This is a genomic window from Actinomadura vinacea, from assembly GCF_039532545.1.
Classification (GTDB): domain Bacteria; phylum Actinomycetota; class Actinomycetes; order Streptosporangiales; family Streptosporangiaceae; genus Spirillospora; species Spirillospora vinacea.
In genome coordinates this window covers 168,923-226,593 of the sequence record NZ_BAAARW010000020.1, presented here as the reverse complement: position 1 = coordinate 226,593, position 57,671 = coordinate 168,923, and the positions used below count along the sequence as shown (strand labels likewise).

48 protein-coding genes (2 of these 48 running past the window's edge) are annotated in these 57,671 nt (G+C 70.5%); 27 read left to right on the top strand and 21 right to left on the bottom strand.

The annotated features are described in order from the left end of the window. The 3 genes in view from ABD340_RS25455 to ABD340_RS25445 are tightly spaced (each overlapping or abutting the next) and all read left to right on the top strand, a layout consistent with a single transcriptional unit that may run on beyond the window. Positions 1-158 carry the 3' end of a lycopene cyclase family protein gene (locus tag ABD340_RS25455; protein ID WP_344592189.1) on the top strand. Its footprint begins 1,075 nt before the window's first position, so the window shows 158 of its 1,233 coding nt (coding positions 1,076-1,233); its start codon lies beyond the left edge, outside the window; its stop codon occupies positions 156-158. Then, a complete protein-coding gene (locus ABD340_RS25450) occupies positions 155-886 on the top strand; it encodes a methyltransferase domain-containing protein (RefSeq protein ID WP_344592187.1) in 732 nt (243 codons plus the stop codon). The genes ABD340_RS25455 and ABD340_RS25450 overlap by 4 nt, the downstream gene beginning before the upstream one ends. After that, positions 883-2,436 carry an FAD-dependent oxidoreductase gene (locus ABD340_RS25445; protein WP_425547437.1) on the top strand — a complete coding sequence of 518 codons (1,554 nt, stop codon included), beginning with the start codon at positions 883-885 and terminating at the stop codon, positions 2,434-2,436. Before ABD340_RS25450 ends, ABD340_RS25445 begins: the two co-directional genes overlap by 4 nt. 53 nt (positions 2,437-2,489) lie before the next feature. On the opposite strand, the gene ABD340_RS25440 is transcribed toward ABD340_RS25445, so the two are convergent. Genes ABD340_RS25440 through crtI form a run of 3 tightly spaced genes read right to left on the bottom strand, consistent with a single transcriptional unit; the run spans position 2,490 to position 6,012 of the window. Next, positions 2,490-3,512 carry a Rieske (2Fe-2S) protein gene (locus tag ABD340_RS25440; protein ID WP_344592185.1) on the bottom strand — a complete coding sequence of 341 codons (1,023 nt, stop codon included), beginning with the start codon at positions 3,510-3,512 and terminating at the stop codon, positions 2,490-2,492. After that, a complete protein-coding gene (locus ABD340_RS25435) occupies positions 3,509-4,498 on the bottom strand; it encodes a phytoene/squalene synthase family protein (protein ID WP_344592183.1) in 990 nt (329 codons plus the stop codon). Before ABD340_RS25435 ends, ABD340_RS25440 begins: the two co-directional genes overlap by 4 nt. After that, on the bottom strand, positions 4,495-6,012 hold the full coding sequence (gene crtI, locus ABD340_RS25430) for a phytoene desaturase family protein (RefSeq protein WP_344592182.1): 1,518 nt from the start codon (positions 6,010-6,012) through the stop codon (positions 4,495-4,497). Before crtI ends, ABD340_RS25435 begins: the two co-directional genes overlap by 4 nt. Before the next feature lie 243 nt (positions 6,013-6,255). Between crtI and ABD340_RS25425 the strand changes: the two genes are divergently transcribed. Beyond that, positions 6,256-7,233: a hypothetical protein gene (locus ABD340_RS25425; protein ID WP_344592181.1), complete on the top strand. Its 978-nt coding sequence runs from the start codon at positions 6,256-6,258 to the stop codon at positions 7,231-7,233. Positions 7,234-7,286: 53 nt separating this feature from the next. On the opposite strand, the gene ABD340_RS25420 is transcribed toward ABD340_RS25425, so the two are convergent. The 3 genes from ABD340_RS25420 to ABD340_RS25410 all read right to left on the bottom strand — a co-directional run bounded on the left by ABD340_RS25420 (position 7,287) and on the right by ABD340_RS25410 (position 9,428). Beyond that, a complete protein-coding gene (locus tag ABD340_RS25420) occupies positions 7,287-7,472 on the bottom strand; it encodes a hypothetical protein (protein WP_344592180.1) in 186 nt (61 codons plus the stop codon). An 82-nt stretch (positions 7,473-7,554) separates the two neighbouring features. Beyond that, positions 7,555-8,013 carry a PTS sugar transporter subunit IIA gene (locus tag ABD340_RS25415; RefSeq protein WP_344592179.1) on the bottom strand — a complete coding sequence of 153 codons (459 nt, stop codon included), beginning with the start codon at positions 8,011-8,013 and terminating at the stop codon, positions 7,555-7,557. Further along, the gene (locus tag ABD340_RS25410; protein WP_344592178.1) at positions 8,010-9,428 is read right to left on the bottom strand and encodes a PTS fructose transporter subunit IIC; all 1,419 of its coding nucleotides are present in this window, start codon (positions 9,426-9,428) and stop codon (positions 8,010-8,012) included. Before ABD340_RS25410 ends, ABD340_RS25415 begins: the two co-directional genes overlap by 4 nt. Positions 9,429-9,631: 203 nt before the next feature. Here ABD340_RS25410 and ABD340_RS25405 point away from each other — a divergent pair, with 203 nt between their 5' ends. The 3 genes from ABD340_RS25405 (at position 9,632) to ABD340_RS25395 (ending at position 14,735) form a co-directional block, all read left to right on the top strand. Further along, positions 9,632-10,603 carry a formylglycine-generating enzyme family protein gene (locus tag ABD340_RS25405; protein WP_344592176.1) on the top strand — a complete coding sequence of 324 codons (972 nt, stop codon included), beginning with the start codon at positions 9,632-9,634 and terminating at the stop codon, positions 10,601-10,603. 278 nt (positions 10,604-10,881) lie between these two features. Next, positions 10,882-13,149, top strand: a complete 2,268-nt coding sequence (locus ABD340_RS25400; protein WP_344592175.1) for an arylsulfatase — start codon at positions 10,882-10,884, stop codon at positions 13,147-13,149. A 47-nt stretch (positions 13,150-13,196) separates the two neighbouring features. Then, positions 13,197-14,735 carry an amidase gene (locus ABD340_RS25395; protein WP_344592174.1) on the top strand — a complete coding sequence of 513 codons (1,539 nt, stop codon included), beginning with the start codon at positions 13,197-13,199 and terminating at the stop codon, positions 14,733-14,735. Between the two features lie 81 nt (positions 14,736-14,816). On the opposite strand, the gene ABD340_RS25390 is transcribed toward ABD340_RS25395, so the two are convergent. From ABD340_RS25390 to ABD340_RS25355, 8 genes are read right to left on the bottom strand one after another with little or no spacing between them, the layout of a single operon-like run. After that, complete coding sequence (locus tag ABD340_RS25390; protein WP_344593248.1) at positions 14,817-15,614, bottom strand: SDR family NAD(P)-dependent oxidoreductase; 798 nt, start codon at positions 15,612-15,614, stop codon at positions 14,817-14,819. Positions 15,615-15,619: 5 nt separating this feature from the next. Beyond that, positions 15,620-17,095 carry an aldehyde dehydrogenase family protein gene (locus ABD340_RS25385; RefSeq protein WP_344592173.1) on the bottom strand — a complete coding sequence of 492 codons (1,476 nt, stop codon included), beginning with the start codon at positions 17,093-17,095 and terminating at the stop codon, positions 15,620-15,622. Beyond that, positions 17,092-17,970, bottom strand: coding sequence for an ATP-binding cassette domain-containing protein (locus ABD340_RS25380; protein ID WP_344592172.1), 879 nt, complete (start codon positions 17,968-17,970; stop codon positions 17,092-17,094). Before ABD340_RS25380 ends, ABD340_RS25385 begins: the two co-directional genes overlap by 4 nt. Beyond that, complete coding sequence (locus ABD340_RS25375; RefSeq protein WP_344592170.1) at positions 17,963-19,012, bottom strand: ABC transporter ATP-binding protein; 1,050 nt, start codon at positions 19,010-19,012, stop codon at positions 17,963-17,965. Before ABD340_RS25375 ends, ABD340_RS25380 begins: the two co-directional genes overlap by 8 nt. After that, the gene (locus ABD340_RS25370; RefSeq protein ID WP_344592168.1) at positions 19,009-19,896 is read right to left on the bottom strand and encodes an ABC transporter permease; all 888 of its coding nucleotides are present in this window, start codon (positions 19,894-19,896) and stop codon (positions 19,009-19,011) included. The genes ABD340_RS25375 and ABD340_RS25370 overlap by 4 nt, the downstream gene beginning before the upstream one ends. Beyond that, on the bottom strand, positions 19,893-20,843 hold the full coding sequence (locus ABD340_RS25365) for an ABC transporter permease (protein ID WP_344592167.1): 951 nt from the start codon (positions 20,841-20,843) through the stop codon (positions 19,893-19,895). The genes ABD340_RS25370 and ABD340_RS25365 overlap by 4 nt, the downstream gene beginning before the upstream one ends. A gap of 13 nt (positions 20,844-20,856) precedes the next feature. Then, positions 20,857-22,386 carry an ABC transporter substrate-binding protein gene (locus tag ABD340_RS25360; protein WP_344592166.1) on the bottom strand — a complete coding sequence of 510 codons (1,530 nt, stop codon included), beginning with the start codon at positions 22,384-22,386 and terminating at the stop codon, positions 20,857-20,859. 5 nt (positions 22,387-22,391) lie between these two features. Beyond that, positions 22,392-23,465, bottom strand: coding sequence for an isocitrate/isopropylmalate dehydrogenase family protein (locus tag ABD340_RS25355; RefSeq protein WP_344592165.1), 1,074 nt, complete (start codon positions 23,463-23,465; stop codon positions 22,392-22,394). A 123-nt stretch (positions 23,466-23,588) separates the two neighbouring features. Here ABD340_RS25355 and ABD340_RS25350 point away from each other — a divergent pair, with 123 nt between their 5' ends. Further along, positions 23,589-25,049, top strand: coding sequence for an amidase (locus ABD340_RS25350; protein WP_344592163.1), 1,461 nt, complete (start codon positions 23,589-23,591; stop codon positions 25,047-25,049). After that, entirely contained in the window at positions 25,046-25,813 is a 768-nt protein-coding gene (locus tag ABD340_RS25345) for a FadR/GntR family transcriptional regulator (RefSeq protein WP_344592162.1), read from the top strand. The genes ABD340_RS25350 and ABD340_RS25345 overlap by 4 nt, the downstream gene beginning before the upstream one ends. A gap of 22 nt (positions 25,814-25,835) precedes the next feature. Here the strand turns inward: ABD340_RS25345 and ABD340_RS25340 are convergent, their stop codons facing one another. Next, complete coding sequence (locus tag ABD340_RS25340; protein ID WP_344592161.1) at positions 25,836-26,297, bottom strand: Lrp/AsnC family transcriptional regulator; 462 nt, start codon at positions 26,295-26,297, stop codon at positions 25,836-25,838. 207 nt (positions 26,298-26,504) lie between these two features. On the opposite strand from ABD340_RS25340, the gene ilvN reads away from it, so the two are divergent. The 4 genes from ilvN to ABD340_RS25320 are packed head-to-tail and all read left to right on the top strand — an operon-like array spanning position 26,505 to position 30,379. Next, positions 26,505-27,020: an acetolactate synthase small subunit gene (ilvN, locus tag ABD340_RS25335; protein WP_344592160.1), complete on the top strand. Its 516-nt coding sequence runs from the start codon at positions 26,505-26,507 to the stop codon at positions 27,018-27,020. A gap of 11 nt (positions 27,021-27,031) precedes the next feature. Beyond that, entirely contained in the window at positions 27,032-28,093 is a 1,062-nt protein-coding gene (locus tag ABD340_RS25330) for a thiamine pyrophosphate-dependent enzyme (RefSeq protein WP_344592159.1), read from the top strand. Further along, a complete protein-coding gene (locus ABD340_RS25325; protein ID WP_344592158.1) occupies positions 28,090-29,106 on the top strand; it encodes an alpha-ketoacid dehydrogenase subunit beta in 1,017 nt (338 codons plus the stop codon). The genes ABD340_RS25330 and ABD340_RS25325 overlap by 4 nt, the downstream gene beginning before the upstream one ends. Before the next feature lie 16 nt (positions 29,107-29,122). Then, positions 29,123-30,379, top strand: a complete 1,257-nt coding sequence (locus ABD340_RS25320) for a dihydrolipoamide acetyltransferase family protein (RefSeq protein WP_344592157.1) — start codon at positions 29,123-29,125, stop codon at positions 30,377-30,379. 51 nt (positions 30,380-30,430) lie between these two features. Here ABD340_RS25320 and ABD340_RS25315 read toward each other — a convergent pair whose 3' ends face one another. Further along, positions 30,431-32,107, bottom strand: a complete 1,677-nt coding sequence (locus tag ABD340_RS25315) for an RNA polymerase sigma factor sigma-70 region 4 domain-containing protein (protein WP_344592156.1) — start codon at positions 32,105-32,107, stop codon at positions 30,431-30,433. A 128-nt stretch (positions 32,108-32,235) separates the two neighbouring features. Between ABD340_RS25315 and ABD340_RS25310 the strand changes: the two genes are divergently transcribed. Further along, positions 32,236-32,655, top strand: a complete 420-nt coding sequence (locus ABD340_RS25310; RefSeq protein WP_344592154.1) for an NUDIX hydrolase — start codon at positions 32,236-32,238, stop codon at positions 32,653-32,655. 172 nt (positions 32,656-32,827) lie between these two features. Next, positions 32,828-33,859 carry a hypothetical protein gene (locus ABD340_RS25305; protein WP_344592153.1) on the top strand — a complete coding sequence of 344 codons (1,032 nt, stop codon included), beginning with the start codon at positions 32,828-32,830 and terminating at the stop codon, positions 33,857-33,859. Positions 33,860-33,988: 129 nt separating this feature from the next. Here the strand turns inward: ABD340_RS25305 and ABD340_RS25300 are convergent, their stop codons facing one another. The 3 genes from ABD340_RS25300 to ABD340_RS25290 all read right to left on the bottom strand — a co-directional run bounded on the left by ABD340_RS25300 (position 33,989) and on the right by ABD340_RS25290 (position 38,178). After that, the gene (locus ABD340_RS25300; RefSeq protein ID WP_344592152.1) at positions 33,989-35,668 is read right to left on the bottom strand and encodes a glycosyl hydrolase family 28-related protein; all 1,680 of its coding nucleotides are present in this window, start codon (positions 35,666-35,668) and stop codon (positions 33,989-33,991) included. Positions 35,669-35,811: 143 nt separating this feature from the next. Continuing rightward, on the bottom strand, positions 35,812-36,882 hold the full coding sequence (locus tag ABD340_RS25295; protein WP_344592150.1) for a glycoside hydrolase family 5 protein: 1,071 nt from the start codon (positions 36,880-36,882) through the stop codon (positions 35,812-35,814). Between the two features lie 135 nt (positions 36,883-37,017). After that, the gene (locus tag ABD340_RS25290) at positions 37,018-38,178 is read right to left on the bottom strand and encodes a PQQ-dependent sugar dehydrogenase (protein WP_344592148.1); all 1,161 of its coding nucleotides are present in this window, start codon (positions 38,176-38,178) and stop codon (positions 37,018-37,020) included. A 425-nt stretch (positions 38,179-38,603) separates the two neighbouring features. On the opposite strand from ABD340_RS25290, the gene ABD340_RS25285 reads away from it, so the two are divergent. Next, positions 38,604-40,640 carry an NPCBM/NEW2 domain-containing protein gene (locus ABD340_RS25285; protein WP_344592147.1) on the top strand — a complete coding sequence of 679 codons (2,037 nt, stop codon included), beginning with the start codon at positions 38,604-38,606 and terminating at the stop codon, positions 40,638-40,640. Between the two features lie 90 nt (positions 40,641-40,730). Continuing rightward, on the top strand, positions 40,731-41,540 hold the full coding sequence (locus tag ABD340_RS25280) for a heparin lyase I family protein (RefSeq protein WP_344592145.1): 810 nt from the start codon (positions 40,731-40,733) through the stop codon (positions 41,538-41,540). A 54-nt stretch (positions 41,541-41,594) separates the two neighbouring features. On the opposite strand, the gene ABD340_RS25275 is transcribed toward ABD340_RS25280, so the two are convergent. Further along, positions 41,595-41,954 carry an ArsR/SmtB family transcription factor gene (locus tag ABD340_RS25275; protein ID WP_344592143.1) on the bottom strand — a complete coding sequence of 120 codons (360 nt, stop codon included), beginning with the start codon at positions 41,952-41,954 and terminating at the stop codon, positions 41,595-41,597. 47 nt (positions 41,955-42,001) lie between these two features. Here ABD340_RS25275 and ABD340_RS25270 point away from each other — a divergent pair, with 47 nt between their 5' ends. From ABD340_RS25270 to ABD340_RS25255, 4 genes are all read left to right on the top strand, one after another. Continuing rightward, entirely contained in the window at positions 42,002-43,081 is a 1,080-nt protein-coding gene (locus ABD340_RS25270) for a cation diffusion facilitator family transporter (RefSeq protein ID WP_344592142.1), read from the top strand. Between the two features lie 114 nt (positions 43,082-43,195). Then, entirely contained in the window at positions 43,196-43,495 is a 300-nt protein-coding gene (locus tag ABD340_RS25265; RefSeq protein WP_344592141.1) for a trypco2 family protein, read from the top strand. After that, on the top strand, positions 43,492-47,988 hold the full coding sequence (locus ABD340_RS25260) for an nSTAND1 domain-containing NTPase (RefSeq protein ID WP_344592139.1): 4,497 nt from the start codon (positions 43,492-43,494) through the stop codon (positions 47,986-47,988). The genes ABD340_RS25265 and ABD340_RS25260 overlap by 4 nt, the downstream gene beginning before the upstream one ends. 293 nt (positions 47,989-48,281) lie before the next feature. Next, complete coding sequence (locus ABD340_RS25255; protein ID WP_344592137.1) at positions 48,282-50,207, top strand: WD40 repeat domain-containing serine/threonine protein kinase; 1,926 nt, start codon at positions 48,282-48,284, stop codon at positions 50,205-50,207. Between the two features lie 551 nt (positions 50,208-50,758). On the opposite strand, the gene ABD340_RS25250 is transcribed toward ABD340_RS25255, so the two are convergent. Next, positions 50,759-51,712: a LysR family transcriptional regulator gene (locus tag ABD340_RS25250; RefSeq protein ID WP_344592136.1), complete on the bottom strand. Its 954-nt coding sequence runs from the start codon at positions 51,710-51,712 to the stop codon at positions 50,759-50,761. Positions 51,713-51,873: 161 nt separating this feature from the next. On the opposite strand from ABD340_RS25250, the gene ABD340_RS25245 reads away from it, so the two are divergent. From ABD340_RS25245 to cysN, 6 genes are all read left to right on the top strand, one after another. Then, positions 51,874-52,746, top strand: a complete 873-nt coding sequence (locus ABD340_RS25245; RefSeq protein WP_344592135.1) for an SDR family NAD(P)-dependent oxidoreductase — start codon at positions 51,874-51,876, stop codon at positions 52,744-52,746. Between the two features lie 42 nt (positions 52,747-52,788). Then, positions 52,789-53,934 (top strand): sulfotransferase family protein, encoded by a 1,146-nt coding sequence (locus tag ABD340_RS25240; protein WP_344592134.1) that lies wholly within the window; start codon positions 52,789-52,791, stop codon positions 53,932-53,934. 8 nt (positions 53,935-53,942) lie between these two features. Then, positions 53,943-55,010: a hypothetical protein gene (locus tag ABD340_RS25235; RefSeq protein ID WP_344592133.1), complete on the top strand. Its 1,068-nt coding sequence runs from the start codon at positions 53,943-53,945 to the stop codon at positions 55,008-55,010. 219 nt (positions 55,011-55,229) lie between these two features. Next, a complete protein-coding gene (locus ABD340_RS25230) occupies positions 55,230-56,000 on the top strand; it encodes an SDR family NAD(P)-dependent oxidoreductase (RefSeq protein ID WP_344592131.1) in 771 nt (256 codons plus the stop codon). Beyond that, positions 55,978-56,985 carry a sulfate adenylyltransferase subunit CysD gene (gene cysD / locus ABD340_RS25225; protein WP_425547436.1) on the top strand — a complete coding sequence of 336 codons (1,008 nt, stop codon included), beginning with the start codon at positions 55,978-55,980 and terminating at the stop codon, positions 56,983-56,985. Before ABD340_RS25230 ends, cysD begins: the two co-directional genes overlap by 23 nt. Further along, positions 56,985-57,671 carry the 5' portion of a sulfate adenylyltransferase subunit CysN gene (gene cysN / locus ABD340_RS25220; RefSeq protein ID WP_344592130.1) on the top strand. The gene runs 684 nt beyond the window's last position, so only the first 687 of its 1,371 coding nucleotides appear in the window; its start codon is at positions 56,985-56,987; its stop codon lies beyond the right edge, outside the window. Before cysD ends, cysN begins: the two co-directional genes overlap by 1 nt.

Sequence of the window (57,671 nt, the reverse complement as noted above, 5' to 3'; positions counted from 1 at the left end):
ACGGCGACACGGGGCTCCTGGACGACATCGCGATCGGCCTGCGCACCCCCGTCGGACCCATGCTGCGCACGGCCGCGGAGTTGCCGCTGGTGCCCCGCAGGCGTCGCCCGGCCCGGACCGTCCCGGCATCTCGTGCACCTCGTGAGGAGGTCACATGAACCTGCTGCGCGACGCCGAACTCGCCGCCGCCTTCGATCGCGCCGCGCGAAGCTATGACCGGCTCGTGGCGGCCGATCCCTGCTACCACGCCGGTCTGCGCCGTTCGGCCCGCCGCCTCGCCCTGCCGGACGGCGGTGCGGGGCGGCGAGTGCTGGACCTGGGCTGCGGCACCGGCGCGTCGACGGCGGCACTGCTGCGGGCCGCCCCGCACGCGGAGATCGTCGCGGTCGACGCCTCGGCCGGGATGCTCGAACGTGCCGCCGCCAAGCGCTGGCCACGCAACGTGCGGTTCGTGCACGCGCCCGTGGAGGAGTTGGCCGGAGCAGGTGTCGGAGGCGGCTTCGACGCGGCGTTCGCCGCCTACCTGTTGCGGAACGTCACCGACCCGGATCGGGTCCTCGCCGTGATCGGCGGCCTGCTGACGCCGCGGGGGCGGCTGGCCGTGCACGACTACGCGCTCAGCGGGAGGCTTTTGCACCGGACCGTGTGGACGGCGGTCTGCCGCGCGATCATCGTCCCGGCCGGGACCGTCACCGGTGACGCGAGGCTCTACCGCCATCTGCGCCACAGCGTCGCCGGCTTCGACACCGCCGCCGCACTCGGCGAGCGCGCCGCCCGGGCCGGATTCCAGGACGTCCGCGTCCTGCCCATGCCCGCCTGGCATGCCGGGATCGTGCACACCGTCGTCGGGCGCGCGGCGGCGGACCGGCCGGCGGCGGGAACGTGACGGGCCGGACCGGCCTCCCGCACCGCGGCAAGGACCGGCGCGCCGCCGTGATCACCGCGTCCGCCGGCCGTGACCGGTTCGCCGGCCACGCGCCCGCCGTCGCGGTCGTCGGCGGGGGCATCGCGGGCCTGGCCGCCGCGACCGTCCTCGCCGAGCGCGGGGCGCGGGTCACCCTGTACGAGCGCGAGGCGGTGCTCGGCGGACGGGTGGCCGGGTGGCCGGTGACGCTGGCCGACGGTCGCCACGCCACCATGACCCGCGGATTCCACGCCTTCTTCCGCCAGTACTACAACCTGCGCGGCCTGCTGCGCCGGGCGGACGGGGGTCTCGGCATGCTGACGGGCCTGCCGGACTATCCGCTCCTGCACGGCGACGGCAGGTTCGACGGCTTCGCCAGAGTGCCGAGGACGCCACCGTGGAACGCGCTGGGTTTCGCGGCGCTCAGCCCCAGCTTCCGCTGGCGGGACCTGGTCCGGATGAACGCGGCGGCGGCGCTGCCACTGCTGGACGTGCGCGTCCCGCAGATCTACGAAAGGCTCGACACCACCGGCGCCGCGGAGTTCCTGGCCCGGATCAGGTTCCCCGAGGCGGCCCGGCACCTGGCCTTCGAGGTCTTCTCGCGCAGCTTCTTCGCCGAACCGGAGCGGCTGTCGGCCGCCGAACTGGCCCTGATGTTCCACATCTACTTCCTCGGCTCGGCCGAGGGACTGCTGTTCGACGTGGTCCGCGAACCCTTCCCGCAGGCGCTCTGGGAGCCCCTGGGCACCCACCTCGCCGGACGCGGGGTGCGGCTGCGGCCCGGGACCGGGGTGGAGCTGATCCGGCCGCAGGCCGGCGGCGGTGTCGAAGTCCGGGCCGATGGGGCCGGCGGCCGCTATGCCGCGGTGGTCCTCGCGCTCGATGTCGAAGGGCTGCGCGGCCTCGTCGCGCGCTCGCCCGATCTGGGCGACCGGCCGTGGCGGGAGCGCGTCGAGCGGCTGCGCACCGCGCCGCCCTTCCTGGTGTCCCGCTTGTGGCTGGACCGCCCGCCGCACGCCCGCAGGCCCCCGTTCCTCGGTACCAGCGGTTTCGGGACGCTCGACAACGTGAGCGTGCTGGACCGGTGGGAGGGCGAGGCCGCGCGCTGGGCCGCGCGCACCGGCGGATCGGTCGTCGAACTGCACGCCTACGCGCTGCCGCCGGCCTGTGACCGCCAAGCCGAGGAGGACCGCCTGGTGGCCCAGATGCACCGCGTGTATCCCGAGACGCGCGCCGCGCGGATCATCGACACCCGGCATCTGTGGCGGGAGGACTGCCCGCTGTTCGCGGCGGGGAGCCACCGGGACAGGCCGACGGTGCGCACCCCGCATCCGGACGTGATGCTGGCGGGCGACCTGGTTCGGACGGACCTGCCGGTGGCGCTGATGGAGCGGGCCGCGACCAGCGGCTTCCTGGCGGGCAACGCGCTGCTGGCCCGATGGGGCGTACGGGGACAGACGCTCTGGACGGTTCCCCGCACGGGCCGCTCGCGGCTGCTGCGCAAGATGGTCACCCTGGCCGGCCGTTCCTGACGTGGCGCAAGCTGCCCGAACGCGCCGCCCGCCGTGGGCGCGGCCCGCGACGCTCAGCCCGGGAACCGCCCCGACGCGCGCAGCCGCCAGCGGCGTTCGGCGTAGGCGAGATCGTCTCGCCACAGCCGTCCGGCGGCCCGCCGCATCAGCGGACGCAGCAGGGGGGCCATGGTCCGGGCGGCCGCGAAGCCGGGGCGCTCGGAGGCGGCCAGCACCGCCTCCACGACGGCGGTCCGCGGGTCGCCGTTCATATCCCGGCCGAGCGGCGTGGCATGCGTCTCCACCACCGAGGTCCGGCCTTCGCCCTGGATGATCTCCATGACCACCGTCCGGGGGCCGGGAGCGGTGAACCGCGCCCGGACGGGGACGACGGCGCGGCCCGCCACCCTGAACGCCACGTTCACCACGAAACCGTCGTCCGCGGTGCCCGTCGTCCCCTCGGCCGGTGCCTCCCGTACCGACAGGTCGACGAACGAGTACGGATGCAGCCAGCCGCCGTGCCATGGATCGAGGCGATTGGCGATCACGTCCTCGGGTTCGCAGACGCCCTCCGCGTCGTACACCGCCTCGATGGAACGCGCGGGGTCCGGCCGGACCGGCAGCACCGGGCGTTCCAGCGGCGGTTCGCCGCCGAGCCTGTCGAGCCGCACCCAGGCCAGCACACCGTCGTCGTAGGCGGGATAGGGCTCCCAGCCGGCGCGCGGGGTGCCGTCGAGGGCGAGCCCGTGCCAATGGCAGACCACCCTGCCGTCCAGGACGCGGGCGTCTCGCAACGGGGCCCCCAGATGAGGACAGGCGCCCGGGCCGGCCCGTAACCGCCCGTCCCGGTCGCGCCAGGCGACGACCTCCAGACCGTCGACGGTGTGTCCGTTGGGGCGCCCCTCGCGGCCGATGTCCCCGCTGGCCCCCAGGACGTACCAGTTTCCCGACGGCCGGGCGGTGGCCCGTTCAAGGGCGCTTGCGATGATCGAGGGCCTGGCGTCCCGCCAGGTGGCCCGCTGGTCCTGCCAGCGGGTGGGACGCCGCAGCCGTACCGGCAGGCGCGGGCGGCGCGGCATGTCCCCGGAGGCGGTCATCGCAGTCCCTTCGACGCGGCCGCGGTGTGCCGGGGGAGGCCCGGCCGCAGGACGCGGCTCCGCAGCCGGACGGCCCCCACCCGAGCGGCCCCGCCGAGCGCCACCACCGCCCGCCGCCGGCGCGGCACCACGGCCCGGCGGTGGAGCACCGCATGACCGTCCGCCTCGATCATGCGCAGAATGTCGTGGTAGAGGATGTACGCCGTCCGTACACACGGGCGCGAGGCGGGCTGCAGCATCTCCAGGCCCGGCGCGGCCTTCCGGTAGACGCCTTCGGCGAGGTCGGCGGCGGCTCTCAGCGCGGACCGGATCCTTCGATCGGATCTCGCGGTGTCGCGGCTCCAGCGGAGCAGTTCCCGGTCCACCCCGTGAGCGCTCAGCAGATCCTCGGGCAGATAGACCCGGCCCCGGTCGAGGTCCTCGCCCACATCCCGCAGGAAGTTGGTCAGCTGGAAGGCGACGCCCAGGGCCGCCGCATGGGGGGCCGCCTCCGCCCGTGGCACCACCGTGCCGAGAACGGGCAGCAGTTGCAGCCCGATCACGGCGGCCGAGCCGTGCATGTAGACCTCCAGGTCGGCGTAGGTGCGGTAGCGGGTGACCACCAGATCGCTCCGCATGGACGCCATGAAGTCCGTGAAATGCCGAGGGTCGATGTCGTAGGCCGCCGCGGTGTGCGCGAGCGCCCGGACGACGGGTTCGGTGCCGGTGCCGCGGCGCAGCCCGGCGGCCAGCTGCTCCTCCAGCCTCCGCAGGGCCGCGGCGCGCTGCCGGGGCGTGGCGTCCCGCTCGACGTCGTCCACTATGTCGTCGGCCCAGCGGGCGAAACCGTACAGCGCGTGGACGGCGGGACGGCGCGCCGCCGTCAGCAGCCGGGTGGCGAGGAAGTAGGTTCGGCCGTGCCGGGCGTTGAGCCGCCGGCAGTGCGCGTAGGCGGCGCGCAGGACCGGGTCGGTGATGCCCGCCGCGTCCAGTTCCCGTCGTGTCATGGTGACCGGTTCTTCCGGTGCCCGGCCCGCCAGGTGAGGCGGGCGGCGGCCAGCTTCCCGGAGATGAGCACGGTGGGGACGCCGACTCCAGGTGTCGTACCGCAGCCGGCCAGGACCGCGTTGCCGACGCCCCGTACAAGGTTGCGCGGCCGGAACGGGCCGGTCTGCGCGAGGGTGTGGGCCACCGAGAAAGGCGTCCCTGCGGTATGCCCCAGCGCCGTCCAGTCGGCGGGGGTGATCAGGCGTTCGCTTTCGATGGCGGCATCGAGGCCGTGGAGACCGCGGCGTTCGAGTTCCGCCACCAGCCGATCGCGGTAGCGCGGCGCCAGCGGGCCCCAGTCGCGGGCGCTCGGGCCGATGGCGGTGTTGGGGCAGGGCGCCAGGATGTAGAGCAGCTGCCTGCCCGGCGGCACCAGCCCCGGGTCGCTCGCGGTAGGGCGGGTGATGAGCAGTGAAGGATCGCTCATGACGCGGCCGGTCCGAGTGATCTCCTGGAACGTGCGCTTCCAGCCGTCTCCGAAGGAGATGGTGTGGTGTGCGAGCCGCGGCCACGTGCGATCGGTGATCGCGTGCAGGACGACCGCCGAGGGCGAGTGGCGCAGCGCCACGACGCGGCGCGGTTCGCGTCCCAGCAGGCGGTACGCGGCCGGCAGTTCCAAGGTGAGGATCACCGCTTCACAGCCGATCCGCTCGCCCGCGGAGGTGCGCACGGCGACGATCCTGTCGCCGCGCCGTTCCAGGGCGGTGACCTCGCTGCCCCAGCGGAACTCGCCTCCCGCGTCGGCCGCCGCGTCGGCCATGGCCCGTGACAGGGCGTGCACGCCGCCGCGCGGGAAGTAGACCCCGGCCACGGTGTCCATATAGGCGATCACGGCGTAGGCGGCCAGGGCGCGGTCGGGCGGCACCCCGGCGTACAGGGCCTGGAAGGTGAACGCGCGCCGCAGCCGCTCGTCCTTCATGAACCGGCCGATCTGCGCGTTCATGCGGCCGAATCCACGTAACGCGGCCAGTCTCGCCAGATCCGGGGTGAGCAGCTGCAGCGGGGAGTCGAAGTTGGCGTCGATGAACCGGCGCATCTGCACGGTGTACAGGTCGCACAGCCAGGCCCGCAGTCGCCGGTAGCCGGCGGCCTCGCGGGGACCGGCGAAGCGGCGGATCTCCTCTTCCATCGCCTCCGCCCGGGTGTGGACGTCCAGGGTGGATCCGTCGGGGAACGACATGCGGTACGCGGGGTGCAGTTCGACCAGCTCCACCCGGTCCGCGAGCCGGTCGCCGACGGCCTGGAACGCCTCGTCGGCGACATGCGGCAGCGTCAGCACGGTGGGACCGCCGTCGACGAGACACCCGCCCAGCTCTAGTGGCCCGGCCCGGCCTCCGGGCCCATGGGAACGTTCCACCACAGTGACTCGGCGCCCCGCTCCCAGCAGGTGCAACGCAGCCGACAATCCGGCCAGTCCGGCCCCGACGACCACCACATGATCGCCGGTGCGCCCGGTGGCGTGGCCGTGCGGCATCGCGGCACTCCCTGTACGCGTTCGGCGGGGCCGTCCAGGGCCCCTGGATGGTGCTGAGGAGTCGGTCTCCCGCAGCGCGAGGCGCGATGGCATCGCCCCATGGACCTGGGCTTTCTGCCCTCCCCGCACCGGTTGAACCGCACCGGTCGAGCCGCTGCCAGGCGATGGAACCTCACCATCTGGATATTCCGGTAGCTTCAGACGATCGAAGAGCCTTGGACCGGAGCGGGAAGGCGGTCGGGGATGGCGCTGAGGGTGGGCATCACAGACGCGGCGGCCAGGCAGGCGGCGGCGGGTCTGGGAGGGACACCGGTCCAGGCCCGGGCCTTTCTGGAGAAGCAGGTGCGCGGCGCCGCCGGCCGGGTGGTGACTTCGGACCAGCTGCCCGCTCCGCACAAGGGAAAGCGCAGCAAGTCCGACAGGTTCCTGCTCATCGACGGCATGCTGATCCTGCCCCTCGCCATGGACAGGCGTGACCCGGGCGGCTTCACCGCGACCGCTTGCGTGTTCCTCGACGCGTACCTGCGGGCCAACGGGCGCGGCAAGGGGCACATCGATCCGCTCACGTTGACCGGTGCCGAGCTGATGGAACAGGTGCGGCTCACCGAGCACGCGGTGATCCGTTACCGGCAAAGAGCCGGCGGCCCGCATGCCGGTCGTGACCAGATGCGCCAGGTCCTGGGACGTGACGCCAGGGCGGTACGGCGCCGGCCGCGGTGGACCAACTCCAGCAACACGGCGGACTTCTTCCTGCTCGCGGGAGGGATCGACGGCGAAGAGGAGTTCTGCCTGCCGATCTCCCGGCAGGGGGGAAGCGGGAAGCCGTTGGTGGCGATGACGTGCCTGCACCGCAGCATGCCCCTGTTCGAGCTGTCCTCGGCGGAGTTGGCGGGACGAGTCGCCTTCACCAAGGACGTGATGGAGGCATTCGACCGGCTGTTTCCTGGTGAGGGGACCGCCGCGGCACGCTTCACCAGGGTGATCGCGCTGCACGGCAGGTTGGAGTGGCGCCCTCCACGTGGGCATACCGGTCATCAAGGCGCCCGGTTCTACGTGGTCGCGGGCCAGGTCTTCATCCCGGTGGCGTGGAAGAAGAACTCCAAGGTCCCGCTGCTCGCGCTCGGCGTGGAGAGCATTCGCCTGCCGCTCCTCAAACGTCTCACCGCATGGTTGCGCCGGCGGTTCTCGCCACGGGTCACGGCCCCGCCGCGATCGCGGTGAGGATGCCGGTTCTGAGCGGGCGCGGCCCTTGGGGGCCGCGCCCGGTCGCGGGGTCAGACTCCGGCGGGGACCTTGTCCAGGAAGCCGTAGACCTTGGCGACGCGTCCGTCCGGGGTCAGGACCGCGACGTCGAAGCCGACGACCATGGCCTCGCCGCCTTCGGGCCCCAGTTCCCAGGTGAAGCGCGCGATGTCGTGGCCCTCGGCGGTGGCGATCGGGTCGGTGTCGGCCTTCGGCATGGCGGCCCGCAACCGGCCTGACGCCGGTCACCCCGTGACCGGAATCTGATCGAACCGACCGGCGCGGGGTTCGCGTCGGGCGTCAGCCGGCGATCTGGGCGAACAGGTCGTACAGCCGCCGCGAGGTGGGTGCGGCGAGCAGTTCGGCGCGGTAGCCCGGGTCGATCAGGCGGCGACTGAGCAGCGCCAGGATGCGCAGGTGCTCGTCCCCGGCCGCCGCCTCCGGCACGCCGATGAGGAAGACCAGACGGGCCGGTTCGCCGTCCAAGCTGTCCCAGTCCACGCCCGCCGGGACCCGCGCGAACGCCACCGCGGGCCGCGTGATCGCGTCGCTCTTGCCGTGCGGGATCGCGATGCCGTCGCCGATGCCGGTGGTGCCCTCGGCCTCCCGCCGGTGCACCGCCGCGACGAACGCGGCCCGGTCGGCGACCAGGCCGGCGTCCGCGAGCCGCCCGGTCAGCGCCGCGACGGCCGCGTCCTTCGTCGCGACGGCGATGTCGCCGGCGATCAGGTCCTCACTCAGGTAGTCGGTCAGCTTCAAACGGCCTCCGCCTGCCGCACGGCCTGCGGGACCGGCCGCTTGAGGACCAGCACCGTCGCCGCCGTCACCGCGATCCCGGCCAGCGCCGCGACCAGGAACATCGGCACCCCGCCGATCGCCCCCAGGACCGCCACCACCGGCCCGCCGTGCGGCACGTGGTCCAGCACGCCCGCAGTCGCGGCGATCGCGCCGCCGACGATGCCGCCCGCCATGTTCGCGGGTATCACCCGCAACGGATCGGCCGCGGCGAACGGTATGGCGCCCTCGGTGATGCCGACCAGCCCCATCGCGAGGGCCGCCTTGCCCGCCTCCTGCTCCTCGCCGGTGAACCGGTCGCGCCGGATCAGCGTGGCCAGCCCGAGCCCGAGCGGCGGCACGCAGATGGCCACCGCGCACGCGCCCATGATGGTGTACTCGCCCTGCACGATCAGCCCGGCCCCGAACAGGAACGCCACCTTGTTGACCGGCCCGCCCATGTCGAACGCGATCATGGCGCCCAGCACCGCGCCGAGCACCAGCTTGGAGCCCCGCATGTCGCGGAGCACGCCGGTCAGGTCCTCCATCAGCCCGCCGATCGGCTGCCCGATCACCCAGATGAACAGGGCCGCGACGACCAGTGTGGACAGGATCGGGATGACCAGGATCGGCATGATCGGCTTGAGCATGTCCGGGACCCGCCAGGACTTGATCCAGCGGGCCGTGAAGCCCGCGGCGAACCCGGCGATGATGCCGCCGATGAAGCCCGTGCCCGCCTCGGAGTCGTAGAACGTCCCCGTCGCCGCCACGTACCCGCCGATCACGCCGGGCGCCAGCCCCGGCCGGTCCGCGATGGCGTAGGCGATGTAGCCCGCCAGGATCGGGACCATGAACTGGAACGAGGCGACGCCCACCTCGTTGACCTTGAACCAGAACGAGCCCTCCGGGATCTTCAGCCCGTCCGGCGTGGTGTTCCCCGCCACGGCCAGCGACACCGCGATGAGTAGCCCGCCCACCACCACGAACGGGATCATGTAGCTGACCCCGTTCATGAGGTTGCGGTAGACGAAGCTGCGCTCCTTGGCCTTCTGGCTCGGCGTCTTCGGCTCCGGGCCGCCGGGCGCGGGCCCGTCCGGCGGCGGCGCGGCCAGCGCCTGCTCGATCAGTCCCGCCGGATCCTTGATCGCCGCCGCCACCGACACCTTGATCAGCCGCTTGCCCGCGAACCTCGCGGTGTCCACGTCCTGGTCGGCGGCGATCACGACCGCGTCCGCGGCCTCGATCTCCTCCGCCGTGAGCTCGTCCTCGACCCCGATGGCCCCGTGCGTCTCGACGCGCACCCGGTGTCCGTGGTCGGCCCCCGCCCGGCTCAGCTTCTCGGCCGCCATGTAGGTGTGCGCGATACCCGTCGGGCACGCGGTGATCGCAACGACCCTCACCCGGCACCTCCTTGTGGGAACGACCCAGGCGGCTTGATCATCCGTCGCGTTCAACGGCGCGTCAACAGCTCGGGCGGTAACTCCTGGTCAGGTCGGCATCACGCACACCGAACGCGGCTGCGAGCCGTTTCGTGGCGGGTCGTAGTCTCGAACTCACCGGCGGATGTGCGGTCAGCCGGGTAGCAGTCGCGGTCGGAGGAACGATGTCAGACCCATGTTGCGCCCCTAGGTCAGGGGGCGACCGGGAGATCCCCGAGCCGTCCGCCGTGCGGGTCCAGGCTTCGGGCCAGGAGCGGGCACAGGCGCTGCGCGCCATGCTGCGCATCCCCGGAGGGACGTTCTTGATGGGAGGCGATGACGCCGACGCGTTCCCGGAGGACGGTGAGGGCCCGATCCGGGAGGTACGGCTGTCGCCGTTCCTCATCGACGCGACCACCGTCACCAACAGGCAGTTCGCGGCGTTCGTGCGCAGCAGCGGCTACCGGACCGATGCCGAGCGCTACGGCTGGTCCTTCGTGTTCTACGCGATCGTCCACCCTGATGCCCGGCACCTGGTGGTCGACGCCAAGGTGGAGCAGGCGCCCTGGTGGCTCGCGGTCGAGGGGGCGTGCTGGCATGCCCCCTACGGGCCGGGGTCGTCATGGGCCGATCTGCAGAACCACCCTGTCGTCCATGTCTCCTGGCGTGACGCGTCCGCCTACGCGGAATGGGCGGGCAAGCGCCTGCCCACGGAGGCGGAGTGGGAGATGGCGGCGCGTGGCGGTCTGGAACGCTCCCGCTTCCCCTGGGGGGACGAGCTCCTGCCCCGGGGGCGGCACCGCTGCAACATCTGGCAGGGGCGGTTCCCGCAGGTCAACACGGGCGAGGACGGGCATCTGGGCACCGCGCCGGTCAAGACCTACCGGGCCAACAACTTCGGCCTGTACAACACATCGGGCAACGTGTGGGAATGGTGCTCCGACTGGTGGAGCACCACCTGGCACGCGGCCGACCGCCCGGAGACCCGCCAGGACCCGGCCGGACCTCCCGCGGGGGAGGCGAAGGTGATCCGCGGCGGCTCTTACCTGTGCCATGAGTCGTACTGCAACCGGTACCGCGTCGCCGCGCGCACGTCCAACACACCCGACAGCAGCACCGGGCACATGGGGTTCCGCTGCGCGGCGGACCTGCCGTGACGGACCCGCTCGGCGGGTTGCCGGGGGCCGGCCGGTAGGTGAACCGCCGCCTGGGAACGCGGGCGGCCGTGGTTGACAGGGCAATGGGGAGCAGGCCAAACTACACCGACTACTGGTAAGACCAGTTAACTGGAGCCTTCCTCGGAATCTCCAGGGTCTGCCGGTCGTGCCAAGCCTTCGGATTCCGCTCGACCGCCGCCCCGCCCCGCAGATGTGCTGAGGGCGGACTCCGCCGCCGGCACAGCGAATTTCGAATGTCCACGCAAGGAGCGTCCTGGATGTCCAACGCCTCTCCGCATCCGCCGTCCGAGAGCCGTAGTTTCCAAGGCAAGATCGGCACTACCTACGAGGAGTCGACTCCGTGGTGGCCCGATCCGCAGGCGCTCCCCGAGGGCACGCCCAATGTCGTGGTGATCGTGCTCGACGACGTCGGCTTCTCCGACCTCGGCTGCTTCGGCTCGGACATCGACACCCCGGCCATGGACGCCCTCGCCACCGGCGGCCTCCGCTACGCGAACTTCCACACCACCACGCTGTGCTCGCCGACCCGTGCCTGCCTGATGACCGGCCGGAACCACCACTCCGTCGGCATGCGCATGCTGTCCAACTTCGACACCGGCTTCCCCAGCGGTCGCGGACAGATCACCAAGGCCGCCGCGACCCTGCCTGAGGTGCTGCGCGACAACGGCTTCAACACCATGGCCGTGGGCAAGTGGCACCTGGCGCCGATGGAGCAGACCACCGCCTCCGGGCCGTACACCCAGTGGCCGCTGTCCCGCGGGTTCGAGCGCTACTACGGATTCCTGGAAGCCGAGACCGACAGCTTCTATCCGGAACTGTTCTACGACAACCACGCCGTGGATCCGCCGAAGAGCCCGGAAGAGGGCTATCACCTCAGTGAGGACCTGGTCGACCGGGCGATCGAATTCGTCACGGACCAGACCTCGGTCACTCCGGAAAAGCCCTTCTTCATGTATCTGGCGTTCGGCGCGGCGCATGCCCCGCACCAGGCTCCTCAGGAATACCTGGAGAAGTACCGGGGCCGGTTCGACCACGGCTGGGACGCCGAACGCGAAACCCGGCACGCCCGCCAGATCGAACGGGGCATCCTGCCGCCCGGTACCGAACTGGCGCCGCGCAATCCCGGGGTCCTTCCCTACGACGAGCTGTCGGACGACGAGAAGAAGCTGTCCGCACGCCTCCAGGAAGCCTATGCGGCGATGGTCGACCACACCGACCACCAGATCGGCCGGCTCATGGAGTTCCTGGAGCGGATAGGCCAGATGGAGAACACCATCACCATCCTGCTCTCGGACAACGGGGCCAGCCAGGAAGGCGGGCAGCAGGGTTCGCTCAACCCCACCGCGTACCAGAACGGCCTCCCCGAGGACCTCGATGAGATGGTCGCGCGGATCGATGAGATCGGCACCACGCGCGCTCATTCGAACTACCCGTGGGGCTGGGCGCAGGCGGGCAACACGCCGTTCAAGCGCTACAAGCAGAACACCCACGAAGGCGGCGTCCGCTGCCCGCTCATCGTGAACTGGCCCCGGGGGCTGCCGCGCACCGACGAGATCAGGCAGCAGTTCCACCACGTCACCGACATCGCCCCGACCCTTTTCGAACTGCTCGGCCTGCAGGCTCCCGAGGTCTACAACGGCATCCCGCAACTGCCGATACACGGTGTGAGCATGGCCTACACCTTCGACTCGCCGACCGCGCCGACGCGCAAGGAAGCCCAGTACTTCGAGATGTTCGGGCACCGCGCGATCTGGCACGACGGCTGGAAGGCCGTCGCCTACCACGAGCGCGGAACGTCCTTCGACACGGACCAATGGGAGCTCTACCACCACGACACCGACTTCTCGGAATGCAACGACCTGGCGGAGGCACAGCCCGAGCAACTGCAGAAGATGCTCTCCCGCTTCTGGGTGGAAGCAGGGAAATACGATGTGCTGCCGCTGGACGACCACGGATTCGCCTACCGGGCGAAGATTCCGCGTCCCGGCTCTCCGCGCGAGCGCACCACCTTCACCTACTACCCCGGCATGGGCCATCTGCCCGGCGCCGCGGTGCCACCGGTGATGAACCGCGCGCACCGCATCACCGCGTTCGTCGACCGGACCGCCGCGTCAGACGAGGGTGTCCTGGTGTCCCTGGGCAACATCAGCAGCGGATACGTCCTGTACGTCAAGGACAACCGGCTGGTCTACGAGTACAACTTCCTCGGCACCCGGTACGCGGTGACCTCGACGGAAGAACTCCCGACGGGCCCGGCGGAGCTGACCTTCGAATTCGTCAAGACCGGTGACATGCAGGGCGTCGGACACCTGTACGTGTCAGGAAAGCCGGTCGGCACCGAGGCCATTCCGCGGGTCCTCCCGCACTTCTTCGGATGGCAGGGCCTCGACGTCGGCCGGGACACCCTGTCGCCCTCCTCACCCAACTATGACGGTGAATTCGCGTTCACCGGAAAGTTCGAGAAGGTCGTCTTCACGGTCGCACCGGACGAAGAAAGCAAGGAACCCTTCGAGCGAATCGACTGACTCGCTCCCGCTCACCTCCTCCAGTCTCACGCACCAAAGGAGCAGCGATGACGCTTGCGCCACTTTCCCTCGACGCGGTCAGGCGGGCCGCGGAGAACGCCGGGCTCACGATGGACGATGACGAGCTTCGGATGATGCTCACTCTCGGACAGGGCGCGCTCCGGGCGTGCGAGCGACTGGACGAGGTGAGCGGCCACCGACCGCCGGTCCGCTACCCCAGGGCGGGTTCGCAGCGGCCGGACGCGAAGGACAATCAGCTGAACGCGTGGGCGGTCCGCTGCGATGTGCGAGGGGCCGACACCGGGCCGCTGGCGGGCCGGACCGTCGCGCTGAAGGACATGATCCCTCTGGCCGGCGTTCCGATGGGCGGTGGCTCCCGGATGCTGCAGGGACACACGCCCTCCTACGACGCGACCATCGTCACCCGGGTACTCGACGCCGGTGGCCGGATCACGGGCATCGCGACGACAGAAGACCTGTGCCTGTCGGGCGCGAGCGTCTCCTCCGTCGACGGGTTCGTCCGCAACCCGTGGGATGCCTCCCGGTCCGCCGGAGGCTCCTCCAGCGGCGTCGCGGCACTGGTCGCCAGTGGTGCCTGTGACATCGGAATCGGCGCCGACCAGGGCGGTTCGATCCGGATCCCGGCGGCGCTGTGCGGTATCCACGGGCTGAAGCCCACCTACGGCCTGGTGCCGTACACCGGCTGCGTGCCGATCGACCCCAGCGTCGACCACGTCGGGCCGATGGCGAGGACCGCCCAGGACCTCGCGGCGCTGCTCGAAGTGATCGCGGGATTCGACGGCGGCCTCGACCCGCGCCAGCGGTCGCAGACCACCGTACCGGCATACGGCGACATGCTGGGGGACTCGCTGCGGGGGCTGCGGGTGGGCGTGCTCGCGGAGGGATTCACCACCGAGAACGCGGAGAGCGCCGTCGATGCGACCGTACGGGCGCGCGTGGGACTGCTGGCCTCGCTCGGCGCCGAGATCGTCGACGTCTCGGCGCCGCTGCACTCCTACGCGATGGACATCCACTCCTCCGTGCTGCTGCAAGGCGGAGCACAGTTCATGCTGAAGGGCAACGGGATCGGGCTGCCCGGCAAGGGTTTCTACGACGCCGAGGTGGCGTTGGCGGCGGCCCGCGGCCGGGTGCTCCACTCCGATCTGCTGTTCGCCAGCGTCAAGTACGCGGCGACCATCGGCGGTTACCTGTGGGATGTCTACGGCGGCCACTACTACGCCAAGGCGCAGAACCTGGCGATACGCCTGCGTCAGCAGTACGACCAGCTGCTCGAGGACGTCGACGTCCTTGTCCTGCCCACCGTCCGCACCACGGCGCCGGCGCTGCCCGATGCCGATGCCTCGGTGGTCGAGCTGACCGAGCTGGCACTCGACCCCGAACTCATCGCGAACACCTGCGCGTTCAACCACACCGGGCACCCCGCGTTGACCGCCCCCGCCGGTCTGGTCGACGGCCTGCCGGTCGGCATGATGCTCGTGGGCAGGCACGGTGACGACGGGGTGGTCATCCGCGCGGCGCACGCACTGGAGACCAACCACGGTCCGGTCGGCGTTCCGCCCGTGTGAGCGGCGGACGGCGCCGACGTCCCGCCCGCGTGCCCCTGCCCACCGCGACCCGCGGTGGGCAGGGGCACGCGCGACGTCCGGTCAGTTGGGCGGTGTGTAGCGTCCGTCGATCGCCGTCCAGCCTCCGTCCACGAAGAGCTGGCTCCCCGTGACGAAGGACGACGCGTCCGACGCGAGGTAGACGACGGCGCCGGCGAGCTCGTCGGGCCGGGACCAGCGGCCCAGGGCGCTCTTGGTCGCGTAGGCCTCCGACCATTCCGGCACGGCCCTGATCTGCGAGGTCAGCGGCGTCTCCACCACGCCTGGGGCGACGGTGTTCACCCGCACGCCCGACGGGCCCAGCTCGGCCGCCGCGGTCCGCAGGAGCTGGACGAGGCCGGCCTTCGTGGCCGCGTACACCCCCTGTCCCGGCTCGACGGCCACCGCGCGGATCGAGCTGAAGCCGATGATGCTCCCCCCGCCGCGCTCGGCCATGCCGCGGCCGAACGCCCGCACCAGGTCGAAGGACGCGCGGAGGTTGAGCGCCACGACACGTTCGAACTCCTCGGCCGTGTAGTCGAGGAGGTGCTTGCGCACGTTCGTCGCGGCGGTGAAGACGAGCACGTCGACCGGCCCGAGTTCCTCGGCGGCGCGCGCGACCGCCTCGCCGTCGAGCACGTCGAGGGCGTACGCCGAAAGGTTCGGCCCCATCGACGCCGACTCCGCGGCCGCCGTCAGGTCCCGGTCGGCGCACACCACCGCGGCGCCGTGCGCGGCGAGGGCCAGGGCGCACTCGCGGCCGATTCCGCTGCCCGCGCCCACCACGACGGCCTTGCGCCCGTCGAGCCTGAAAAGGCGGGAGTAGGCGTCCACCGCGTCTGTGCGGTCCTCTGCTTGCATGGTTCTCACGGCCTTGTCGTCGTCGGACGGATCACTGCCATACGGGTCACGGTGAGCTCTTCGATGGCGAACCTCGGGCCCTCCCGTCCGGCCCCGGAGTCCTTCACGCCGCCGTACGGCATGACGTCGGACCGGAAGCCGGGAACCTCGTTGACGACCACTCCGCCCACCTCCAGGCGGTCGAGAGCGGTGAAGGCCGTGTCGAGGGCGCTGGTGTAGACGCTCGCGTGCAGTCCGTAGCGCGAGTCGTTGACCAGGTCGAAGGCCGTCTCCAGGTCGGGGACGGACCGCACCGCGACCACGGGGCCGAAGACCTCCTCGTCCCAGACGGGGAGGGCGCGGTCCACGTCGAGCAGCACGGCGGGCTCGATCACCCCATCGGTGACCTTGCCTCCGGCGGCCAGGGTCGCGCCCGCGTCCACCGCCTCCTGCAGCCACGCGCACACCCGCTCGGTAGAGCGCTTGTCGATGAGGGCCGAGACCCTCGTCGCCGGGTCACGGGGATCGCCCACGACCACCTGGGCCAGTCGCTCCGTCAGGCGGGCCACGAACTCCTCCCGCACGGCGTCCACCACGATGACCCGCTGCACGCTGATGCACGCCTGGCCGGACGCGTAGTACCCGCCGCGCACCACCGCGTCGGCGGCGGCGTCGAGGTCGGCGTCGGCGGCCACCACCAGGGCGGCGTTGGAGCCGAGTTCGAGCAGCACCTTGGTGGGTGCCGCGTCCCGGGCGATCCGGTGGCCGACGGCGGCGGAGCCGGTGAAGGACACCGCCCCGATCCGGCGGTCGGTGGTCAGCGCGGCACCCACCTCGGGGCCGCCGGTCACCAGCTGCACCGCGGCCTGCGGCGCGCCGGCGTCGCGGAGGGCCTCGCGGAGGAGGTGCACCAGCCACAGGGTGGCCAGCGGCGTCTGGGGCGCGGGCTTGGCGATGACCGGGCAGCCGGCGGCCAGCGATGGCGCGATCTTGTGCGCGACGAGCAGCAGCGGGTAGTTGAAACCCGCGATGCCCACCACCACGCCGATCGGCTTGCGGGTCCAGAACCCGAGCAGCCCCTCACCCGACGGCAGCAGGTCCAGCGGCACCGTCTCCCCGTGCAGGCGGGCCACTTCCTCGGCCGCCGTCAGCAGTGTCAGCAGGGTGCGGTCCACCTCGACACGGCAGTCGACCAGCGGCTTGCCGGTCTCCAGGACCAGGAGCCGCTCGAAGTCCGCGCGCCGGGAGGCGACCGCCTCGTGCGTGGCGAGCAGCGCCGCCCTGCGTGTGTGCGAGGGGAGCCGGCCGACCCGCTCGCGGACCGCGACGGCCGCGTCCACCGCGCGGCGGGCGAGGTCGCCGTCCCCGACCGGCGCCCGCGCGACGAGCGTCCCGTCCCAGGGGAAGCGGACGTCCTCGGCGGCGGGCGCCTCCACCCAGTCGTCGCCGATGGGAAGACCCGCGGGGAACTCCATCACCGCGGGTTCGTCGTGGGGGGTCATGGTCGGTACTCCCGATTGAGGTCGGCCGCCGACACCCCGGACAGTGCCTTGCTCAGAGTCGGAACGGCGGCGATGAGCCTTTGTGTGTAGGGGTGTTGCGGTTCCTCGTACACCTGCTCCGTGGGCCCGGTCTCCACGATCTGCCCGTCGTTCATGACCGCGACGCGGTCGCACACGTGGCGGACCACGGACAGGTCGTGGGAGACGAAGACCAGGGTGAGGGACAGCTCGTCGACGAGGTCGGCGATGAGGTTGAGCACCTGGGCCCGGACGGACACGTCCAGGGCGCTCACCGGCTCGTCCGCCACGATGATCTTCGGACGGGGGGCGAGGGCCCGCGCGATCGAGATGCGCTGCCGCTGGCCGCCGGAGAACTGGTGCGGATACCGGTCCGCCGCGTCGGCCCGCAGGCCGACGGCCTCCAGCAGTTCGGCCACCCGCGCCTTGCGGTTCCCGTGCCCCTGCGCGACGAGCGGCTCGGCCACGATGTCGCCGACGCGCATGCGCGGGTCCAGCGCGCTCATCGGGTCCTGGAACACGAGCTGGAGCCGCTCGCGGACGAACCGGAGCCGCCTCTCCCGGAGCCCGGTGATGTCCCGGCCGTCGATCGCGACGCTGCCGCCGGTGGGACGGTCCAGCCCGGCCAGGATCCGCAGCAGGGTCGACTTGCCGCACCCCGACTCGCCCACGATGCCGAACCGCTGCCCCTGGGGGACGTCGAAGCTGACGCCGCGCAGGGCGTGCACCGGCGGGCTGGGACGGCGCAGCGAGGTGCGGGGCCGCCGGTAGTCGCGCGTGACGTCGCGGACGCTGATGGCGTTCACGGAGTCGTTCCGCGCCCCGGGCGCGAGGGGCGCGCTGGTCTGCTCAGCCACGGCCGGCCTCCTGGTTCGTGGGGATGCCGGTCCTGGGTGCGCCGCTCTCCGACACTGGGTGGAAGCAGGCGTAGCCGGAGTCCGGCCCGGTCGGGACCCAGTCCGGCCTGGTGGCGCACGCTTCGGTCGCGTGCGCGCACCTGTTCCTGAAGACGCAGCCGGAGGGGAACCGGCCCGCCGCCGGGACCGACCCGCCGATCGTGGCCAGCCGGCCGCGGTCGTCGACCATGGTCAGGTCCGACGCGCCGATCAGGCCCTGGGTGTAGCGGTGCCGGGGGCGCGTGAACACCTCCCGGACCGGGCCGGACTCGACCAGCCGCCCGCCGTACATGACCATCACCCGCTCGCAGACGGTGGCCACCACGGCCAGGTCGTGGGTGATGAAGAGCATGGCCGACCTGCGGTCCTGGACGCCCCGCACGATCAGGTCGAGCACCCGGGCCTGCACCGTGACGTCCAGCGCGGTGGTGGGCTCGTCGCAGACCAGGAGCGCGGGGTCGTTCGCGAGGGCGATGGCCAGCACCACCCGCTGCCGCTGGCCGCCGGAGAACTGGTGCGGGTAGGCCTGCGCGGCGGACGCGGGATCGGGGAGCCCCACCTGGGCGAGCAGTTCCACGGCGGCGGCCCGGGCGGACGCGCGGTCGGACCTGGTCCGGTGGACCAGCAGCACCTCGGCGATCTGCCGGCCGACCTTCATCGTGGGGTTCAGCGCGGTCATGGGCTCCTGGAAGACCATGGCGATCTCCTTGCCCCGTACCCGGGACATCCGCGCCTCGCCGGCGCCCACCAGGTCGTGGCCGACTCCGGCGAGCCGCACCGAGCCCGTGGTCCGGAGCCCCTCGGGGAGCAGGCCCATGACGCTCAGCGCGGTCAGCGACTTGCCCGACCCCGATTCGCCGATCAGGCCGACCCGCTCGCCGGCCCGGATGGTGAAGCCGACGTCCTCGACGAGCTTGCGGCCGCCCACCGCGACGTCGAGGTTCCGCACGGCCAGGACGTCGTCCGGCCCGGGGCCCGGTCCGGTGTCAGGTGCCGGGGTCATCGGCGGTCCTCCAGCTTGGGGTCGAAGCGGTCGCGCAGGCCGTCGCCGAGCAGGTTGAATCCGAGCACCGCCACCGCGATCGCGATGCCCGGGAACACGGCGAGCCGGGGGGCGGACCACAGCATCTCCTGGCTCTCCTGCAGCATCCGTCCCCACGACGGTGTGGGCGGCGGGGTGCCGAAGCCCAGGAACGACAGCGCGGCCTCGGCGAGCACGGCGATGGCGAAACCGACCGACGCCTGCACGATGACGAGGCTGCTGACGTTGGGCAGGACGTGCCGCAGGCCGATCGAGAACGGCCCGCGGCCCGCCGCGCGCGCCGCGATGATGTACTCGGTCTTCATGACCTGGAGCGTGCCGCTGCGGGTCAGGCGGGCGAAGTGGGGGATGGACGCGATGCCGATGGCGATCATCGCGACCAGCGTGCTGCCGCCGTACACGGCGGCGAACATGATCGTCAGCAGCAGCGCCGGGAAGGCGAGGAGCAGGTCGTTGCCGCGCATCAGCAGCTCGCCGAACCAGCGGTGCGCCATTCCGGCGAGGATGCCGAGGGGGACTCCGACCAGTGAGGCGACCCCCACCGCCACGAAGCCGACGAACAGTGTGGTGCGCGAGCCCGTCAGGATCTGGCTGAACACGTCGCGGCCGTACTTGTCCGTGCCGAACCAGTAGTCCAGCGACGGCTTCTGCAGCCGGGCCGAGGCGTTCACCAGGGTCGGGTCGTGCGGCGTCCACACGAAGGACAGCAGCGCCATGCCGAGCACGACCGCGACGATGAGACCGCCCGCCAGGAGGCTGCCCGTCACCGGGCGGCGTCGCCGGCGGCCGTCGGGCACCTCGGGCACCTCGGGCGCGGCGGCGGCCTTCGTGTCCAGTGCGCTCATGACGCGCCTCCCCTGAGCCGCGGGTCGATCATCAGGTAGATCATGTCCACCAGGAAGTTCACGAGCAGCACCGCCATTGCGATGATCATGACGACGTCCTGCACCATGATGAGGTCCCGGTTGGAGACGCTGTCCAGCAGCAGGCTCCCGAGCCCGGGGATGACGAAGACGCGTTCGATGACGACGGCGCCCACCAGCAGCGTGGCGAGCTGCAACCCCATGACGGTGACCACGGGCACCGCCGCGTTCCGCGCGCCGTGCCGCCGCAGCGCCTGCCCCGGACGAAGTCCTTTGGCGCGTGCGGTGCGCAGAAAGTCCTCGCGGAGGACGTCGAGCACGGCACTGCGGACATAGCGGGTGAGCACCGCCCCCTGCACCAGTCCGAGGGACAGCGTGGGGAGCACCAGTTGCTTGAGGAACTGGACGGGATCCTGTGCCGGGGGCGTCCAGCCGTTGGCCGGCAGCCACTCGAGCCCGACCGCGAACACGGTGATCAGGAGGATGCCCGCGAGGAACGCCGGGACGGCCACGCCGGCCTGGGACAGGGCCGAGAGGACGAGCCCGGACGGCCTGCGGTGCCGCATGGCCATGAGCGTGCCCATGGGGACCGCCAGGAGGCAGGCGAGCACCATCCCGGCGCCGACGAGCCACAGGGTGACCTGGAGGCGGTCGGCGATCTGCGGGCCGATCTGCGTGTGCGAGATGTAGGAGTTCCCCGGGTCGAAGGTCACCAGTCCGCGGACCCAGCTGAAGTACTGGACCACGAGCGGCCGGTTGAGCCCGAACTCCTCGCGCAGCTGCGCCACCGCCGTGTCCGACGCGCTGACGCCGAGGGCGACGCGGGCCGGATCACCTGGCAGCACCGCCATGAACGCGAACACGATCACGGAGCTCACGACAAGGCTGGCCAGGAGGATCGCGACCCGTTGGACGAGACGGACGATCATTTGATGCCGCCTTTCATGACCGGGCCACGCCGGTGAGGTCCAGGGATTCGGAGACGTAGTTCACGGGCAGGCCGGTGAGACCCTTTTCCGCCACCATCAGGTTCGGCTGCAGGAACAGCGTGTCGGCCGCGGCGTCCTTGGCCAGAAGCCGGGCAGCCGCCCGCATGGTGGGGATCTGCTCCTCTTGGGGGCCCTGGTCCGCCTTCTTGAGCAACGCTCGGAACTCTGGGTTGTCGTAGCGGGTGTAGTAGGTCTTGTCCCCGAACACCGTCCCGATGTCGCGGGGCTCCAGATGGGCGATGATGGACATGTCGTAGTCGGCGTTCTTGAACACGGTGGTCAGCCAGGCGGCGGGGAACTCCAGCTGGTCGAGCTTGACCTTGAACCCGACCTGTTCGAGCTGGCTCTTGAGCACGGTGCCGCACGAGTTGGCATAAGGCAGCGTCGGAACCCGCAGCCGCAGCGTCTTGCCGGCCTGACCGGACTCCGCGAGAAGCTTCTCGGCCTTCTTGCGGTCGTACGGGAACTGGTTCGGGATGTCCTCGTACCACGGGTCGGTCGGAGGGACCATGCTGCCGATGAGCTTGCCGTGGCCTGCCCAGCAGGTGTCCAGCATGGCCTTGTGGTCGATGGCGTGGCGGACCGCCTGGCGGGCCTTCGGATTCCGCAGCGGGCCCGAGCCGTTGTTGAAGGAGAGGAGCACCTCGGCGTTGGTCGAGCCCTCGGTGATCTTGTACTTCGGGTTGTTCTTGAAACGATCCAGAGCGTCCGGGGGCTCCATCATGCCGATCATGTTGAGGGTGCCTGTGAGCAGCGCGTTGTGCATGGCGGTCGGGTCCTTGAAGTACTTGAAGGTGACCGACGCGAACTGCGGTTTGCGTGTCCAGTAGCCCTCATTGCGGGCCAGCGTGATCGAGTCGCCGCGTTTCCAGTTCTTCAGGACGTACGGGCCGGTGCCCACCGGCTCGGTGGCCAGCTTGCTCACGCCGGTCCGGCTGAACATCGCGCCGACCCGGGTGGTCATCCAGTACAGCCAGTTGTTGCTCGGCTCTTTCAGGGTGACCTTCAGTTCGGTGGGCGACACCGCCTCCACCTTGTCGAGGGCGTCCATCCGGGACTTCAGCGTGATCGTCCAGTCGGACTTGACGCGGTCGAGGGAGAACTTGGCGTCCTCGGCCGTGAACGGTGCGCCATTGCTGAACTTGGCGTTCTTCACAAGCTGGAACGTGTACGTCTTGCGGTCCTTGGACACGTTCCACGACGTGGCCAGAGCGGGCTGTATCTTCCCGGACTGGTCCACCTTCACCAGGGTCTCGTAGACGTTGTAGAGCAGTGCCTGCGGAATGGCGGCACCGGTGGTCTTGGTGAAGTCGAGGTTGGCCGGCTCGGCGACGAGGCCGACATTCAGGGCGGCGGAGTCGCCGCTGCTCCCGCCCGCCGTGGAACCGGCCGAGCAGGCCGAAAGCGCCAGGCCCGCGAGCATGGCCGTGACCGTGGCCGTGACCGTCACGGTGCGCCGCCTGAACTGCTTGTTCTGTCTCATCTGTTCTACTCCTGGCTTTCCATCGTGTTCAGGACGGCGGACGTGACGTCCGCGGTGGTGGCGTTGCCGCCGAGGTCGGCCGTGTGGTGCCTGGGATCCCGCAGGGCCCCCGCCACCGCGTCGCGGACGCGCCGGGCCGTACCGGCGTGTCCGAGGTCGTCGAGCAGCATCGCGCCGGAGAGCATGCACGCCACCGGGTTCGCCACCCCCTTCCCGGCGATGTCGGGTGCGGAGCCGTGGACGGGTTCGTAGATTCCGGGCACGTCCGAGCCTGGAAGGACGTTGGCGCTGGGCGCCATGCCCATGCCACCGGCGAGCACCGCGGCGAGATCGGACAGGATGTCGCCGAACAGGTTGCCGGCGAGCAGGACGTCAAGGGACCGCGGAGCCTGGACCATGCGGGCGGCCATGGCGTCGACCAGCACGGTCTCCAGCTCGACCGCCGGGTACTGCGCGGCGACCTCGCGCACCACCCAGTCCCACAGCGGGTAGCCGTACCGCATCGCGTTGGACTTGGTCACCAGGCACAGGCGCCCCGACCGCCGGCCGGCCAGCTCGAAGGCCTGGTGCGCCGCCCGCTCGATGACACGGCGGGAGTGCACGGCGACCTCGATGCCGACATCGTGTCCGGTGCCGGCGTGCGCCACCCCGCCGGCGCCGACGTACTCGCCCTCGGTGTTCTCGCGGACGATCACCAGGTCCACGCCGTCGGTGTCGCGCACCTTGGTGGGCACGCCGGGGAACGCGCGCACCGGGCGGAGGTTCACGGCGAGGTCGAGCTGCTGCCGCAGGCCGATGATCAGACCCCAGACCAGTTCGTGCTCCGGGACGTCGGGACGTCCGACGGCGCCGAACAGCACGGCGTCCGTCTTCTTGACGAGGTCGGCGGCATCGGCCGGCATCGCCGCGCCCTCCCGGAGGTACCGCTCGCCGCCCCAGTCGAACGGAGTCACGTGGAGCCGGAGGCCGTCGGCCTCCAGCGCGGCATGGAGCACGGGCACGGTCGCCGCGACGACCTCAGGGCCGATTCCGTCGCCCGGTATGACGGCGAGCCGGACGGCCTTGCTGTCCCGCGTCATGGACGTCACCTTTCGTTATGACTGGCCTGACCAGTAAGCTCACTTGCCAGGTACCGTGGCGACTGAAACTGTTCTTGTCAAGGGTTTGAATGTCCTGAATATCGCGACCGGAGGAGAGTGCGGGTGCTCACCGAACAGGGCATGGCCGCCATGTCGGCCGTCGAGATGGTGGCCGGATTCGCTGACCGCACGCTGTCACCGGTCGAGGTCCACGACGCCGTCCAGTCGGTCATCGAGGCGCGCGAGAGCGTGCTCAACGCGTTCTGGGTGCGGGATCCGGACGAGTCCCGCAAGGCGGCCCTGGCCAGCGAGGCCCGATGGGCGGCGGGGAAACCGCTCGGGCCCATCGACGGCGTGCCCCTGACGCTGAAGGAGAACGTCTCCCGCAGGGGCGTCCCCATGCCCTCGGGCAACGCGGGGACCGAGCCGGTCGTCCCCGAGCTGGACGCGCCTATCACCGCGCGGGTCGTCGAATCCGGCGGGGTGATACTCGGGTCGACCGTGATGCCGGACTGGGGAATGCTCTCCTCAGGGGTCTCCAGCCTGCACGGCATCACGCGCAGCCCCTGGAACGCCGCCTGGACCACGGGCGGTTCCAGCTCCGGCGCGGGGGCCGCGGCCGCCGGGGGATACGGTCCGCTCCACGTCGGCACCGACATCGGGGGATCGATCCGGCTGCCGGGCACCTGGCTGGGCCTCGCCACCCTCAAGCCCAGCTACGGGCGGATCCCCCTGAACACCCCGTACCAGGGGCGCTGCGCCGGTCCCATGACGCGCACCATGGCGGACGCGGCCCTTTTCATGCGCGTCCTGAGCCGCCCGGATCCCCGTGACTGGTCGAGCCTGCCGCCGCAGGACATCGACTGGTCGGCACTGGACGGCGACGTGCGCGGACTGCGGGTGGGGGTGCACCTGGACGCCGGCTGCGGGGAGCCGTCCGACGCCGAGATCCTCGCCGCGGTGAACCGTGCCGCCGCGGCCTTCGAGGCGGCGGGAGCCGTCGTCGAGCCGGTCGAACCGTTCATGACCCAGGACCTCTTGGACGACCTGGACCTCTTCTGGCGCGTGCGGTCCTGGAACGACTTCCGCCAGCTGTCGCCCGAGGCCAGGCTGCGCGTCCACCCCCACATCATCCAATGGTGCCAAGGGGGCGCGGACGTGCCGGGCACGAAGGTGCTCCAGTGCTACCAGCAGATCATGCGCATCCAGGCGCAGACCGTGGCGGCGACGCTCCCGTACGATCTGGTGCTCTCGCCGGTGGCCCCGGTGGCGGCGTTCCCCGCCGAGCAGCCGATGCCGTTCAAGGGTGACCGGAAGACCATGTCCCACATCGGTTTCACCGCGCCCTACAACATGTCGGGTCAGCCCGCGGCGACCGTCAACTGCGGCTTCACGGCGGACCGCCGGCCCATCGGGGTGCAGATCGCGGGCCGCCGCTTCGATGATCCCGGTGTCTTGAGGGCGGCGGCGTGGTACGAACGGAACCGGCCCCCCGAGGCGGTCCCGCGCTGGCCGGACAGCGCCCCCGGGGCGGCCACCGGGGAGAACACGACATGGACCACGATCGAGGGGAAGCGGCCGTGAGCGACGGGGCACAGTTCCGGCAGGTCTCGCCGGTCCGGCTCTACCAGCGCATCGTCGAGCAGATCGAGCAGGCGATCGCGCGCGGTGACCTGAAGCCCGGTCAGCGGCTGCCGAGCGAGCGGGAGCTGGTGACGCAGTTCGGGGCGAGCCGGCCCACGGTGCGGGAGGCGCTGCGCGTGCTGGAGAGCAACGGCCTCGTCCGCTCCCGCCCGGGTGACCCGAACGGCCCGGAGATCCTGCCGTTCACGCCGGCCGGCCTGGTCAAGGAGATGACCCGGCTCGTCCAGTTCGACAGCATGTCGATGGCCGCGTTGATCTCGTTCCGCATGATCCTCGACGGGTCGGCGAGCCTGCTGGCGGCGCGGCTGCGGTCCGAGGAGGAGCTGGCTTCCATGGAACAGGCGATCGCCGTCATGTCGGACGCGATCGAGGTGGGGTACGAGGAGTTCAGCAAGGCGGACGTCGCATTCCACGAGGTGGTGGCCCTGGCCAGCCGCAACTCCCTGATCGAGGTCTGCAACCAGGTGGTCCGGGGCGCCGTCCTTTCGCTGATCTCGGACAAGGTCGCCCATGCGCTCAACAGCACGGCGCTCATGCGGGAGTCGCTCCACCACCACCAGGAGGTGCTCGAAGCGATCCGGCTAGGGGACGGCCTGGCGGCGGCACGCATCTCGCGGCGCAATCTCTACGACTACTACGCCGGCTACGTCCCCGAGGACGAGCGGGGGCCACTGCTCGCGCTCGTGGACGACGAAGAGGCCTGAACCTCCACCACCATGGCGGCTCTCAGGGCACGCGGGTTCCGCGCTGCCAGGAGTCGATGACGATCAGCGTCTTCGTCTGCAGCACCCCGACGCCCTTGCGGCGCAGACGATTGACCACTTTCTGCAGTTCATCGACATTGTCGACATGCAGCCGGACGAGCGCGTCCACGTCGCCGGTGAGCGTCAGCACCTCGTCGACCTCCGGCAGCGTCGACGCGAACTCCACGATGTCGTGGATGTCGGTGTCGCCGGTGAAGCGCAGCTCGGTGACCGCCTGAAGGCCCTGGCCGACCTTGGCCTGGTCCGTCGTGATCGTGTAGCCGGTGATGACTCCCGACTCCTCAAGGCGCGCGATGCGCCGGCGGACCGGCGCCGGCGAGAGCTTGATCAGGCGTGCGATGTCGCGCACGGTGCGCCGCCCGTTGGCTCGCAACAACTCCAAGATCTCCAGATCGACCGAGTCGAGCTGTACGGGTGCTGGCATACCGCAAGTGTAAGCAGCACTTCCCTCAACGCTCACTCACGACCCCGTTGACTGCTCAAGAGGAACTTGTTCCGCACCGCTGTGCGCACTTTCGTTGTGGACGGATCAGGCGCTTGAAACCGTGTCCGCATGTCAGCCGCGATACGAGCAGCAACACGCGCTGCCCCCTCTGAAGCTGTGCAGCCAGGCACGCATCATGTCGGTGCCGTGCTGCGAATCGATGTCGTCGCGATGCCCCTGGCGGTCGCCCGAGTCGCGACGATCTTGGCGCGTCGCGGGTTCGAGATGCTCACCATGGACGTCGCCGCGCCCGTCGACGGGCTGCGGAGGATCACCATCGAGGTGGACACGGCGGACGAGATCAGGCTGGCGCAACTCGTCAAGTTCCTGAACCGGTCGCTCGACGTCGTCAAGGTCGTCCGCCTCTCCGACGACAGGTCGCACAATCGGCGCGGGGTGTTCGTCTCGGTCGGCTTCCCCGAAGGCGGGCTCCCCGAAGCCGTCGCCATCGCGCGGGCGTTCTCCGCCGAGATCGTGGAAGCCCACCGGGATCGCTGCACCGTCTTCGCCGCGGCGGAGCCCGCCCGGATCGACGCCCTCGTCAAAGCGCTCTCCGGCTTCACCATCCGGGAACTCGTGATGGCGCCGCCGCTGCGGATCTCACGCCCGCTCCGGAAGGGCTGCCTCGCCGTCGACCGCACGCGGACCTGGGGGCAGCAGTGAGCGCGAACTCCATGGCAGACGACGTCCTGCAGTTGGTCGATCCCGCCGGGACGCTGAACGAACAGGCGGCCGCGGGCATGCTCGACGTGACCGGTGAACTGGTACGCGCGCTGTACCGCGACATGGTCCTCGGACGCCGCTTCGACCAGGAGGCGTACTCCCTGCAACGCCAGGGGGAGCTCGGGCTCTGGCTGATGTCCCTTGGCCAGGAAGCGGCACAAGCCGGGTCGATCCGCGCTCTTCGAGCGGACGACCGGGTCTTCCCGTCCTACCGCGAGCATGTGGCAGCCCTTTGCCGTGGCATCTCACCGTCGGAACTGCTTTCGCAGTGGCGTGGTGCGACCCATGGCTCGTGGGACCCCGAGCGGTATCACTTCCACATCTACAGCCTTGTGCTGGCCACGCAGACACTGCACGCGGTCGGCTATGCGATGGGCGTCCGGTACGACGCAAGCGACAGCGTCGTGCTCACCTACTTCGGCGACGGCGCGTCCAGCCAGGGGGACGCCAACGAGGCGCTCAACTGGGCGGCGGTGACGTCGGCACCCATCGTGTTCTTCTGCCAGAACAACGGATGGGCGATCTCGACACCCGCCAGCAAGCAGTACGCCCGCCCCCTGACGGAACGCGCGAAGGGATTCGGACTCGACGCGGTGTCCGTGGACGGCAACGACGCACTGGCCGTCTACGCCGCCACGCAGCGCATGGTCGAGCGAGTCCGGGCCGGTGGGGCACCCGGATTCATCGAGGCGCACACCTATCGCATGTCCGGACACAGCACGTCGGACGATCCCAAGCGCTATCGCGACAAAGCCGAACTCGCCCAGTGGGAGGCCCACGACCCCGTGGAGCGCGTGCGCCTTCTACTCACGGCGCGCGGCTGGGCCGACGAGGACTACTTCGCCGCGGTCGAGTCCGACGCCGAGGAACTCGCAGCGCAGACCCGCCGGGAGTGCCGTGCGATTCCGGAGCCGTCCTTGAGCGACACCTTCCGCAACACCCTGTGCGAGGAGACCGAGGCCCTCCGACGCGAACGCGAAGGCTTCGAGACTTTCAAGGAGTCCTTCCTATGACCATCACCGCCACAGCCCCCGCGGCCCTGGACAAGGCCACCACGACCACGCTCGGACGCGCACTCAACGAGGGCCTGCGCCAGGCGATGCGCGATGACGAGCAGGTGGTTCTGCTCGGCGAGGACATCGCGTCCCTGGGCGGGGTGTTCCGGGTGACCGACGGCCTGGCCGCCGAATTCGGCGACCGCGTCGTGGACACCCCGCTGGCCGAATCGGGGATCATCGGGACGGCGATCGGCCTGGCCCTGCGGGGGTACCGGCCGGTGTGCGAGATCCAGTTCGACGGTTTCGTCTACCCCGCCTTCGACCAGATCGTCAGCCAGCTGGCGAAGATGCGGGCACGGTCCGGCGGGCTGCTGCGGCTTCCCATCACCATCAGGATCCCGGTGGGGGGCGGGATCGGCGCCGTCGAGCACCACAGCGAGTCGAACGAGGCGTACTTCTGCCACACGGCCGGGCTGCGCGTCGCGGCGTGCGGCCATCCCCAGGACGGGTACGACATGCTCCGCGCCGCGATCGCGTGCGACGACCCCGTCATCTTCTACGAGCCGAAACGCCGGTACTGGGACCGGGCCGAGGTCGACCTCGGCCGCCCTGTGGACGGTGACACGCTGGACCGCGCCAGGGTCCTGCGCGAGGGCACCGACGTCACCGTCGTTGCGTACGGGCCCACGGTCGCGGTCGCCCTCAGCGCGGCCGAGGTCGCCGCCGCCGAAGGCCGTTCGCTGGAAGTCCTGGACCTCCGCTCGCTGTCGCCGCTCGACACCACCGCACTGTGCCGCTCGGCGTCGAAGACGGGACGCGTCGTGGTCGTGCACGAGGCGCCCGTCAACGTCGGCCTGGGCGCCGAAATCTCCGCGACACTGATGGAGCACTGCTTCTACGGCCTCGAGGCCCCCGTGGAACGCGTCGGCGGCTACAACGTCCCCTATCCGCCGGCGCGGGCGGAAGGCGACTACCTGCCCGATCTCGATCGAGTTCTCGACGCCGTCGACCGGGTCTGCGCCCACTGAACCGCTGGAGAACATCGTGACCAAGCACTTCCATCTCCCCGATGTCGGCGAGGGTCTCACCGAGGCCGAGATCCTCGAATGGCGCGTGCGCCCCGGCGACCCGGTCGGCGTCAACGACGTCATCGTGGAGATCGAGACGGCGAAGGCGATGGTGGAGCTGCCCAGCCCCTACGCCGGGACCGTCACCGAAATCCTTTGTGCCGCCGGCGAGGTGGTGGCCGTCGGTGCGCCGATCATCGCCTTCGAGGTCGCGGACGACGGCGCGCAGCCTGTGCACGAGCAGCCGTCCGCCCCCGCCCCCGCCCCTGCCCCCGCCGGCGAGCCCGCCCCCGCCCGCGAGCCCGTCCTGGTCGGGTATGGCCCGGCGCACGCGCAGACGGCGCGACGCCCGCGAAAGAAGAAGCCCGAGCCGACGGCCGCCACCCCGTCGAAAACCCTCGCCACCCCGCTGGTGCGCAAGCTCGCCCGCGACCTCGGAGTCGACCTGCGCCTCGCGACCCCCACACGCCCGTCGGGACGCATCACGCGCGAAGACGTCCACCGCCTCGCCGAGAAGCAGGCGACCGCCCGTGAAGACGTGGTGCGCACGCCGATTCGCGGAGTGCGCAAGCACACCGCGGAGGCCATGGTGGAGAGTGCCTTCACCGCTCCGCACGTCACGGAATGGGTCACCGTCGACGTGACGCGGTCCCTCAAACTGCTGGAGCGGGCACGCGCCGACAAGGCGTTCGAGGGTGTGCGCCTGACACCGCTGTGCCTCGTCATCAAGGCGGCGCTGACCGCCATCGCGCGGCATCCCGGGATCAACGCGAAGTGGGACGCCGCGGCCGGTGAGATCGTCCAGTACTCCGACGTCAATCTCGGCATCGCCGCGGCGACACCGAGGGGGCTCATCGTCCCCAACATCGCCGCTGCCCAGCGGCTCTCCCTACGGGAGACCGCCTTGGCGCTCACCGACCTCATCGACCAGGCACGCGCCGGCAGGACGCCACCCGAGCGGATGAGGAACGGGACGTTCACGATCACCAACATCGGGGTGTTCGGCATCGACGGCGGAACACCGATCCTCAACCCCGGCGAAGCGGCGATCCTCTGCTTCGGCCAGGTCCGGCGAACGCCGTGGGAGCACAAGGGACGCGTACGGCTGCGCGAAACCGCGACCCTCGCCCTGTCGTTCGACCACCGCCTCGTCGACGGCGAACTGGGTTCGCTCGTCCTGCGCGACACCGCCCGGTTCCTCGAGCGGCCAGACCTGATGGTCCTTCACCGGTGACGCGGATGCCGCCGCGATCCAGCCCCGGGGCTGCCACGGCCCCACGTCTTGTCACGAAGGGCTGACGACCGTGCGGTCTCCGTCCATCTCGTAGGCCACGACGTGGACGACCGGGAGGCGGGCCGTCTCCGGGGGTGCACCGCCGACGCGCGGGCCCGGCACCACCAGCAGCGCCGCCTTCTTCTCGTGGGAGCCCAGCTCGCCGACCGTCTTCAGCCGTGCGACGCGCGGGCCCGCCGCCGCCACCAGATGCCAGCGTCGGGACGACCGCCACCACACGGCGGCGGCCATCGTCTGGGCGGGGGAGTTGGTGGTGCCGCTGTTCGTCCCGCCCCGCTCGGACAGCGCCCGCCCGGCGTCGGAGATCAGGATCGATCTGCCCCGCGCACCCTCCGGCGAGGACTCGTCCACCGTCAGCAGCGTCGCCCGGCCGCCGCCGTCGGGCAACTCGCCGCGCCAAAGACGGCCCAGCCGCAGGTCGCCCGACTCGCTCAGCGACGCCGCCGCCTCGCAGGCGACGGCGTGCAGTGCCGCCCAGCGGAACCGTTCCTCCTGCTCCGGCGGGTCCTGGAACCACACCTGCGGCGCCGCGGACTGCGGGTTGTGCGATGCGAACTGCGTGACCGTCCGCGGCAACCCGCCGACGGCCGGCCGGAACGTCATCTGGAACACCACGTAGTTCTGGCAGCGCGGTGTGAACCAGTGCCAGGGCAGCGGATCGCTCAGTCCGTCCCGGACGGCCACCGGCATCCAGTCCGGAGAGCGTCCGGACGGCACCGCCGCCCGCAGGTCCCGCAGCCATGGCGGGGCGAGATAACGCCACGTCATGCCCAGCATGATGAGCTGCCCCGCGTCCGTCCCGAGCTTACGGACCGACTCCACGCCACGTGACAGGCGCCGCTCGAAGTACTGCGCCACGCTGGGCGCTTCCCGCGGGCCGGGGGAGTCGCGCAGCACGACGAGGGACGCGCCGTCCACCGTCCCGGCGTACAGGACGATGACGCGGCCGAGCGGCGGGTCACGGCGGTCGGCCCGCCAGGCGTCGGCGGCCCGGCGCAGCAGCCTGGCGTTGTGCCGCAGCCCGCCTTGAGCAGGCCACTCGTCGATGGTCGGCGTGCCGGTCGTCTGCCACGCACGCGGGTCGATCGCGGCGGGCTCGCCGGGCACGTCGTCCGGCCGGGTGAGCACGACCCCGGCGACCGCCAGCAGCGCCGCCGCGAGCACGGCCGCCAGGGCGGTGCGCCAGGCGAGCGGCGGACGGAGCCGGACGAGGTCGGGCTCGAACGCCTCTATCTCGGCCCGTTGCGCGGCCTCGCCCAGCCCTGTACGGCTGTCCACGGCGGCGGTGGCCCGGTCCACGTACCGGAAGTCGGCCTGGAGGTGTGTGCCCAGCTCGGCGGCGACCTCGGGTGCGGTGAGGCCGTCGCGGTGCAGCAGATAGGCGAGCCGCTCGTGCGGCGACAGCTCCAGCAGCGCCGCCCGGACGGGCCCCGGCGGGGTCCGCTTGGGCTCGAAGAAAAAGCGGTGCAGCCGGTGCTTCCCGGCGGGCGGGTCGGTGAGCAGGATCGCGACGAGCCGCGTCCGCATGGCCGGGTAACCGCCGCGCCGCCCCCGGGCCGCTTCGGCGGCGGCGCGGCGCGCGCGCATGAACGGGTCGTCGCCGTCGTCCAGCGCCAGGTACGCGAGCCGCATAAGGCCGGCGTAGTGCTCGCGGTTCACCATTCGCACCGGGGCACCTCCCACCTGCATTGTGCGCACCGGTCGGTAACAACGCGGTTGAGAAGGCGGTCAGCCGCGGCGCAGCGAGGTGTCACTCTTGTTCCATTACATCGTCGGAAGTCGTGGAAGAAGGGTGCATGGGGGCTGCGTCGGCGTGGGCGGTGTCGGTCAAGGGGGTCGTGTTCGACCCTGAAGGCAAGGTCCTGTTGCTGCGTAATGAACGGCAGGAGTGGGAGCTGCCGGGCGGGCGGCTGGAGTTCGCTGAGACGCCCGAGCAGTGCGTGGTCCGCGAGATCGCCGAGGAGACCGGCTGGAAGGCCGAAGCGGGGCCGCTGCTGGACGTGTGGGTGTACGAGCCCATCCCGCGTTCCAGGGTGCTCATCGTCACCTACGGCTGCCACGTCCTGGACACCGGTACGCCGCCACGGCTGAGCCACGAGCACAAGGAGGTCGGCCTCTTCGGCAGGGACCGGCTCTCCGGCCTCACGATGCCGGGCGGGTACAAGCGCTCGATCGTCGCATGGTACGAACGCGACTCGCACCCCGGCGGTCCTTGACCTCTTCATACGCCCCCCGCAGGGGCGGCATCGACCACCTGGGACTTCTCCGCGTCCTCGGTCCCGACCACTCCCACACCGGTGAACGACTGCCGGTTTCCTGGTTTCATGATCGACTCATGGTGTTTTGTCCTAAGCTGCCCCGTGATTACCAGAAGCAAGGAGGGGCCACTTGCGCACCACTAAGATCATGAGCATCGCGTCGGTCGCGGTCATCGGAGTTGTCACGGCCGGATGCTCGGGGTCCTCCACATCCGCACGGCAGCAGTCCGCCTCGGCCCGGGTCACCGATCCCGCACCACTCGCCCATGAGGCCGAGGGCTCCGCGAGGGCGGCCGATTACTGGACGCCTGCGCGTATGAAGGCGGCGAAGCCTCTCAAGGAATCCGCGCCGTCCGCGGCCACAAGGAGTGCCAAGGCGCGGCCGAAGAGCGGTCGGCCGGTGGACATCGCCCCGGTCGCACCGGCGGGAAACACCGCGGTTCGTTCGGCGACGGGCGGTGTCAGCGCGGCCGGCGCCACGCAGGCCACGTGGAAGAAGGGCGGCCTGGTCGCCAAGACCGCGGGCAAGCTGTTCGGCAAGGGCGACAACGGTGCCGACTTCGTCGCCTCCGGCAACGTCGTGACCAGCAAGGACGGGGACGTCGTCTTCACGGTGGGGCACGCCCTCCGGACGGCCACCGGCAAGTGGACCACCAATCTGGTGTTCGTGCCGGGTTACAACAACGGGAAGTCGCCCTACGGGAGGTTCCCCGTGCGGAAGGCCTACGTCCCTCTTGAGTACATGACGAAGGACGCCGCCGGGAACATCGTGAAGGACCGGCGGTACGACTTCGGCGCGGTCAGCGTCAAGCCCGTGAACGGAAAGAAGATCCAGTCCGTCGTGGGCGGCCAGGGCACGTCGTTCAACATCGCGAACCGCCCGAGCGGCTACCTCTTCGGCTACCCGAGCAACGGTAACGGCGGGAAGACCCTGCAGTTCTGCAGCGGCCCCCAGGTGGAGGACCCGGCCGGCACCATGCCCCACGGGATGACGTGCGACATGGGCGGCGGATCCAGCGGCGGTCCCTGGTTCCGGAACTTCAACACCACCAAGGGCACCGGCTACCAGATCTCCGTCCACGCGGCGCGGACCTCGACCAGCTACGGGCCGTACTTCGGGGCGAGCGTGCTCGCCACCTTCCGCGCGGCCGAACGAGACTGAACCGGCCCCACCCCGGACGTTCGGTGTCGGTGAGCGCGACCAGCTCGCGGTCGCCGACACCGGCGGTGCCCGTCCGCGACGTCGGGTGAACCCCCGAACTCTGTGGACGGGCGCGCGGCGGTGTCGTTCCTACTCCTCGGCCGCCTGTTCCGCAGTGGCCCTGCGGTGCAGGCGGTCGCGTAGCTGCGCCCGGTACAGGTTGGCCGGGTGGACGTCGCCGTCCAGCGATTCCACGACGCTGTGGAGGGGACCGGTGAAGTCCTTGGCGTGGTCGGTCGGGCCGGAGGTCCCGCGGACGCCGACCATGGCACTGAACGGTGCGTGCTCCTCGAGCCGGATCCCGTGCGACCGTCCGTTGGTGACCTCGATGTTCCAGTGGCAGAACCGGGCGCCCCACCTCGGCCCGGCCTCGCCGTGGCCGCCGGTGTTGCCGGTGTTGGCGACCCGGATGGCGGTGCGGACGCTGTCGAACGGCAGCGCCCGGTGGGAGTCGAACGTGCCGTCCATCACCCCGTCGGACCAGACGTTCCCCGAAGTGAATCCCTCGGTGTTGATGCCGTGGTAAGCGGCGCCGGAGCCCAGCGGGGTGGTGGCCGCCGGGATGCGGAACCGGTCGACCAGCATGTCGTGGGACTGCACGCGGCAGACGAAGGAATGGTGCCGGGCCCGGCCCCCGACCGTGACATCGCTGAGCGTGACGCCCTTGGCGCTGGTCAGCCCGAACCCGTTGTCGCTGTGCCACACGTCGACCTCGCGGGCCCAGCAGTTCAGGGCGGCCTGGAAATGCGGGCCGTTGAACCCCGGATCCGCGTGGTGCGCGGGCTGGGTGATCTGCCGCATCTCGATGGTCAGCGCCTCGATGCCGGCGTCCCGGACGGCCGGTCCCAGAGCGCGGAACCGGGGCTTCCACCCCGGAAGCAGATCGATCCTGGTGGGCTGGGCGAGCACGATCGCGTTCCGCTCGACGGCCGCGACCTGGACGGGGAACCGGTACCGGCTGAAGTTCTCCGCGAGGGGCCAGGACGTGAGCTCGGGGCGCAGCCGCTGCGCGGCGGTGTTCCAGGGGTAGGTCCGGGTGCCCGGGACGTCCCCGGCCAGGTGTGCCAGCAGGCTGCTGTCCGGCGGGTTGTCGGCCAGCAGCAGGACATGGTCGCCGGGGGAGAAGGCCGACGGGTCGGTCACCGGGATCCGCCGCGCACCGCGCCGCACCGTCGACGTGACCTCGGCGAGTTCGCGGTCGTCCAGCCAGCCCTCGTTGCCCATGAAGCCCCGGTCCTCCAGGCCCTGCCGGAGCTGCCGCGGGATGAACCACACCATGCCGCCCGAAAACGACCACTCGTTCCGGCCCGGGGGCCGGTAGGCCGTGGTCAGGGACTCGTCGAAGAACAGCGTGGTGCGGCCGCGGCCGGCGCCGCGCAGGACCACGCCGGAATGGTGCATCCAGATCACACCGGTCAGCCGGTACCGCCCCGGCGGTAGGAACACCGTTCCGCCGTGGCGCGCGAGGGCCTCGATCGCCCTGTTCATCGCCGCCGTGTCGTCGGTTTCACCGTCTCCCTTCGCGCCGAACGCCCGGACGTTCACCCTGACGGGCGGCCGCGGAAGGGGCCGTTCGCCCCGTCTGTAGCCCGCGTAGGAGACGTTGGGGATCCTGGGGTGCGTGTCAGGGGATGCGAGGTACTCCTGCCAGAGTCCGGCCCCGGTTTCGCGGGCCAGGGCCGTGCCGTCGAGAGCGCCGAGCACGGACGCGCCCGCCAGAGTGCCGCCGGTCATCCGCAGGAAGTCCCGCCGGTGAACGTCTCGTCCCATGTGCTCCTGCTTCCTCGTCGCGACCGAAGACGGCATTACAGCGATCGGATGTATTGGGGGAAGTCACCCCGACTTTAGATCGAGATGCTGGGATGATCAATAGAGACATCCGATGTCTCGGTGCGGTGCTGCCCGCCTGGGGCTCAGTCGGTCGGGAAGTCGTCGGCGGGGGTCAGGATCCGCTCGCGGACCCACACCCCGGCGGGCTTGAGCGGGGCGGTGCCGGTCCACGGCCCGTTCGGGCAGGTGCCGTCCTTGAACACCGCGCCCGACCGGAAGTCGTCGGAGTAGTTCCAGTTCACCCAGCTGATCTTCTTGCTGCGCATCAGGTCGATGTACTGCTGGGACCGCGTGAAGTTGTTGCCGCCGTCGCCCGAGGAGGTCTGCGTGCCGAACTCGGTGACGAAGATCGGCAGCTTGTCGGCGGCCCGGGAGAGGGTGTTCAGGTACCCGCTCCCGTGCGAGGCCGCGTAGAAGTGGAACGTGTACATGATGTTGGACGCGTTCACCGGGTTGCCGACGACCTCGTTCTCGTTCGCGCCGTCCGAGACGCCCAGTGACGACCACGCGCGGGTGCCCACCAGGATCGGAGTGTCGGGGTCGTACCCCCGGATCACCGGGACGAGCTGCTCGGCGTAGCTCTTGACCCGGGCCCAGCTCACCCCGTTCGGCTCGTTCGCGATCTCGTAGAGCAGGTTGTCCTTGCCGTTGTGCCGCTGCGCGATCTCGGTGAAGAACGTCTTGGCGCGGCTCAGGTTGACGTTGGGATCGCCGGGGTCGAGCATGTGCCAGTCCACGATCGCGTACATGCCGCGCGAGGTGGCCTGCTCGATGAGGTTGTGCACGCGGTCGGTGAACAGGCGCGGATTGGTCTCGTAGCCGCCTTCCTGGATGTACATGGAGATGCGCAGGACGTCGCCCTTCCAGTCCTGGGAGAGGGTGTTGAGCGATCCCGTGTTGAGGCACTGGTTGTACCACTGGAGCCCGTGCGTGCTCATCCCGCGCAACTGGATGGGGTTGCCGTACCGGTTGCACAGCTTCGTGCCGCAGACCTTGAGCTGCCCGTTGATCTGTACCGGGGAGCCGTCGGGCGCCTGCGCGGCGAAGGCGGCATGAGCGGGAGGAGCCGCGGGCGCGTCGGCTGCCGCGGGACGGCCGAGCAACGGGAGGAGCAGGACGAGCGCGAGCAGCGCCAGGAAGCGAGCCCTTCTCATGACGAGACCTCCAGGTGGTCGAGGTTAGCCAGGTGGCCGGACCGGGTGGCCGGGCCGGCCCGGAGCGCCGGGACCGGCGCCGGCGGCGGCCGGGCCCGCCCGCCGACCCGGTCGGCGGGCGGGGCGCCGGCGGAGTCAGCCGATCTCGGACCGGAAGAGGCGGTCCGCCTGGCCGTCACCGTTGTTGTCGGAGTTGCTCGTGCCGAACCAGATCGCGTTGGCGCCGGGCACCTTCTCCACCGCCCGGAGGCGGCCGTACGTCCCGCTCCAGTAGGAGGTGACGGTGCCGACGTTCGCGCCGTTGAGCGTGATCTGCCACATCCGCCGGCCGCGCAGCGACGCCATGAACAACGTGCCGTTGACGTGGGCGATCCCGCTTGGCGACGCCGAGGAGACCGGCCAGGTGCGCTTGGGGTTGGTCATCCCGGAGACGTTGCAGGTGCCCTCGCAGGTCGGCCAGCCGTAGTTCTTGCCGGGCTCGATGAGGTTGAGCTCGTCCTGCGAGGAGTTGCCCAACTCGGAGGACCACAGCCGCCCGGCCGAGTCCCAGGCCAGGCCCTGCGGGTTGCGGTGGCCGTAGCTGTAGATCCGGGTGCCGTACGGGTTGCCGGAGGCCGCGGCGCCGCTCTTGGTGACCCGCAGGATCTTGCCGTTGAGCGAGGCGCGGTCCTGGGCCAGGTTGCTCTGCTGCGAGTCGCCCGTCGCGGCGTACAGGAAGCCGTCCGGGCCGAACCTGATCCGGCCGCCGTTGTGGTACCGGTTCTTGCGGATGCCGGTCACGATCGCCGTGTAGCCGCTGAGCGAGCTGCCGTTGAAGGACATCTTCGCGATGCGGTTGCCGTCGGACGAGGTGTGCATGAAGAACACCTCGGAGTCGGAGCCGCCGTTCCATCCGGGCGAGAACGCCGCGCCCAGCAGCCCGCCCTCGCCATCGGTGGTCTGGCTGTTCGGCACCGTTCCGACCTGCGTCTTCCCGGAGCCGTTCTTGTTGATCCGGAACACCTTGAAGGTGTCCCGCTCGGTCACCAGCGCGAACGAGCCGTCGGGGGCCCACGCGATGTCCCACGGGATGTCCCAGCCGCCCGACACCTGGCTCGGCGTGCCCGGCGCGACGGCGGCGAGCCGGTCGAGATCGGGCCCGCGGTTCGCGGTGGACGCGGCGATCCGCATGGTGTCGGCGCCGGCCGGGGTCGCCGTGCCCGTGTGCACGACGGGTGCGAGCCCGGCGGCCAGCACCCCCGCGGCCAGGGCCGCGGGCGCGTGCCGTCTTCTTCTCAGTGATCGTCGGGAGCTCATCGACCTCTCCTTCCGGCAGCCGGACCGGCGGGGAGCCTGACCCGGAGAGATAGGACGTTTTCTGGGTTCTCCTCGTCTTGTCACAGGCCATCTCGGGCTGTCAAGCGGACTGAAATTTCACATAAGCCCTGAGTGAAAACTGAAAAGTTCGCCTCACCTGGGCGTACGTTCGGCGACCCCCGATTTCCCAGTTAACAATCTTTACAAAAGAGACATTGGATGTATCTTCGAGTTGATCTCGTCCATCGCTATGGACGGAGGACCGTGACGATCGTCCTCGTCGAGAGCTTCCTGATCTCCACGCCCGATGAAGGCCGCTGAGTCGTCCCGTCCCGCAGGAAGGGAGCCCCTTGTTGTCCAGGAGCCGCAGGTCACGCTTTTCGCGCAGGTCACCGTCGAGAGCCGTCACGATCGCCCTGGCGCTCGTGACCGCCGTCGCCACGGTCTCCGCGGGCGGGACGGCCGGGGCCGCGCAGCCTTCTCCGCGCACCCCCGCCGGCCCGTCCACCGCGCCGAACGCCCGGGCCGCCCTCCCGGACGGGCTGGCGAAGACGCCGCCGATGGGCTTCAACAACTGGAACGCCACCGGCTGCGACATCAACGAGAAGATGATCCGCGACACCGCCGACATCTTCGTGACCTCCGGCCTGAAGAAGGCCGGGTACGAGTACGTCAACATCGACGACTGCTGGGCCGAGCCGGAACGCGACCCGCGGACCGGCAGGCTCGTCCCGCACCACGAGCGGTTCCCCAGCGGCATCGAGGCGCTGGCCGACTACGTGCACGGCAAGGGGCTCAAGCTCGGCATCTACACCAGCGCGGGCACGCAGACGTGCGCCAAGACGATGCCCGGAAGCCTCGACCACGAGGAAGTGGACGCGCAGACGTTCGCCGACTGGGGCGTCGACTACCTCAAGTACGACAACTGCAACAACCAGGGCCGCCCGGCGCTGGAGCGCTATACGCGGATGCGGGACGCGCTCAGGAAGACGGGCCGCCCGATCGTCTACAGCCTCTGCGAATGGGGTGAGAACAAACCCTGGGAGTGGGGCAAGGACGTCGGCCACCTGTGGCGTACCACCGGTGACATCAACGACAGCTGGACCTCGATGGTGACGCTTCTCAAGCAGAACGCGCCGCTCGCCCCGTACGCCGGTCCCGGGCAATGGAACGACCCCGACATGCTGGAGGTCGGGAACGGCGGGATGACCGACCGCGAGTACCGCTCGCACTTCAGCCTGTGGGCCGCCATGGCGGCGCCGTTGCTGATCGGCGCCGATCTGCGCAAGGCGAGCCCGGCGACGATGGAGATCCTCGGCAACCGCGACGTCATCGCGGTCGACCAGGACCCGCTGGGCGTTCAGGGGCGCGTGCTGCGCAACGCCGACGGCCACTGGGTGATCGTCAAGCCCCTCGCGGGCGGGGACGTCGCCGTCACCCTGTTCAACGAGACCGAGGACGTGGCGACGTTCGGCGCGACGGCGGCCGAGCTGGGGCTGCCCGCGCGCAAGGCCTACGTGGTGCGCGACCTGTGGGCACACCGCGATTTCGAGACCGCGGGCTCGTTCTCCGCGTCCGTCCCCGCGCACGGCACGGTGATGTACCGGATCCGGGCCGGTGGCGACTGGGGGCGGAGGCCGCCGCTCGGCGAGTTCGGCGCGACGCTGTCCTCGGCCGCGCCGGGCGTCCCGGGAACGATCACCCCGGCAGGGCGGCCGTTCACCGCCGACCTCACCGTGACCAACCGGGGCCGCTCCCCGATGCTCGGCGCGAAGCACGGGATCGACGCGCCGTCCGGCTGGAAAATCGAGGCCCTCGGGCGCACGAGCACGCCGATTCTGCGGACGGGCCAGAAGCTGACGGCCCGCTTCCGCGTCACCCCGCCGAAGGGGCAGGCGCCCGCCTCGTACACGCTGAAGGCCACGCTGTCGTACATCTCGCCGACCGGCCAGAAGGTCCGTTCCACCACCACGGAGGACCTCGTGGTGCCCGCGACGGTGCCCACCGGCACCACGAACCTCGGCGACGCGCCATGGGCCGTCGCCCGCAACGGCCTCGGCCCGGTCGAGCGGAACTCCTCGGTGGGCGGCGCCAAGCCGGCCGACGGCCGGACGCTCACGATCAACGGCAGGACGTACCCCACCGGCCTGGGCACGCACGCCCCCGCCGAGATCATCTTCTTTCTCGACGGGCGCTGCGCGTCACTGGCCGTGGACGTGGGCATCGACGACGAGCGCGACCCGAGGCCCGACCCGACCCAGGGGACCGCGAGCTTCGAGATCTGGGCCGACGGCGTGAAGGCGGCCGACAGCGGTCGGCGCACCTGGCAGGACGACCCCGTCCACCTGGTCGGCGACCTCACCGGCGCGTCGTTCCTGCGCATCGTCACCAACCCGGGCCCCGACGGCTTCCGGTACGACCGGGGCGACTGGGCCGCGCCTGCTCTCACCTGCGGAGAGTGACATGAGGATTGCCTGTGAGAACCCCCCGAAACTGTGAGTCACTCCAAAAACCTCCCTCGACCATCCCTCCCGGAGGCTGCCATGTCCTGGTTGACCCCATCCCCCTCCAGCCCGCGCACGTACAAGGCGCCCGCGGCCCTGATCGGCGCGGCGCTGGCCCTCACGGTCATGGCCCCGACGCAGGCCGTGGCCCGGCAAGACCCGAGAGCCGCGTCCTGGACGCTCAAGTGGAACCCCGAGGCGAACCGCGACGGGCTGGACGCGTTCGAGGGCATCGAGGACGACCGCGCGGACTCCCACTCCGGTGTCAAGCACATCTACACGCAGGGCAACAACTTCCGCTTCGACATGCACAACCGTGACCGCGACGGCTCTGACCGGCAGCGCAACGAGGTCAAGGGCATGAGGCAGCCCGCCGGAGGGTCCTATCTCGTCATGCGCAACGGGGAGACATGGCGCTTCACCTGGAGGCTGTTCATTCCGAACTCGCTGAAGTCGACGACGACGTTCACCCACATCATGCAGATGAAGGCGCCCGGCAGCGGCGGGCCCATCGTCGTCCAGTCGCTGCGCCGGGTGAACGGCGAGCAGACCATCGAGCTCCAGGCCGCGCTGACCGGCACGATCGTCGGGCGCACCGACCTCGAACCGCTCCACGACAAGTGGATCGACATCGACTTCGAAATGAAGATCGGGAACGCGCCCGACGGCCGGATCCGGTGGATCGTCCGCGACGGATCGCGGACGGTGATCGACGCCTCCAAGAGCGGTCTCGACACCTGGCTGGAAGACCGCGTTCGGCCCAAGTGGGGCATCTACCGCTCCATCAACGACACCTCGGGGTCGCTCCGGGACAGCTACATGCTCACCACGAACATGAGGGGCTACCAGTGGCAATGAACGACGGAGCGCCTCGTCGCGCGGGGTGCTGAAGGCCGGCGCCGTCATCTGGCGTCAGTCATCGTGACGCGGCTTGCCGGTGACCTCGTGACCGGCGTGGAACAGGGCCTCGGTGATGATCGCCCGTACGTGGGTGTCGCGCGCCCGGTACAGCACCCTGCGTCCTTCCCGGCGGGTGTGGACCAGACCGGCCAGGCGCAGCTTCGCCAGGTGCTGGGACACCGACGGACGTGCCACCGACAGCTCCCGCGAGAGCGAGGTGACGTCGTACTCGCCCGCCGTCAGCAGCCACATCAGCCGCAGCCGGGTCGGGTCGGCCAGCATGCGCAGCGCGGCCGCGGCCGCCTCGATCTCCGCGCCTGAAGGTTGCTGCTGCAATGGGTCTGCACCTGCCATGTAATCGCGTGCGTACATGACTACATATACTGGCCGGGACTGTTGTCGGCAAGCCGGGAGCCCCCATGCCAGAGCACTTCGGTGAACACGACCGCTCCGTCACGGAACCCGCACACGGCCACGGCCATCACCACGAACACGGCCACGTGCACGGAAGCGGGACGCTTCGCTCAACGCTGGGCAGGGTTCGGCATCTGGTCACGCCGCACAGCCACGACAGCGCCGACAAGACCGATCAGGCGCTGGAGACCAGTGGCCGGGGCTTGCGCGTTCTGGGGTTGTCGTTCGGCGTTCTCGCGGTGACCGCGGCGGTGCAGGCGCTGATCGTCGCCCGGTCCGGTTCGGTGGCGCTGCTCGGCGACACCTTGCACAACGTGTCCGACGCGCTGACGGCGGTGCCGCTGGCCATCGCGTTCCTGGTCGGACGACGGGCCGCGACCCGCCGCTTCACCTACGGGTACGGCCGTGCGGAGGACCTGGCCGGGCTGGTCATCGTGCTGATCATCGCGGCCTCCGCGGCGCTGGCCGGGTACGAGGCGTTCCGCCGCCTGGTCGATCCGCGGGACGTGCGGGCACTCGGCTGGGTCGCGGCCGCCGCCGTGGTCGGGTTCATCGGCAACGAATGGGTGGCCCGCTACCGGATCCGGGTCGGACGGCAGATCGGCTCGGCCGCCCTGGTCGCCGACGGCCTGCACGCCCGTACCGACGGCTTCACCTCGCTGGCGGTGCTGGTCGGCGCCGCCGGTGCGGCCCTGGGCCACCCGATCGCCGACCCGATCATCGGCCTGCTCATCACCGTCGCGATCTGCTTCGTTCTGCGTGACGCGATCAAGGAGGTCTACCACCGGCTGATGGACGCCGTCGACCCCGCTCTGGTCACCGACGCGGAGGAGATCCTCTCCCAGGTGGAGGGCGTACGGCGCGTCGGTCAGGTCCGGCTGCGCTGGGTGGGCCACAACCTGCGCGCCGAGACCGACATCGTCCTGCCGCCGGATCTGTCGCTGGCGCAGGCCCACGCCGTCGCCGCCGAGGCCGAGCACCGTCTCATCCACGGCCTGCCCCGGCTGCGCGCGGCCACCGTCCACACCGACCCGGACGGTTCCGACGGCATCGACCACCACGCCGTTCTGCAGGGCCACCGCTGAGGTCCCGCCGCCCCCTCACGCTCCGTCCGGTCTCGGCCACGACGAAGCGCCCAACCTCGCCGATCGGCTGCGACACTGCTCCTGAACCGCCCGGCACAACGTGAGGGGCCGTCTGTGATCGAGCTTTCCGAACTGATTCGTGAGCTGCGTACCGAGTTGGGCGCGGCGGTGGCCGCGGCTCCCGCCGAAGGTCTGCGGTTCGAGCTGGGACCCGTGGAGATCGAGGTATCGGTCGCGGTGGACAAGCGTGGCGGCGGCAGCGGCAAGGTCAAATTCTGGGTGGTGGAGCTGGGCGCCGACACCGCGATCGCGCAGAACTCCCTTCAGCGCGTCACGGTGACGCTGGTGCCGCAGATCGCGGGCTCTGACGACGCGGCGTACGTCTCCGGTGAGCGAGAGTCCCGCGAACGATGACCCGCGCCGTCACGGGCCTCGACGTCCACCGCGTCGCCGAGGTCATCGTGACGCTGCCGGACGACTCCGGACGACGCGGAACCGGCTACCGGATCCGCGACGACGCCGTCCTCACCGCCGCCCATGTCGTCGTGGACGGCTCCGTCACCGTCCGGTTCAACGCCGACCAGGGGGACGCCGAGTGGTCCAGCACCGCGCAGGTCGTCTGGTACTCCGAACCGGCGGACGCGGCCGTGCTGCGCATCGCGCCCCCGCCGGGCCGGGAGCCGGTGCGTCCCGTCGGCATGGGGCGGATGGCCGAGGTCGACGACGAGATCCGGTGCAGCACGCTCGGCTTTCCTCGCTTCAAGCTGCGCCGGGACGCGACGGGCCCGGCCCTGACCCGGTATCGCGACACGGCCCACCGGCTCGGCCGTATCCCCGGGCTGTCCCACCGAAGAGAGGGCACCTTCGAGGTCCGGGTGGACGCTCCGGAACGCGATCCCGACCCCGACCGCTCTCCCTGGGAGGGCATGTCCGGGGCCCCGGTGTTCGTCCGTGACGTGTTGGTCGGCCTGGTCTCCCTGCACCACCGGTCGGACGGGCTGGGCACGCTGACCGCGTCCCGGCTGGACGCCTGGCACGCCCGCCTCAACGCCCGGGCGCTGGCGGACCTGCGGGCCCTGACCGGCTTCCCCGACACGGCCGACGCGCTGACGGAGGTCACGTCGCTCGACGTCCCGGTGCGTCCCGCCCTCGGCAGCGGCGTCTACGACCTCTTCCTGTCCCATCGGGCGGAGGACGCGGGCGCCGCCGAGCGGATCGCCGACCAGCTCGAGACCTACGGGCTCCTTCCCTTCCTGGAGCGGCGGCTCGGCGGGCAAGGGACGCCGGCGCCCGAGGCCGTCGAGCAGGCGATCATGACAGCGGGGACGATCGCGGTGCTGGTCGGCCCGGACGGGCTCGGCTCCAGGCACGCCGAGCGGCTGGCCGCCGCGCTCAACCGGTCGATCCCCCGGCAGAGCGACATCAGGGTTATTCCCGTCCTGCTTCCCGGGGCGGAACCGGACGCGCTGCCGCCGTTCCTGGCACGGCATCTGGCCGTCGACTTCCGGACACAGCTCGACGATCCGTCCGCCATGGCCGCCCTGGTCTCGGGTGTCCGCGGACGGGCTCCCCGGCGAAAGGGACCCGCGCTGCCGGACTCCCCGGCCCCGTACCGGAGCCTGGACGCCTTCACCCAGGCGGAGGCGGGATTCTTCTTCGGCCGCTCGGCCGAGATCGGGCAGTTGGAGCGGCGGGCACGCGCCAACGCGTTCACCGCGGTGGTCGGCGCCTCGGGGTCCGGCAAGTCGTCCCTGGTCCTGGCCGGGCTGCTGCCCAGGCTCGGCGACGAATGGACCGTCTGCCAGTTGGTGCCCGGCCGGTTCCCGCTGCGCGCGCTGGCCGACGCACTGGCCGCGGTCCTGGCCCCGCAGGACCTCTTCGCGACGGCCAAGCGGCTTGAACTCAGCCTGGTGGACGGCCACGAGTTGGCCAAGACCGCCGGAACGATCGCCCGCCTGCGACCGGGCCGCCGGGTCCTGCTGGTGGTCGACCAGTTCGAGGAGATCTTCGCTTATGGGCCGGGCCGCGACCGGGAGTTCATCGCCAACCTGTACCGAGCGGCGCGCGAGGCCGCGGACACCGTCCATATCGTGATCACGCTGCGGGCCGACTTCTACGCGCCCTGCCTGGAGTCCGCCGAGCTGCGCGACCTGCTGCCGGCGAACCAGCTTCTGCTGGGCTCACTCGACGACACCGGCATCCGCGAGGCCGTCCTGAGGCCCGCGCAGAAGGTCGGGCTGCTGTTCGAGCAGGGCCTGGTGCAGCGGATCGTCGGCGACATGCGGGGCCGTCCCGGCGCGCTCCCGCTCTTGCAGGCGGCCCTGGCCGGGCTGTGGCGGCGGCGGCACGGCGTCTGGGTGACCCATGAGGACTACGACGCGATCGGCGGCATCGGCGGCGCGCTCGACCGGCTCGCCGACGACCTCTACTCCGGGCTCGACCCCCCGATGCGGGGCCTGGCACGCCGGCTCTTCCTGCGCCTGGTGACCCTCGGGGAGGACGTCACCCATATCCGCAGGCGCGTCGGCCGCGACGAGCTCTACCCCGTCGACGCCGACCCGCGGGAGATCGATGAGCTGATCAGCCGGCTGTCCGGCCGGGACGTCCGGCTGCTGTCGGTCGACCGGGACACCGTGGAGCTGACGCACGAGGCGCTGATCGACAGCTGGAAGACGCTGCGCGAATGGCTTGAGCAGGACGACGCGGACCTGCGGACGCACCGGCAGCTGACCGAGGACGCCCAGCGGTGGGACGCGCAGGGCAGGGACGACAGCTTCCTCTACCGGGGCCAGCGGCTCGCGGGCGCCCTCGACTGGGCCGCCCGCAACGGACCCGCGATGAACCGGTTCGAAAGCGCGTTCCTGATGACCGGACGGGCGACGGAGGAAAGGGCCAAGGCCCGCGAGCAGTCCGACCGGACCCTGGCGCGCGCCGGAATGGCGGTCTTCGAACTGGACAGCGCCCCCGAGGAGGCGATCCTGCTGGCCTACGCGGCGGGCCGGGACGCCGGCGCGACGCCGCTGGTGCAGCGCTCACTGTTCCGGGTCGCCGAGACCGCGAGAATCCAGCACATCCTGCGCGGCCACACCGACCGCATCTCGTCGGTGGCCTGGCATCCGGACGGGCGAATCGTGGCGACCGGCGGCTACGACCACACGGTACGGCTCTGGGACCTGCGGGACGACCGGCCGCCGGTCGTCCTGCGCGGCCACACCGACTCGGTCACCTGCCTCGCGTTCGACCGGGCGGGGCGCCGCCTGGTCAGCGGCGGCTGGGACAACGTCGCCCGGGTGTGGGACGTGGCGACGCTCGCCGAGATCGCCGTCCTCACCGGGCACGGCAGTTGGGTGTCGTCGGTCTCGTGGAGCCCGAGCGAGCGGTACATCGCGACCGGGAGCCGGGACCACACCGCCCGGGTGTGGAACGTGCGCGACGGGGAGACCGTCTGCGAGCTGACCGGCCACGAGGAATGGGTCCGGTCGGCGGAGTGGCATCCCGGCGAGGGCCTCCTGCTGACCGGCGGCTACGACCATGTCGCCAAACTCTGGGAGATCCCGTCCGGCCGGGAGCTCGCCACACTGACCGGGCATGACGGCCCCGTTCCCGCGGTCGCCTGGAGCCCGGACGGCACCGGGGCCCTGGCGTGCAGCGAGGACGGCACGTTCAGCTTCTGGAAGGTCACGGAGACGGAGCAGTCGATGCTGCGCCGCTTCCCCGTCCACACGAGCCCGGTCTACTGCGTGGCCTGGTCGCCGACCGACCGGCGCGCGGCCGTCGGCAGCGAGGACGGGCGTGTCCGCGTCTTCGACGTGGACTCCGGCGCCCTGCTGGAAACGCTGCCCGGTCACCGCGGCTGGGTGTCCAGCGTCGCCTGGAGCCCCGAGGGGACGTCGCTGATCTCCGGAAGCGAGGACGCCACCGCGCGGGTCGCCTCGTTCCGCCCGGGCCTGCCCGCCCGCGAGATCGGGCGCCACGCCGACTGGGCGACCGGCGCGACCTGGCACCCGTCCGGGCGGATCGCGGTGACCTCCGGCGGGGACGGCCTGCGCGTCTGGGACACCGAGTCGGCGGTGGAGCTCGCCCACGTGGACGCGGGGGACGCCCTCACCGCGGTCGCGTGGAGCCCGCACGGCGACCTCGTCGCGGGCGGCGGCGCCTCCGGGCAGCTGATGATCTGGGACGCGCGGACCTGGCGGATCGTCTTCGCCGACCCGCAGGCCCACTCCGACCGCGTCACGGCGGTGGCCTGGAGCCCGGACGAGACGCTGCTGGCCACCTCCAGCTACGACCAGACGGCGACGCTGTGGGACACCGGGACCTGGCGGCCCGGGCAGGGCATCCAGACCGAGACGTGGGTGGTCGACGTGGCCTGGAGCCCGGACGGACGCGAGCTGCTGTGCGCGTTCTGGCAGAACGACGCCCTGATCTGGACGATCGGGGACCCCGCGGACCCCCTGGTGCTGAGGCCCTTGGAAGGCCATACGGCCGTGCTGCACTCGGCCGCCTGGGACGGCAGCGGCAGGTCGGTGGTCACCTCCAGCGGCGACGGCACCGCCCGGCTCTGGGACCCGGCCACCGGCGAGCAGATCCGGGTGCTCGGCACCGGAGAGGCCTACACCACGGCCTTCAACCCGCGACGCCAGCAGGTCGTGACGGGCAGCCGGGACGGCGGCCTGCGGTTCTGGGACGTCGTCACCGGCGCCGACCTGCTCGTCACCTACCAGCACCCGGCCGCGATCCTGGCCGCCGCCTGGAGCCCGGACGGCACCGAGATCCTCACCGCCTGCGAGGACGGGACCATCCGAGTCTGGCCGGGCAGCACGGATCAGATCATGGCGGAGCTCCGCCACCGCATCGCCCGCATCATCCCGCCCGGCGACCTCGAACGGCGCTTCCCCCATCTGTGAGGCGATCGCCCGTTGGCGCCGCGTAGATCCCATCCGTGCACGTCAAGCAGCCTGCCGGCACTCGGCTCGTTGATCACGCGGGTGCGGCGGTCCATGCCGCACCGCGAACCCCGTCCGGCCCTGGATATGCGGACGAGGCCGACCGCGATGTCCAGGGTGTCGGCTGGACGGCTCCTCCCGCATCGGAGCGACTCCGGGACACCGCCGAACTGATCACAATCGGGCAGGTGACGGTACCGGACCGTGTGTTGGTGTGGTTATGTGCGCCTGTGGCACAGGATGCGGGAAGAGTCGTGATCGGCCGGTACCGGCTGGTGGAGCTGCTGGGCGAGGGCGGGATGGGTGCCGTCTGGCGCGCGCACGATGAGCGGATGCGCCGGGATGCGGCGCTCAAGCAGCTCAAGCTCCCCCTGAGCCTGGGCGCCGGACTGCGCAGACAGCTGGTGGCGCGCATGGAGCGGGAGGCGCGGTCGATCGGGATGCTCAAGCACCCCGGCATCGTCACCGTCTATGACCAGTTCCACGACGAGGACGACCTGCCCTGGATCGTGATGGAACTGGTCCGGGGCCGCTCCCTGGCCGCCGTCATCAGCGAAGACGGTCCGCTGGACGAGGTGCGAGCCGCCCGGATCGGTGCGCAGATCGCCGCGGCGCTGGCCGCCGCGCACCAGGCGCGGATCGTGCACCGCGACATCAAGCCCGCCAACATCCTGCTGGAGGACGAGCGGGTGGTGGTCACCGATTTCGGGATCGCCGCCGTCCCCGGAGAGACCGCCCTCACCGCCAGCGGCGCACTGCTGGGCACCCCCGCCTACCTGGCCCCCGAGCAGGTCAACGACCGTGAAGCCACCGCCGCCTCCGATATGTGGGCCCTGGGCGCCACGTTGTACGCCGCCGTCGAAGGTCGTCCCGCCTTCACCGGCGGCACCCTCGCGGCGCTGCTCTTGGCCATCTCCCAGGGCGAACCCGCCCCCACCCAGCGAGCGCAGCGCCTGGCACCCATCCTGCGCGACCTGCTGAACCGCGACCCCGAGCGGCGTCCCACCGCCGAGGCCGCCGCAGCCGCCCTGACCGCGCTGGCCACCCCGCCTGCCGCCACGCAACCAGCTGCCGCTGCATCACCTGCCACTGCACCGGACCTGGCGAGCCTCGCCCCCGTTGTACCGTTCCAGCAGCTCTCGCGCCGCACCTTCGGCGTCACGATGGGCGCCGCCGCCCTCGTACTGGCCGTCTCCGCCGGTTACCTCCTCACCCACGACCAGCGGGCTGAACGGCCCCGCGGGACTCCCACTTCCGCCTCCGCCGGCCCGCCCTCCCTCGGCCGGCCTCTCAACGGCCACACCGGGCCTGTCGGCGCGGTGGCGTTCAGCCCGGACGGCAGGACTTTGGTAACCGCAAGCGACGACCAGACGGTGCGGTTGTGGGACGCGGCCACCCGCACGCCCCTCAACCCGCCCCTCACCGGCCACAGCGGCGCTGTCGGCGCGGTGGCGTTCAGCCCCGACGGCAAGACTCTGGCAACTGGAGGCGCCGATGAGGTGGGGCGGTTGTGGGACGCGGTCACCCGCGCCCCTCTCGGCAAGCCCCTCACCGGCCACATCGACCCTGTCGGCGCGGTGGCGTTCAGCCCCGACGGCAAGACCCTGGCCACTGGAGACGACGATGGGACGGCGTGGTTGTGGAACCTCGGCACCCGCAAGCACACCGAAGTGCCCCTGGTGCACACCAACGGTGTCAACGCGGTGGCCTTCAGCCCCGACGGCAAGACCTTGGCTTCCGCGAGCACTGAGGTGAACTTGTGGGATGTGGCGATCCGCAGTCCCGTCTACCGGCCCCTCAAGGGCGAAAGCAACGCCGTCGGCGCGGTGGCGTTCAGCCCCGACGGCAAGACCTTGGCCACCGCAAGCTACCGGGCGGTGCAGCTGTGGAACACGCGCACTCGCAAACCCACCGGCGATCCCCTCGTGCGCAGCGGCTCTGTCGGTGCGGTGGCGTTCAGCCCTGACGGCAAGACCTTGGCCACCGCGAGCGATGACAAGACCGTGCGGTTGTGGGATGTGGCCGCCCAAAGGCCCCTCAGCCCGCCCCTCACCGGCCACACCGAAACCGTCAACGCGCTGGCGTTCAGCCCTGACGGCAAGACCTTCGCCAGCGCGAGCAACGACCACACCGTGCGGTTGTGGGACGTGGCGGTCGTGCGCCAGCGTGCGCCGGCCTGAACAGGAACACTGATCCACGGCGCGTGGACAACCCCGGCTGCTGAGGTGACACAGTTATCGGCACCCACACGTTCAACACGCCTTTCAGACCGAAGGCCCCGCCAAGTGGCGGGGCCTTCGGTGCCGCTGTCAGCAGCAATGGGCCTGGTCGGCGGCAGCGGGGCCTGCGGTAACGGCGGCGGTGAAGCCGAGGGACATCAGGGTCGCCAGGACGGCGGCGGCGATTCGACGGCGCATTCGGGTCTCCTTTTTACCCAGGGCGGGGGGCCGCATTGCCCGCAACGTACGCGCACCCACCTGTGCGAGTCAACGGTCTGAGTTTCCTCTCGTCGTCGGCCGCGTCATCCCAGCACTGGATATGGACGTGGTTCCACCTACCGCTCCGCTTCGTGAACGCGGCGGCTGCGCGACATCGTCGTCCCGGGTGGCGATGGCGATATGGGTCGGTGCCAGTCCAGCGGCACGAAAACACGTTGCGGCGCGGGAAGCGGTGGGCAGCGTCTGCGGCGTACAGACGGTCCGTGGCACTTACGCGGCCGGGTATTCGCAGGTCACGCGAAATTCGGGTCCCACTGCCGTGGAGCCAGGAACAGTGCGGGCCAGGCGCCGGACCTGGTCAGCAGGGCGGTTTCCCTGCGGATGGTGTCTCCGAGTTTATGTGCGAGTTCGCGAGGCAGCTCCAGCTGCGCTGTCGCGGCCACGCCTAGGTGATGGGTGAGCGTGGGTTCGCACAGCGGGGCGTAGCGCAGGCGCTCGACGGCGATTTCCCTGCTGCATGCCGAAAGCGGCAGGACGCCATAGGCGAGACCTGATTCCACGAGGTCGAAGACGATCCGAAGGGAGTCGGTGGCGAATCTGGAGTTGATCCTCAGCTTGAGTCGCAACGCGGCGTTCTCGACGATGTTGCCGATCCCGGTCTGGGTACTGGGGAGAACGAGCGGGCGGTCGACGAGCTCGGTGAAGCGCATCGCGCGATTCGGCCGCAGGTCCGATTCCGGTCCGCCGACGACGACGAGTTCCTCCGTCAGGAGTTCGCGATAGAACAGTCGGTCATCGGGCACCGGATTGATCACTGCGGTGTCGATCGCTCCCTTGAGCATGCCCTCGACGAGAGCGTCGGTGCCGGCGACCGTCACATGGAAGCTCACCTTCGGGAATATGGTGCCGAGGCTGGCCAGCAGCGGTGCGGCCAGGACGCTGGCGACGGTCGGGGGCATGCCGATGTGCAGGCCCCGCTCGACTCGCGCCAGGGGGGAACCGAGGTGCTGCAGGGCGACCTCGAGCTGCCGCAGTGGCGCGGCGGTGGACGCGCGCAGCCGTTCGCCCTCGTCGGTGAGCTCCACGCCGCGCGACGTCCGCCGGAAGAGTGTGACGCCGAGATCCTCTTCGAGCAGGCGGATCTGGCGGCTGAGCGCGGGCTGCGCGATGCCCAGCACGCGCGCGGCGCGGGTCATCGAGCCCTCCTCGGCCACGCGCTGAAAGTACTTGAGCCGGTGGGTGTCCATCGTGCCGCGGAGCCTACCAGGCCATAACAATCTGATATGGCTGAGCGCCGAAATCTGTATTGGCTTGCGAAAAGCACGCGCTCCTAGACTCCCAGACATAAGCGAACGCGATGCCCTGCCTGTCTGGAGGCATGGCCACGCGGAGCGGTGAGGAGGTCTCGATGCACTCGCAGGAGCAGAACTGGGCCGAGGTGATGGGCTTCGACCGGTTGCCGACGCACATCATCGAGAAGCGCGTGGCCGACCTGCTGGACCTGAGCGGCAAGAAGGCGATCGTGACCGGCGCCGGGGGCGACGGCCTGGGGCAGGCGGTCGCCAATCGCCTCGGCGGTTGCGGTGCGGACGTCGCGCTGATCGGACGGACCCTGGAGAAGGTGGAGCGCCGGGCCAAGGAGGTCACCCAGCGCTGGGGCGTAAAGGCCGTTCCGATCCGGGCTGACATGTCCGACTGGGAGCAGGTCCATCGCGCCGTTGGGGAAGCCCATGACGCGCTCGGCGGGCTGGACATCATGGTCAACAACCCGGTCATGGTGCACGCCGGACCCTTCGAGAAGTTCACCAAGGAACAGATCGACCACACGGTCCTGGGCAGCATCACCATGCTGATGTACGGCGCGCATGCCGCGCTGGAGTACCTGCTGCCGCAGGGCTCAGGAAAGATCATCAACATCGGCGCGGTCGGCGGCCGTCTTCAGCACCGCGGCCTGGTGGTCTACAACTCGTGCAAGGCGGGCGTCATCGGATTCACCCGGAACCTCGCCCATGAGATGGCTCCGCGCGGTGTCAACGTGCTGGGCGTGGCCCCCGGCATCATGATCAAGCCCGATCTGAAGCAGCGCATCCTCGACCCGCGGAGCGATCAGGATCACGCCGCCCGCGACTCCATCATCGAGTCGATCACCACCCAGGTGCAGCTCGGCCGGGTCGGCCTGCCCGAGGAGGTCGCCAACATGGTCGCCTACCTGGCGTCCGAGGCCGCCGCCTACATGTGCGGTCAGACCATCGACGTGGCCGGCGGGCAATGGATGAACTGACGCGCTGCCGGGTGATGGGGGCCGATTCAGAGTGGAGGCCAAGTGGCGACCGTCGATGACGTGATGAAAGCAGCTGTCACGCAGACCGGCTTGGACGACTTCGGTGACGACTCCTTCCGGGAAGGTCTCGCCATCCTGCTGTCCTCCCTGCGGGACGAGGCGCGGCTGAATGCTCGCGGTGAGGCGTTCCTCAACGAGCGCATGGTCCGGTACCTCTCGCAGCGCCTGCACGTGGAGGACTGGTATCGCCGCCATCCCGAGATCGACAAGGTGCCGATCAACGCGCCGCTGATCGGCTTGGGCTTGCCCCGCACGGGTTCGACGGCGTTGTCGCTGCTGCTGGCCCAGGATCCTGACGTGCGCTACCTGCGCCGCTGGGAGTCGTCGCAGCCGTGCCCGCCACCGTCGACGGTGGCGGGAGACGACCCGCGCATCCCGTCGGACCAGGGGGAGATCGTCGGCACTCGCCGCCACGTTCCGGGCGACATGCACGGGCCGATGGAGTGCCTCGACTTGATGGCGCTGGATTTCAAGTCGCACATGTTCGTGTCCTTCGCGCACATCCCCACGTACACGACGTGGCTGCTCCAAGAGGCCGATCTCACCTCGACGTTCGAGTACCAGCGCCGGGTGATGAAGCTTCTGCAATGGGGGGAGCCGGCGCGGCCGTGGCGGTTGAAGTGCCCGGCGCACGTGCTGTTCCTCGACCACATCGACAAGGTCTTCCCCGACGCCCGGTTCGTCATGACGCACCGGGATCCGACCGACGTCATGCTGTCGATAACCGAACTGTTCGCCGACATCATCGGGAACTTCACCGACCACATCGACCGGCCCGCCATCGGGCGGCTCAACGTCGAGCAGTGGACGCTCGGGATGGACAGGGCGATGCGGTTCCGCGCCGGCGGCGCCGACGACCGGTTCTACGACATCGACTTCCGGGCCATGCAGGCCGATCCCGTCGGAGAGGTGAAAGGCCTGTACGGATGGCTGGGCGAGCCGGTCGGCGACGAGTTCGAGCGGCGAATGCACAGCTGGTGGACGGAGGCGGCCGCCGAGCGTGAGCCCAGCAGGCGCGTCGATCCGGCGGCTTTCGGGATCGATCTCGACGCCGTGCGGCCGCTGTTCGCGCGGTACACCGAGAGTGCGGGCCGCTGGACCGACCGCGGCGAATCCGCCGGAGAGTGAGGGAGCAGATGGTTGTCGATCTGACCGGCGGCATCGACGCGCCGCGCGAGGACGTGTTCGCCCGGCGCCCCGACGATCCGGAGATGCGCGACTCGGTGAGCTTCTGGGTCGTCGACGACCGCGGCGAGGTGGGACTGCCGCGCGTGGGGGTCGAGGCGGTCGCCTCCAACTGGGACGCCCACGACACTCAGATCAATGTCGCGTTCCCGGACGGGCGCGTGTACCGGTCACGTGACGGGGGCCCGTCATGGCCGGCCGAAGACCCCGAGGGGCGCCCCAGGGTACTGGGCGCCGGCGGGCTGGGCTTCCGATGCGTCGAGCCGTTCGACACGTGGACGATGACCTACACCGGGAAGGCCGTCCGGACCTCGTCGTCCGATCTGGCCGCGGGCAAGAAGGACGGCCCGCTGGTCGACGTCAGCTTCCAGGTGGAGGCGAAGATGGCGGTGCCGCCGTGGGTACAGGGCGCACTGCTCAGCGACGTGGGGGCGCTGCTGAAGAACTCGGTCGAGGGCGACCTCATGGGCGGACCCCGTTACGAGCAGCTGTTCCGCGCCACCGGATCGGTGACCGTCGATGGCGGTGAAGAGCACCGTTTCACGGGCAGCGGCCTGCGCATCCGCCGTCAGGGGGTGCGCAAGCTGTCCGGCTTCTGGGGGCACTGCTGGCAGTCGGCGGTGTTCCCCAGCGGGCGGGCCTTCGGCTACAGCGCCTACCCGCCGCGATCCGACGGGAAGCCCACCTACAACGAAGGATTCATCTTCACCGGTGACGGCGAACTCATCCCCGCGCGCGTGGTGCGAGCGCCGTGGCTGAACCGGCTGCAGGCGTTGGGGGAGGACGTGTCGGTGGTTCTGGAGACCGCCGAGGGGAACGTCTCGATCGACGGCGTAACGGTGTTCTCCACCCACGACGTCCACCACAGCGACGACACCTACTCGATGCGGTCGCTCAGACAAGAGATGCCGAGCTTCCCGGTGGTCCACCAGGCCGGTGTGCGCTACCGCTGGGACGGTGAGGAGACCTTCGGCATGCTCGAACGGTCGATCCCCATCGAGAAGATCTCACGGGACTAGCCTGTGTTTCCTGCAATCCCGGCCCAGGGCGCTCGCCTGGCGGCTCGCACCCTGACCGTGCTCGGTGCGAGCGCGACATCGCTTCGCGATCTGGCCGGTGCGGCTCGCCTCCGGCATCGCACCACCGGCCAGGCAACGCGCTCGCGCGGTACCTGAGGCCACTTCGAGACAGGGCCTCGCCCGGGTCCCTGTTCACCATTGAGCGACACGGAGAACACCATGCGCGGACTGCGCGGCAAGACATTCATCGTGGCGGGTGGCGCTACCGGGATCGGCGCGGGGACTTCCGAGCGGCTCGCCGGCGAGGGTGCCTTCGTCACCGTCGGCGACATCAACATCTCAGGGGCACAGGCCACCGCTGAGCGGATCGCCCAGGCCGGCGGCCGGGCGATCGCCGTCGAATTCGACCTGTCCGATGACAAATCAGTGCAGGAACTGGTCGGACGGACGCTGGCGGAATTCGGTGGCCTGCACGGGCTCTTCAATGTGGGCGCGGACCTTTCACCGGGGAATATCGGGCGCGACCGCAGCCTGTTGGAAACCGATATGGACGTCTGGGAGCGCACCCTGGACGTCAGCCTCCTGGGCTATGTCCGCACCTGCCGCGCCGTCCTCCCGCATTTGCTCGAACAGGGTGGCGGCAGCATCGTCAACACCTCTTCCAGCGGCTCCCTGGGCACCGATCCGTCCCATGTCGCGAACAACGCGACCAAGGCGGCCGTCAACCAGCTGACCCGGCATATCGCGGTCAACTGGGGAAGTGCGGGCATCCGGAGCAACGGTGTGATGCCCGGTCTCGTCATGGGCGAGACGACGAAGCAGCAGAACGACCTGGAAATGCAGGCGTCCTTCATGAAGGCCGCCAGGACCACGCGCCTCGGCGACCCGGGCGACCTGGCCTCCGTCGTGTCCTTCCTGCTGTCCGACGAGGCCGAATGGATCAACGGGCAGATGTGGTACATCGGCGGTGCCGCGCACCTCCGGCAATGATCGCGACGCTTCCCCCGCTGGACATCGGTTGAGGAGTTTTGCAGAAGTGACCACTACGGCACGCCACGATTCCGGCCACGAGGTGGGTGGGCTGACCCATCTGCAGCGGCTGGAGGCGGAAAGCATCCAGATCATGCGGGAAGCGGTCGCCGAGAGCGAACGCCCGGTGATGCTGTACTCGGTGGGAAAAGACAGCTCGGTATTGCTGCACCTGGCCCGTAAGGCATTCTGGCCGTCGCGGCCGCCTTTCCCGCTGCTGCACGTGGACACGACCTGGAAGTTCCGCGCCATGTACGAGTTCCGGGACGCGGTCGCGGAGGCGGACGATCTGGAGTTGATCGTCCATCAGAACCCGGAATGCCTCGAACGGGGCATCAATCCGTTCGACCACGGATCCGCCCTGCATACGGAGATGTGGAAGACCGAGGGGCTGAAACAGGCCCTGGACGGCAACCGGTTCGATCTGGCGTTCGGTGGCGCCCGGCGCGACGAGGAGAAAGCGCGGGCGAAGGAGCGGGTGTTCTCCATCCGTTCCGCGCAGCACCGTTGGGACCCGAAGCGGCAGCGCCCGGAACTGTGGCGGCTGTACAACGCGCGTAAGCGGGACGGCGAGAGCGTGCGGGTGTTCCCGCTGTCGAATTGGACCGAACCGGACGTCTGGCAGTACATCCATCTCGAGCGAATCCCGATCGTGGATCTGTATTTCGCCGCACCGCGCCCGGTGGTGGAGCGGGACGGAATGCTGATCATGGCCGACGACGAGCGGATGCGGCTTCGGCCCGGCGAGGTCCCCGAGCAGCGGGCGGTGCGCTTCCGCACGCTGGGCTGCTATCCGCTCAGCGGCGCCGTGGAGAGCGCGGCGACGACCCTGCCGGCGATCGTGCAGGAGATGCTGCTGACGACCAGCTCCGAGCGGCAGGGCCGGATGATCGACCATGACTCCGGCGCCTCGATGGAGCGCAAGAAGCAGGAAGGGTACTTCTGATGGCGCACACCGTCGACGGCCTCGTCGCCGCCGATATCGAGGAGTACCTGCGGCGGCACGAGCACAAGTCGATGCTGCGCTTCATCACCTGCGGGAGCGTCGACGACGGCAAGTCCACGCTGATCGGGCGGTTGCTGTACGACTGCAAACTGGTGTTCTCCGACCATCTGGCCGAGCTGGAGAACGACTCGAAGACCGCCGGCACCCAGGGCGGCGACCTTGATTTCGCGCTGCTGGTCGACGGCCTGGCCGCCGAGCGCGAACAGGGCATCACCATCGATGTCGCCTACCGGTTCTTCTCCACCGAGCGGCGCAAGTTCATCGGCGCCGACACCCCCGGGCATGAGCAGTACACCCGGAACATGGTGACCGGTGCGTCGACCGCCGATCTGGCGGTGATCCTGGTCGACGCCCGCAAAGGCGTGCTCACGCAGACGCGCCGCCACAGCTATCTGGTGTCGCTGCTGGGCATCCGCGACATCGTGGTTGCGGTCAACAAGCTCGACCTGGCCGACTACTCCCGGCAGCGGTTCGAGGAGATCGAGGCCGACTACCGCGCCTTCGCGGAGAGCATCGGCCTCACCGACGTGGTCTGCATCCCGATGTCGGCGTTGCGCGGCGACAACATCATGCACCCCAGCCCCAGCACCCCCTGGTACTCGGGGCCGACCCTGGTCGAGCACCTG

Coding starts and splice junctions, on each gene's coding strand:
- ABD340_RS25450 (WP_344592187.1), top strand. CDS start 155: ATGAACCTGCTGCGCGACGCCGAACTCGCCGCCGCCTTCGATCGCGCC.
- ABD340_RS25440 (WP_344592185.1), bottom strand. CDS start 3,512: ATGACCGCCTCCGGGGACATGCCGCGCCGCCCGCGCCTGCCGGTACGG.
- ABD340_RS25435 (WP_344592183.1), bottom strand. CDS start 4,498: ATGACACGACGGGAACTGGACGCGGCGGGCATCACCGACCCGGTCCTG.
- crtI (WP_344592182.1), bottom strand. CDS start 6,012: ATGCCGCACGGCCACGCCACCGGGCGCACCGGCGATCATGTGGTGGTC.
- ABD340_RS25425 (WP_344592181.1), top strand. CDS start 6,256: ATGGCGCTGAGGGTGGGCATCACAGACGCGGCGGCCAGGCAGGCGGCG.
- ABD340_RS25420 (WP_344592180.1), bottom strand. CDS start 7,472: ATGCCGAAGGCCGACACCGACCCGATCGCCACCGCCGAGGGCCACGAC.
- ABD340_RS25405 (WP_344592176.1), top strand. CDS start 9,632: ATGTCAGACCCATGTTGCGCCCCTAGGTCAGGGGGCGACCGGGAGATC.
- ABD340_RS25400 (WP_344592175.1), top strand. CDS start 10,882: ATGTCCAACGCCTCTCCGCATCCGCCGTCCGAGAGCCGTAGTTTCCAA.
- ABD340_RS25395 (WP_344592174.1), top strand. CDS start 13,197: ATGACGCTTGCGCCACTTTCCCTCGACGCGGTCAGGCGGGCCGCGGAG.
- ABD340_RS25390 (WP_344593248.1), bottom strand. CDS start 15,614: ATGCAAGCAGAGGACCGCACAGACGCGGTGGACGCCTACTCCCGCCTT.
- ABD340_RS25385 (WP_344592173.1), bottom strand. CDS start 17,095: ATGACCCCCCACGACGAACCCGCGGTGATGGAGTTCCCCGCGGGTCTT.
- ABD340_RS25375 (WP_344592170.1), bottom strand. CDS start 19,012: ATGACCCCGGCACCTGACACCGGACCGGGCCCCGGGCCGGACGACGTC.
- ABD340_RS25370 (WP_344592168.1), bottom strand. CDS start 19,896: ATGAGCGCACTGGACACGAAGGCCGCCGCCGCGCCCGAGGTGCCCGAG.
- ABD340_RS25365 (WP_344592167.1), bottom strand. CDS start 20,843: ATGATCGTCCGTCTCGTCCAACGGGTCGCGATCCTCCTGGCCAGCCTT.
- ABD340_RS25360 (WP_344592166.1), bottom strand. CDS start 22,386: ATGAGACAGAACAAGCAGTTCAGGCGGCGCACCGTGACGGTCACGGCC.
- ABD340_RS25355 (WP_344592165.1), bottom strand. CDS start 23,465: ATGACGCGGGACAGCAAGGCCGTCCGGCTCGCCGTCATACCGGGCGAC.
- ABD340_RS25340 (WP_344592161.1), bottom strand. CDS start 26,297: ATGCCAGCACCCGTACAGCTCGACTCGGTCGATCTGGAGATCTTGGAG.
- ABD340_RS25330 (WP_344592159.1), top strand. CDS start 27,032: ATGGCAGACGACGTCCTGCAGTTGGTCGATCCCGCCGGGACGCTGAAC.
- ABD340_RS25325 (WP_344592158.1), top strand. CDS start 28,090: ATGACCATCACCGCCACAGCCCCCGCGGCCCTGGACAAGGCCACCACG.
- ABD340_RS25310 (WP_344592154.1), top strand. CDS start 32,236: ATGGGGGCTGCGTCGGCGTGGGCGGTGTCGGTCAAGGGGGTCGTGTTC.
- ABD340_RS25300 (WP_344592152.1), bottom strand. CDS start 35,668: ATGGGACGAGACGTTCACCGGCGGGACTTCCTGCGGATGACCGGCGGC.
- ABD340_RS25295 (WP_344592150.1), bottom strand. CDS start 36,882: ATGAGAAGGGCTCGCTTCCTGGCGCTGCTCGCGCTCGTCCTGCTCCTC.
- ABD340_RS25290 (WP_344592148.1), bottom strand. CDS start 38,178: ATGAGCTCCCGACGATCACTGAGAAGAAGACGGCACGCGCCCGCGGCC.
- ABD340_RS25275 (WP_344592143.1), bottom strand. CDS start 41,954: ATGTACGCACGCGATTACATGGCAGGTGCAGACCCATTGCAGCAGCAA.
- ABD340_RS25270 (WP_344592142.1), top strand. CDS start 42,002: ATGCCAGAGCACTTCGGTGAACACGACCGCTCCGTCACGGAACCCGCA.
- ABD340_RS25260 (WP_344592139.1), top strand. CDS start 43,492: ATGACCCGCGCCGTCACGGGCCTCGACGTCCACCGCGTCGCCGAGGTC.
- ABD340_RS25250 (WP_344592136.1), bottom strand. CDS start 51,712: ATGGACACCCACCGGCTCAAGTACTTTCAGCGCGTGGCCGAGGAGGGC.
- ABD340_RS25245 (WP_344592135.1), top strand. CDS start 51,874: ATGCACTCGCAGGAGCAGAACTGGGCCGAGGTGATGGGCTTCGACCGG.
- ABD340_RS25235 (WP_344592133.1), top strand. CDS start 53,943: ATGGTTGTCGATCTGACCGGCGGCATCGACGCGCCGCGCGAGGACGTG.
- ABD340_RS25230 (WP_344592131.1), top strand. CDS start 55,230: ATGCGCGGACTGCGCGGCAAGACATTCATCGTGGCGGGTGGCGCTACC.